This is a genomic window from Chryseobacterium sp. P1-3 (assembly GCF_000738495.1).
In the GTDB taxonomy this organism is placed as follows: Bacteria; Bacteroidota; Bacteroidia; order Flavobacteriales; family Weeksellaceae; genus Chryseobacterium; species Chryseobacterium gallinarum.
This window is the reverse complement of the sequence record NZ_JPEQ01000013.1, coordinates 57,672-113,635: the sequence shown is the minus strand read 5'-3', so window position 1 is coordinate 113,635 and position 55,964 is coordinate 57,672. Positions and strand designations below refer to the sequence as shown.

Below are 55,964 nucleotides of genomic sequence, written 5' to 3'. Positions count from 1 at the left end.
CTCCTTCTGCTCCGTCTATTGTAATAAAGTCAGGATAAAATTTTCAGAACATTCATTTGCACACAGATATCTTCAAATTCCTTAGTATCCCCGATGCAGAGTTTAAACCCAACCGGTTTACCTCCTGAAAGCTCCCTTAATTCCTGCACAAACCTCAACAATCCCGCTGCATCTGAAAAAAAGCTGTATGTGAAGGTGGCGAAATTACCGTCATTCCCGGAGTTACGTGACGAATGGCAGCAATCTCCGGCGTATTTTTCACCCCCGGAAGCACCCCTCCATGGCCAGGCTTAGCCCCCTGTGATAGTTTGATTTCAATCATTTTCACATTAGGAAGTGTAGCATATTTCGTAAACAATTCAGGATTGAATTTTCCTTCTTCGTCCCTGCATCCAAAATACCCGGTTCCGATCTGCCAGCATAAATCTCCTCCTTCCAAATGATAAGGAGAAATACCTCCTTCCCCTGTATTATGATAAAAATTACCCTTTTTAGCCCCTCGGTTTAAAGAAATCTGGGCCCTGTCACTTAATGCACCGAAACTCATTGCTGAAATATTGAACAAAGAAGCATGATAAGGCTGTGTACACTGCTCTCCTCCAACCCAGACTCTCGGAAGTTCTTCCGATGGCGATTTGGCATAAATAGAATGCTTGATCCCCTCGTATTTCCTGTGATTAACTTCCAGCTGTGTACCAAAAGCTACCGTATCACTTAAATTTTTTGCCCGTCTGTATACTGCAGAACGCTGATTTCTTGGAAATGGCTTCCCGTCTGTTTCTCTTTCGATAAAGTATTGCTGCATTTCCGGAGAAATACTTTCAAAAAAGTACCTGAAATATCCCAATACGGGAAAATTCCTTAAAATAGCATGTTTTGATTGGTATGCGTTATACACTCCCAATGCATAAATAGCGGACAACAGCGTGGGTATCCAATAATGCGCTCTGATCAGTAATGCCACTATCCATGTAGCAATTACTAATACAATTCCCCAAGATAAAAACTTATCTCTCATGAATGTAGTATTTAAAAGTTTAAAAATAAATTTAGTGGAAATTTTGCAAAGAGACTATGCTTTTGCTAAAAAAATTTTTGATAGGAAGATTGCACAGAAACTGTGCCATCTGACAGTATTTTTTCTAAATTTAGAAATTCAATCTGGTTGACGGAAGCAGGGTCAAAATCCTTCTGGACTCTCACATAATTTTCTGTGAAGCCAAACATTTTCCCGTCTTTATTTTCGTGCTCCCACAGCACAGGAAGTGTTTTCCCAAGCTGGGTCTGATAAAATGCCATTTTTTTCTTTTCGGAAAGGATTCTCAACATTTTATTACGCTTTTTTCTCTCGGCAACAGGAACTACTCCATCCATCGCTGCGGCTTCTGTATTTTCTCTTTCAGAATAGGTAAATACATGAAGATACGTTATAGGCAGTTCGTTAAGAAAATTATAGGTTTCCATAAACTTCTCTTCTGTTTCTCCCGGAAATCCGACAATAACGTCCACCCCGATAGCCGCATCAGGCATTACCTCGCGGATTTTGTTCACTCTATCACTATACAGTTTTGTCAGGTACCGGCGTTTTCATTTTTTTCAATAAATCATCACTTCCTGACTGCAACGGAATATGAAAATGCGGAACAAAGCTTCTGCTTCTGGAAACCAGTTCAATGCTTTCATCTTTCAACAGATTGGGCTCAATGGAAGAAATACGGATTCTTTCAATTCCTTCTACTTTATCGAGTTCAGAGATCAGATCCAGAAAGGTATGTTCGTGTCTTTTATTACCGAACTCCCCTTTACCATAATCACCGATATTTACTCCTGTAAGAACAATTTCTTTAATATCTCTTGCTGCAATCTCAGCAGCATTTCTCAAAACATTCTCAATGGTATCCGAACGCGATATTCCTCTTGCCAACGGGATGGTACAGTATGTACATTTATAATCACATCCGTCCTGTACCTTTAAAAAGGCTCTTGTACGGTCTCCTATCGAATAGCTTCCGATAAAGAAATCAGTTTCTTCAATTTCACATGAATGAACAATTCCTTCATTTTCTGATTTTTCCAAATCATCAAGATAACTCAGGATATTGAATTTTTCTTTGGCTCCCAATACCAGATCCACACCTTCAATCTGCGAAATTTCTTCAGGCTTCAGCTGGGCATAGCATCCAACAATAACTACCAATCCATCGGGATTGGCTTTCATTGCTCTTTTTACGTGAAGCTTACATTCACGGTCAGCATTTTCAGTTACAGAGCAGGTATTGATGACATATACATTTGCTTTTTCATCAAAACCTACCTTATCATATCCTGCATCTGTTAATTGACGGGCAATAGTAGATGTTTCCGCAAAGTTTAATTTGCAGCCAAGGGTATGATATGCGGCAGTTCTTTGAAAAGTAGACATGTGTTACTCCTGAATTTTATGGGTGCAAAGATAGTAATTTTAATAAGAATCCAAGATTGATTCAGTCTATTACTTGTATTCATCCCTTACTTCAGGGCTGTTTTGAAAACACACCGGGGAAGAATTGGTATCAGCTTCTTCTCCTGAAAACCTGTTTTTCATTCCTGCATTAAATTCCTGAGATTTATTTCTGGCAATAGAAAGTGTTTTCCAGTCTTCGTTTTTAACCATTTTAGCGATGTAAACAATCTGTCCTATATGATAAGGATAATGGGTTAATTGTCTGAAAACAGCATCGATAACAGAATGTGCTTCTCCTCTTATGTAAATCGTGGAATACAGGTTCTCATCATTTATCTGGTTTAAAGCTTCAAAAAGACACTTCCATCCTGTTTCCCAATAGCTGATCACTTCATCTTTTGTTTTAAAAGTATTCACAAACTCCTGATCCCTGTCACGCCAGTTTTTTTCACCATCTTCAGTTAGAAAATCAGTCCATCTCGAAAGCATGTTCCCAGCGATATGTTTTACAATTACGGCAATAGAATTACTCTCTTCGTTATATTGCCAGAAAACCTGTTCTTCGGAAAGCTGAGTAAAGGTTTTATCTCCGAGTGATTTATAATACTCAAATCGTTTAATAAACAGTTCTTTCATTTTTCTAATTTTGATTAGTCATGTAAAATTAGAAATAAAATTATAAGGTAGAAAATAAATATCCGGCTATAGTCCTATAGCTTTCATACGATATACACTATTGATACTCAACCACTTCAAATTAAAGCCTGTAAAATAAAACCCGGAATAAAATTTTGTTTTACTCCGGGTTAACCATTTTTGTCCTTTACCCTCAGGTTTCCGGACTAATTATTTCTTATTCTTATTCAAATACTACTACCAGACTGTTGCTGCCTGATTCATTAGTTCTTCCCAATTGATTATTAGCACCATAACCGGCCCCATAAATTTTATTTTTTCCACCGGCACTACTTGTTGTAACATACATATTATAATATCCTAAACTGATACCTGTATAAACATTGCCCACAGGAGATGTAGCCGGAGTAACTGAAGTAAGACTGGCAACAAATGCCGTACTCCCTGTACCTAGCTTACCATTGGTAGAAGAACCTGCCACATAGATTTTATTTTGATTGGTAAGCAACCCTACTCCATAGTACATAGAGATATCACTGAATCTTTCACCTGTTTGTAAAGCAGCAGTAATATTTGTAGGACCTGCATATACACCACCTCCTCCATGGTAATAAAGGTAACCGAATGCAAAATATCTTCCCTGATTCGTTATAAAACCACCTCCATCAAAGGATCCATCATCCAAAACAACTTTCACAACGCTTTCTCCGGCATTAAGGGTAAAGTTGGGATTCAGTAAGGTAGGAGTTGAAGCAACGCTTACATTCGTAGGTAATCCCAGTCTTCTTGAAGTAGTACTATTCGTTCCCCAAACGTATACATTCCCGTTACTGGTTACTGCTATTGCACCATAGTAAAATACATCCATATCTACTACTTCCTGGTTATCAAAAAAAGGAATTTTCTGGAAATTCAAAGCATCTCCTGATGTTGTTCCATTCCCCAATGTTCCATAACCGGCATATCCTGACACATAAAGTTTTTTATCAGTACCTAAGACAAGAGTATTGTAATATCCTGTTCTTACCTTTGAAGCTGAAACCCCTCCCGGCAGGGAAATTTTGCGGGGAGCATTTACTGTAGTGGTATTGCCCGTTCCATTTTTTCCGTTGTTATTATATCCCCATACCCAAAGCTCTCCATTGGCTGTTACGGCTGCTCCGTTATAATACCCCATATCTATATCTGCACTTGTGCGGTCAAAAACGGCACGCGGATAGTTATTGGTACCATTGGTAACGGTACCTATTTGGTTATTATTCTGGTATCCCATACCATAAACAACATTTCCTCTTGAGGCATCAGTATATATGGCTGCATAATAATGGCCTGCCGCTATCTTGGTTGCTCTTGCAGGAACTTTTCCGTTGTATATTATTTCCTGCTCTATGATATTAATTACAGAAGATTTGTCCAATAAGCAATCTGACCATGCCCGGTCAGCATCACTTGTTTTCAGTCTTATACAGTGCTCTTTGTTATCATACACTGCTGTGGCTTCTAAGGGGGTTGTCATGCTTCTGGCAACGGTAATCTGTGCAGAATCTACTCTCGGCAGGATCATTCCTAATGGTGAAGTTGTGTTTTGCATGTGCAAAATGCCTTCAGGAGTTAATGTATTGATACCTACCTGGCTATATGCGGTTAAGGCAAAAAGGAATGTCGAGATCAGTAAATGTAACTTTTTTCTCATAATTTTTTTTCATTTATGTTTTCAGGCAAATATAAACAATATTATTAATTGATGAGAAAATAATATAATTTATTTCAGATCATTGAGATTTCCTTACCAGAGCGATCTGGCTGAACTTGTGCTCAGCCAGATGTATCTAAAATTTAAAAAAGTTCTTCCTTTTTACCGTTTCAATTTCATTCCTGCATCACTTTGCAATGATAAAAATTAAAGTTATTCCCTGTTTTTAACCAATACCCATCCTGAATATTTAACAGGTGTACTCATTTTATCATTTTCATTCCATGTCACAGAATACCAGTAAGTACCGGTTGGGACTTTTTTTCCTGTAAGGGTACCATCCCATTTGTATCCGTTAAACCGGTCTGCCTGGTGAATTTTGTTGCCATATCTGTCAAAAATATTCAATACCAGATTCTGCTTCCCTGCCAATGCGGAATAATCAATAACATCATTGACTCCGTCGGCATTCGGGGTAATCACATTCACCAGGTTAGGAACAACAATGTTAATTTCTATGGGATTACAGTCATAAGTGTCCCTGACAAATACCTTATGATCTCCTCTTGAAAGGTTATTGAACACATTGGATTCCTGCCAGGTAATGTTATCTATAGAAAACTTATAAGGCGGATTTCCTCCTTTTACAAACACGGTAATGGTATTATTTACAATTTCAATGGCCGTAACAACCGGCTGTTGCGAAGGGTAAACTTTCACATGCTGGATAACCGTACAGTTACCTGTTGTAAGTTTTACCCAGTAAGCACCAACTCCTACATTATGAATAACCTGGGTAGTAGCTCCTGTACTCCATTCATATGTTTTGAATCCCGGACCGGCATCCAGTGATGTTTTAGCCTCTGCACAAATGGTTTTATCTTTAAGGACATCAGAATATACCGGTGGAATAACGCCTAAAGTAATTTTTGCGACAGCATAGCATCCCTGCGCATTAGAAACCCTTACATATACCACTCCGTTTGGTGCAATATAATTGATTACAGAAGTGATTTCATTGGTTTGATTGATTGCATCCGCCATCGAAGGATAATATTTTTTCCCGGCGACCGGCTGTGTTGTCACACTTGCTTCTGTAAGATTGAATACCGCAGCAGACGGATCCGTTTCCAGAGCACAGGATCTTAAAGTAGTATCATTAACAACGACTACAGGATAAAATTTCAGTGTAATCTGCGCAATAGCGGTACAGCCAAAGGTTGAAATTATTTTTACATAAACTGTTCCTTCCGCAGACACAAAGGCTGAAGGCGTTGTAATTTCATTAGTTCCCGCATTAAGATCCGCCAGGGAATTATAATATTTTTTGGTCACATTAGAAGCAGAAATGACATCGGCTGTTGTTAAATCAAACACTGCAGTACCCGCATTGTTATTATTGCACTGGATCAGGGTTGCATTTTTTGCTGTAATAGAAGCATCCCTGAACTTAAACTTCCCGATCTGTTTACATTGATTAAGCGGATTATTGGGATTGACAGGATCGGTATAGCTGATACTATAATAAAAAACGGTACTTGTATTGACGGTCATAGGGGTTGTAATAGGATTCTGTCCTGTCAAAGCCTCATTCTGACTGTGATGATAAGTCACACTAAAATGTTGATTTCCATTAAGTATTCCTGCAGTTAATGAAGAGAAATCAAATAAAATGGTACCGGAACATAATACTATTTCTTTAGGGTCAGCCGGATTTGCTGCAGGAATTCCGGGAGCTATAAATGGATGAGGTGTCAGTACCGGATCGGTGAATGGAGAAGCTAATGTGGCTGTTCCACCCCAGGTCAGAGAAAAAGGGGACATGGTACTGCTTGTTGCGCTCACCCAATTATCAATATACAGGTAATAGGTTTGTCCTGCCAAAACATCCAGATACCGGCAATATGGTGTTGCTGATCCTCCGGGAGCGCTTAGAATGGTACTTGTCATATTTAACCCTGTAATAGGACTTACCCCCACAACTGTGGCAGCATTACAGCGTATGGGTGTTCCTAAATTCCCACAGGTAACATTGGGACCATAGATGGCCCAGTCGTAATCTGCATCCGGATCATTGGGGGTTAAATCAAAGGTAAGGGTACCACTGGTAGCAATGGTTATTTTGTACCATATCGAATTATGCTCACCCAGTATCAGACAATCTCCTAAAAATTCATCTACATTTCCTATTCCTGCCGGACTGTAGGTAATACTGGAGTTTCCACAAACGGATAAGGCCGTAGAACAATCTGCCTGTGAATAAAAAGTATGCGATATGCACACAAGAAGAAACAGTAAAAATTTTCTCATAGGTATATGTTTTCATGGTTGAATGGTTTTACATCAAATAATACTCATCCATACCAAATATACCCAATATTTCAATTACAAATAAGAAAAATCAAATAATTTTAAATTAATTTAAATTAAAATAGAAAACCGTTGAATAAACAACAATATCATTTCACTTTATGCTTGTAATATTACCGCAAAGATTTTCCAGGTGAAAAATTTTATGAAAAGGGCTTTTCACTTCCTTCAAATGCTCTTTATCCTGGATAAACGTATATCTTGAAGCAATAGAATTCATATCAGAAACAATCACAAGCCAGCACTCGTCTACAGAAGTATCATAGTAAGGGAACTTTTCATTTTTTTTCTCGATAAGCTCCAGAATTTTCTCTGAGCAAAGTTCATCAAAAAGATTCATGCTGTATTCATGGGTAATAAAAACGTTTCTCCGGTGAAAGGATTTCCTTACGCTTTTCACACAGCCTACAGCTTTATTTTTTTTTATACTTTTATAGATACTGATAATATTTTCCTGTTGTACTTCCAGATTATCGAATTTTATATTAGGGTGAAATTCCAAAAAATAAACACCACGATATTTCGTAGTGTCTTCTTGTTCTAATAATATTTCTGCCTGGCGGAACATCTTATTCAAAGTACTTTCTACTTTTTTTCATTTCCAGATGATTGATCACTTCGGTCAATTCTATTCCGATTTTTTTATCATTTAATTTGGCAATAAAGTCAGGACTTTCACAAGTCAGATCTTCAAACTTTACTTCCGGGAAATGGTGCATAAAAGAATTGAGCAGCAGTATCTCAGATTTCTTTCGGTATTTTTCGCGATCATGAAGCGGAGATTCATCTATGGTACGGTGATATCTTTCTATGGGCTTTTTTTTTCAAATGCCTGTTCAGGTAATATAAACTTAGATTTTTAATTAAATCTTCATCAGAAAACGTTTTTTTTTCATGTGTGATTTTTTTATTGTTATTAAAGAACACATGCAGCCATTGGCTTTCATCATTAAAAGTTTTTGATAATCAAAAATTTACACTCTTAAAGATAAGTAAAAAAAACGATTCAATATCTATCTTTAGCATTAATTTATCAAATAATTAATGTAAAGTTTATTTTCATAATTAATACCTTTGCCACTTCTAACACAAACCCGCATTTATGGATTTCAGGAATTTTAAAATACCTTATAATATCAATCCCCAATATTCTAAAAAAACAGTTTATTTTTCAATGGAGTTTGCCCTTGAACAGGTACTGAAAATATACTCGGGCGGGCTTGGTTTTTTTGGCCGGTTCTCATATGAGAAGTGCTTATAACCTGAAACAAGATCTTATCGGAATTGGTATTTTGTGGAAGTTCGGTTATTATGACCAGGCAAGAAATCATGATCAAACCCTACAGCCGGTATGGACGAGAAAAATGTACAGCTTTCTGGAGGATACGGGAATCAAATTTCAGATCGAGATCCACAGTGCTCCGGTTTGGGTGAAGGTATGGTACCTTGATTCTGAAATCTTCAATACAGCACCAATGTTTTTCCTTTCTACAGATATTCCGGAAAATGATCATGTCTCAAAAACAATCTGTCACAAGCTGTATGACGCTAATGAATCTACAAAGCTTGCCCAGTATATCTTACTGGGAAAAGGAGGTGCCAAGTTATTGGATGAAATGAACATCGAAAGAGAGGTATACCACCTGAACGAAGCTCATGGACTTCCAGCAGCATTTTATTTATTAAAAAAAATACAACGGAAACCTGAATAAAGTAAAAGAGAAACTTGTTTTCACTACCCACACTCCTGAAGAAGCAGGAAACGAAAAACATAACCTGCAGTTATGTTATGATATGTCTTATTTTTCCGGCTATAGTAAAGAAGAGGTTAAAAGTATCGAAGGAGCCGATGACGACCGGTTTAATCATTCCTTGTGCGCTCTGAAAATGGCCAGAATAGCTAATGGTGTTTCCCAGCTGCACGGTGTTGTTTCCCGGGCTATGTGGAATAAATACCCAGGAATCTGTGAAATAAAGTCTATTACCAATGCCCAGGAATTCAAATATTGGGCAGACAAGGCTCTTTACAATGCCAAAGATGAAAATGATAAGACGGTTTTTGATTACCGGAAAAAACATTTGAAGAAAAAACTCTTCAACATCGTCGCAGACCAAACCGGAAATCTGTTCAACCCAAATGTCTTTACTATTGTCTGGGCCAGAAGATTTGCGGGCTATAAACGTGCTGATCTTCTTTTACATAATAAAGACAGGTTCCACAAACTTCTGAACAACCCTAAATACCCGGTACAAATTATCTGGGCTGGAAAGCCCTACCCTATGGATTATTCTGCTATTTCTACTTTCAATACATTGGTTGAGGAAAGTAAAAACCACAAAAACATGGCCGTACTGACAGGATATGAGCTTTCATTAAGTAAGGCATTGAAGCAGGGTTCAGACCTATGGCTTAACAATCCAAGAGTTCCACGGGAAGCATCAGGAACTTCAGGAATGACCGCTGCAATGAACGGCTCTGTCAATTTATCGACTGATGACGGATGGATTCCTGAATTTGCAAAACATGGTGAAAATTCTTTTGTGGTACCCAAGGCAGATTACCTGAACATGAGTATCTATGAACAGGACAACTACGACCTCAATAAATTATATGAAATTCTTGAAAATGAAATTCTTCCTACTTATTATGACAGGCCTGACCAGTGGAGAAAGATTCAGTACAATGCGATGAATGATGTTAAGGATCAATTCAATAGCGACAGAATGGCAGATGAATATTATAAAATACTATATAACGAGGCAAAATAAAGGAAAGCTGATTTTGCCGTTTCTTTTGCTTATCTATATTATATAATTGCCCGGAAGTTTTCCGGGCATTGCTATAAGGATTATTTACTTTTTTTCTTGGATGGCACTTTTAAGCCTTTTTCTCTTGCTTCAGAAATACCAATGGCTACAGCCTGTTTTCTGCTTGTCACTTTCTTTCCGGAAGAAGATTTCAGCTTTCCTTCCTTGAATTCGTGCATTACTTCTCCTACTTTGTCCTGAGCTTTTTCTGAATATTTAGTCTTGCTCATGATTAGATTTTTTAAGGTTTTGGCAGGGATACCCCCAGTTCATAAACTCTGGCATGTTTCAAATACTTTGAACGCTCTCTTGATGTTACCGATTGAAAATGATCATTTTTGATCACAATAATCGGGTCTTCTGCATTTTCGATTTCAAAATTGGCTAAATATCTTTCATCCGGTGGAGACTGTTGCAGTTTCGCTTTTATTTTCTGCAGCTCATCTGCATATTTCCTGAATCCTGGATCAGATGAATGGATAAATTTATACTCATCGCCTGCATACACATAGTAATGGAGTTTTTTTTCTATTAAACCGGCTTCATCCGTGATTTCGGGATTATCATTTCCATCCTTAAATCCTACTTCCACTAATATTCCGCCTTTTTTGTCGGCACATTCCTGTGCATCCATTAAAACTGGAAAAGCCTGTATAAACAATCCGGTCATTCAATACGTAGCGGTTCAGTTTCTGGTTGTATGCATTCGTTTCCATAATTATTATTGGGTTTGATTATACTTTAATGATATTCAATTTTTTTTGCCAAAAAGCTTATTCGAAAAGCTTTTTTTACACATTTTAATAAAATTATTATCTTTGAATTCCATTAAAGTTAAAAATGAAAAAAAATACTCTTAACTCTTACTATAGCTGCTGTATTCCAAAATGTATCAGCACAAGAAATCACTTTAGATAAAATATATTCAGGATACTACCGCGGAAAAGGTATTGCAGGAATTTCTTCTATGAAAAACGGTGAAAATTACCTGGTTATTGAGCCGACAGGAATTGCAAAGTATTCCTATAAAACATCTCAGAAAGAAGGAAATATTGTTGACGGAAAATTTGAGAGCTATATTTTTTCCGATGACGAATCTAAAATTCTATTGCAAATAGAAAGTCAGCCTATTTACAGACATTCTTTTCTGGGAAAATTTGAGGTCAGAGATTTAAAGTCCGGCAAAACAATCAGTTTAAATAACGGAAAAGAAGTTCAGGAGCCTACTTTTTCACCTGATGCTACAAAAGTAGCTTTCATTTCTGATAACAACCTGTTCTACCAGGACCTTACTTCAGGGAAAATCACCCAGATTACAACGGATGGTAAGAAAAACTCTATTCTGAACGGTTTGGCAGACTGGGTATATGAGGAAGAGTTCGGACATGCCAGACAATATGAATGGTCTAAAAATTCTGACGCTATCGTATTTGTAAAGTCTGACGAAAGCCAGGTTCCGGAAATTTATATTCCCATCTACGGAAAAAACCTCTACCCGGCTGAAATGCGTTACAAATATCCTAAGGCGGGAGAAAAAAATTCTATTGTTTCTGCACAGTTGTATCGTCTTGACAACGGAAAGACTATGCAGTTGAATTTAGGATCTTTTAAAAACTATTATATTCCTAATGTTTTCCAGACTGCAAAACCGGATGAAATTGTTTTAATTACTTCTGAAAGAATTCAGAATGCTTCGGACGTTTTAAAAGTAAACACCAAAACAGGAGCGGTTCAGAAATTATTTACTGAAACTGATGACAAATGGATTGATACAGACAGTCCTATTTTAGAATTCCTGGAAGATGATTCTTTCCTTTGGGGATCAGAAAGAGATGGAAACCGTCACCTGTATTGGTATGATAAAGATGGAAAGCTTAAAAAACAAGTTACTAAAGGAAACTGGGAAGTAACAGACTATTATGGATTCAATCCAAAATCAAAAGAAATTTATATTCAGACTACTGAGAAAGGCAGTATCAACAAGGTTATTTCTAAGGTAAACATTGAAAACGGAAAATCCCGGCTGATTTCTAATTCGGAAGGTAATAATTCTGCTAATTTCAGTAAAAACTACAATTATTTCATTGAAACATCTTCTACGGCTTCCAGACCTCATACTTATGTTTTAAAAGACGGAAACGGTAAAACGGTAAAAGAGCTTCAAAACAACAATGAACAATTACAGAAATTAAAAGCGGATAACTTTGTTGAAAAGGAATTCATCACTATTCCAAATGCAGTAGGCGACCAGATGAATGCCTGGATCATGAAACCTAAAAATTTTGATCCGAATAAAAAGTATCCTTTATTTATGTTCCAATATTCCGGACCGGGATCTCAACAGGTTGCCAACTCATGGGATAACGGAAATGCGATGTGGTTTAACCACCTTGTACAAAAAGGATATATCGTCGCTTGTGTAGATGGACGCGGAACCGGCTACAAAGGAGCCAAGTATAAAAAGGTAACCTATATGAACTTAGGCAAATATGAGATTGAAGACCAGATTACAGCAGCAAAATGGTTCGGAAACCAATCTTATATTGACAAAAACAGAATCGGAATGTTCGGATGGAGCTTTGGGGGCTATATGACCAGCTTAGCAATGACCAAAGGGGCTGATGTTTTCAAAATGGGAATTGCCGTAGCACCGGTAACCAACTGGAGATATTACGATTCTGTATACACGGAAAGATTTATGAGAACGCCTCAGGAAAATCCTGACGGATACGATAAAAACTCTCCTACGGAATATGCTAATTTATTGAAAGGCAAATTTCTTCTGATTCATGGAACCGCTGATGACAATGTACATTTCCAGAATTCTATGGAATTTTCTGAAGCTTTGATTCAGAACAAAAAGCAGTTTGATTTCATGGCTTATCCGGACAAAAATCATGGAATCTACGGTGGACAGACAAGACCACAACTATACCAGAAAATGACAGATTTTATCCTGAATAATTTATAACATTACAATTAAACTACCTATAAAAAGTCCCTTTCAGGCTTCCTGAAAGGGATCTTTTATAAACATTCATATCTAACTAAGGGTATTTCACCGCTTTATCCAGCTCAATAGGATTATTAAAAGATTTTAGTTTTTTTCTTTCATTGGCTTCGGCCGGCTTTAATTGCTCTTTGGATAGCACCGTTCCGTCTTCCAAAAACAGTTTCTTTCCTTCCGGTATTGTCAACACCCCGTTGAATGCATATTTAAAAGGATTGGAATAGAGATCTAGCCTTAGTCTGTTTAAATCTTTCTGCGTAACGGGTATTGCTCTGGATATAGAGGCATTTAATGAGTAACGTTTATAATCATCCGGGATCTTTTCACTTTTAATCACATTAAAATAGTAATCCTTTCTGGTATCATAGATTTCCATAATCAATCCCGGCAATCCGTTAAACTTATAAGGCCCGTAAGGCATTGGAATATCTTTAGTAAACCATGCAATCCAGTTTCGTCCTCCGAAGTGAGTAGTGGCTTTTTGAAGCCGGAAATTATTTGAGACTTTTATACTGTCTGTAATATTCCATTGTTGTTTTGCTTCTTCGGATATTTTATAAAAGTTTACATCGCCGATATATTCATAGTTTTGATAGGTATTGCTATTATTCTTTTTGATAAGAAAGGAAGTCAGCCTATTACCTTTAAACCCATGTTGTCCAGTGACAACAAACGTTGAATCACTAATATAATTCAGCCTGTTATAATAGGCTATATCCTCTTTTGTGATATCCAGATAATAATTTTCCCTGGTAATATCTTTCGAGGTTGAATCTTTCTTGTATTTCACCTCATAAATGAACCTGTTGTTCTGGGAAAAAATCATTACAGTTCCCAGTAATATAAATAATATGTTTTTCATCGTTGGTTTTTAAAAGACAATATAAACTTATTTTAACAAATCAAGTTCAATGATATTATTATCTTTTTTAACCCTCTCTTTTCTGAGGCTTTCTATCAATTTCATATGTTCCTGCCTTTTTTCTTCTGATTCATAATATACATCTCCGCTCAAAACCCTCTGTCTGAATTCCTTAGCTGGATCTTTACGATACTCTTTATAAAAACGTGACAAAATCTTTGAAAGTAAAACTTCGTATTTTCTTTTTTTCATCAATGATAACCGGAACAGATTTATCTTCTATTTTTTTCATTCCTTGAAGTTGAAAGCCGTGAGAGTTTGATAAATCCTTAATTTCGATAATTAATCCTGGTAAGCCTTTAAATTTATATGGTCCATCATTAAACGGAATCTCTTCAGTAAACCAGGCTATCCATTTTCTTCCGGCAAAATCTAATTCAGCCTTTTGACATTCATAGTTCCCAATAGTTCTTTTTTCAGGAAGAAGAACCCAATGTAACGATCTATCGTCAGAAATAATAAATTTATAGGAAGTCGAAAAATTCATCTGTTATTAAATTGGTTTTAAAATCCGGATACTTTTTTACAATAATATACCTGGTATTAATATTTTCATCTGGCATTGTCATAATCCCTTTTTTAGCATCTTCTGCCATAACCGAGTCCGAAATCATTTTTCTCTGACTAATAAAAATAGATTTATCCTTATCAATCTCTAAAACCATATTTTCATTGATAATATTATTTTTATTAAGAGTGTCAGGAATAGACATATAACTATATACAAAGCGATACTTTTGGCCGGAAACAAATGAAATAGTACAAAAAACAAAAATTAAAATATAATTACAACTATACATATATTAATTTTAGTGATAAGAGGTTGTCTCAAAAGTCAAGCAATTTGACCTTGCCATTCGGGCGAAGAAATTACTGTCATCCAACCATTTGAAGTTTGAAATGATATTTTGAGACAACCTCATTTTTTAGCAAGCTACAGGATAAGATCCGCTACTACATCTAGGTCTGGATCTTATATAGACACATTCACTACAGGCATCACTGTTATTAGAACAGCATTTATAATATCCTCCTTCACTATCATCTCCTACGAAACCGCCCTCAATAATTTTTTAACTCGTTTCTCGAAATTTTTTTTTAAATTCTTCATAATGTTTTTTTTTAAATGATTTTATGTCACTATTGACACCTTCGAAACTAGAAAACAAATGTCACATAAAAGAGAAATACATGTGTATATTTCGTGTAATTTGCTTGTACAACAATTATAAAAAATTGTATGAATGCTTTGAAAATACGCTTAGAAGGGAAATCTTATATCAGAACTGAAATTTAAATCCATTCCATTAATGTTTAGGGCTACCGCCTGTTTTATGGAATGTTTGTTTTTTGTATGCAATTTGAGCTTACCTATAAGGCTAGATCGGTGAGATCAAACTTTTTGATTACATTATCATTACAAAAGGTATAAGTTACAGGCGTGTTGTATATAAATAGTATGGTTGAATAGAAAAAACATTTTATTTCAACAAATCAATTTCAATAATATTATTGTCTTTTTTAATTCTTTCTTTTGCCAATGCTTCAACTTCTCTTACTATTTCGGCCCCTGTCCTGAAGTTTCCTGAAGTATCGGTCTGGTCAGGCAATTTTCCTTGCATATAAAGTTGTCTAATTTCTATCCCAGGATCATTTCTGTATTGTAAATAATATTTTTGAAAACTTGTTAAGTCAATTTTTTTTTCTTCCATTTCTTTATTACGGAATGGGTATATATAATCATTGCGTAAATTGGAAATCCCTACAAGTTTAAAGATATGACTGCGTGTTAAATCTTCAATTTTAACAATAAGTCCTGGGAGTCCGTGGAATTTATAGGGACCATCTTGAAGAGGAATATCCTGTGTAAACCAAGCTATCCATTTTCTTCCACCAAAACTACAACTTGCTTTTTGTATGGTGTAAGTTAAAAAAGTTTGTTTTTCTTCAAAAATATTCCATTTTATATCCCTATTGTCTTCAACTTTGATTTTACCTAGGCCGTAGTCATTAGTTTTAAAAAAAACTATTCCATTATTTTTCTCTATCGTATAAAATATATTTAAATCCATCGGAGGCATTACCATTTTCCCCACATTAGCAGGAGAAATAATGGTTGAATCTGAAATATATTTTCTTTGGCTGGTAAATCTTGAAATACCATTTGTTATATCTAAAAGCATAAGCTCTTTTACCATTTTGTCTTTAGCTGTAGAATCAGGTATAAAATCATATTGATATATAAATCTCTTATTTTGTGCAGATATTACCTGAACTAATAATATAAAAGTTAAAAAATATATTCTTCATATCATTAATAAATAAAACACAGCTGATGTAAATATCAGCTGCATTCAGTTCTCATATCTCGTTTATCCATTTATTAATACCAGCTTTGCTCCTTCTACGCAACTAACAGTTTGTCCCGGTGCAGCAGTAATTGTTTCACTACAATTACCAGGTTGATTATTCCAACAACATTTATAACGACATCCGTCATCTTTTATGAAACCTCCTTCAATAGTTTTCAAATCATTTTTCAAAAGTTTTTTTTAAATTCTTCATAATGTTTTTTTTATATCATTTGCGTCATTATTGACAACTATGAAGATATAAAATGAATATCTCCTGTAAGAGAAATACATATGAATTCTTTTTGCAATTATCTGTAAAATTTGTACAACAGATGTTATCCTTTTTAGTCTCATATAATTTTCTGTAAGATCATTTGGATAAGAAAGTGAATTTTAATCCGGATTTATATTTATTTCATTAATCATCCGGGCTTGTATTATTTATTTTATCAATTGAAATTAAAAACTTATTTTTGAGGAATTTGAAATTTGAATATATGAAGACTAAACATCCTAAAGGGCTGCCCTATCTCTTTTTTACAGAAATGTGGGAGCGTTTCGGGTACTACCTGATTCTTGGAATCTTTGTTCTGTATGTAATTGAGCCGACCGGTATGAAAGGAGGGCTTGGACTTCCGGACAAAACTGCTGATGACATTTTCGGAACTTATATTGCATTGACTTACCTTACTCCGTTTATCGGAGGTTTCCTGGCTGACAGGGTTTTAGGATATATCAAATCTATTTATCTCGGTGGCTTTCTAATGGCTGCAGGATACATTGGAATGGGAGTTTTCAAAGATTTGCCTTTATTTTATACTTCCCTGGCCCTGATCATCATCGGAAATGGTTTCTTTAAACCTACCATATCTACCCTTTTAGGAAATCTTTATTCTGAAGAACCTTATAAAGCCAATAAAGATTCGGGATACAATATTTTTTATATGGGAATCAATATCGGAGCATTCATCTGTAACATTATTGCGGCATTTATGCGTAATAAATTTGGTTGGGGGGAAGCCTTCATTACTGCCGGGGTCGGAATGCTGATTGGTATGGTTATTTTCACAATCGGTAGAAAGCACTACATCCATGCTGCACAAATGAAACCCGTACAGGAAGGTGATACGAAGCTTTCTGAAATTCTGATCAAAGTATTTGTTCCTGCCATCATCGCGGGCGCGATTGGTTGGTTTATCCCGGGCAATATCTTTGGAAGTGACAGTACGGACGCCTTTATCTTTGCCTGTGTTCCTGTTATTTACTTTTATGCTTCACTATACTTTAAAGCTAAGCCTGAGGAAAAATCATCAATCGGAGCACTGCTTTCTGTATTTTTGATCAGTATGTTTTTCTGGGCTGTTTTCAAACAAAACGGTACTGCCCTGACAAGATGGGCTAACTATTATACGGACAGAAGTGTTCCTGCTGCTCTGGAAAAACCATTGGAAGGAATTTATATGGTAGACGGTAAAAGCTTTGAAGATAAAGAAGTTCCTGTATATGATAACCAATTCAGGTCTCAAAAAGATGACAACGGAGATACTAAAAAGGAAATAGGGAAAGATGTTTATTTTAAAAATATCTCACCTGAGCAGCGTGCTGCTTTAGAGAAAAATCCTGAAAATAAAGTGTATCTGTATAATACGGAATTGTTCCAGTCTATTAATCCATTCTGGGTAATTGCTTTAACTCCTGTTATTGTAGGCTTCTGGGCATTGTTAAGAAGAAGGGGAAAAGAACCTCTGACTCCCACCAAAATCGTTTTGGGATTGTTTATTTCAGGTTTATCCTGTTTAGTGATGGTTCTAGCGGTAATCGCCGGAGATAACGGAGCAGTAAAAGTTTCTCCGTTGTGGCTGGTAGCCAGCTATGGAGTGATCACGATCGGAGAACTATGTCTTTCTCCCATGGGATTATCTTTTGTTTCAAAGCTTTCACCTGCAAGAATTACGGCATTGATGATGGGAGGATTCTTTCTGGCCAATTCTGTGGGGAATAAACTTTCAGGAATCTTGGCAAGTACATGGTATAACTATGAAAATAAAACGAATTATTTCCTTGTAAATTTCGCTTTGTTAATATTTGCTACCCTTTTAGGACTTTCCATGTTAAAAAGATTAAATAAAATCATGAAGGAAAAAGGACATTAATCCTTAATATTATAAAGAATAGCAAGCTGCGGAATAGTTCCGCAGCTTTTTTAATTTAAAAATAAAATTAAAAACTTGCCAAAAACCCAAAATAAACTATATTTGTCAGTCTTAACAAAAATTAACAATAGAAATGGATAATATTGAAGCATTGAGTCCGAAGCCGGATGAATTTGTAGAGAATAAGAATTCCAGACATCCGAAAGGGTTATGGGTTCTTTTCGGAACAGAAATGTGGGAGCGTTTCAACTTTTATGGAATGAGAGCACTTTTAACGCTCTTTATGGTAAATTCCTTATTGATAAAAGAAGCTGATGCAGCGATCATCTATGGTGGATTTCTCGCTTTATGTTATTTAACACCTCTTTTAGGAGGATTTATTGCTGATAAATATATCGGAAACAGATATGCTATTATCATTGGTGGATCATTAATGGCTATCGGTCAGTTTTTACTGTTCATCAGTGCCTCCACTTTCTCTGCGGATATTGGAAGTGCAAAACTTATCATGTGGCTGGCCCTGTTTATTATTATCTTCGGTAATGGATTCTTCAAACCGAATATTTCATCAATGGTGGGAAGTCTTTATCCTAAGCAGGAAAAATCAAAACTTGATTCTGCCTTCACCATTTTTTTATATGGGGATCAACATTGGCGCGTTCCTCGGGCAGTTTATCTGTCCGTATCTGGGAGATGTAAAAGATGCTACAACCGGGGTAAGAGACATTTTTGCCTTCAAATGGGGATTCCTTGCAGCTTCTATTGCTATGATAATCGGAACTGTAACTTTCTTTATCCTTAAAAACAAATACGTAGTAACTCCTGAAGGAAGGCCTATCGGTGGGTTACCAAAAAATAATACAACCGCAGATTTTGAAGAAGGAGAATCTCAAACAGCAAAGTTCTCAAGCCAGTTTTTAGCGATTACGGGAGTTATATTTATTGCTCTTTTCTTTGCTTTCAGATATTTGCTTGTAGGAGAATTCGGGTTCAATTCAGTGGAAATGGGACAGCTGATTAAGGGAATCATTTATCCTTTCATCTATGCGGCAGGTATCGCATTAGCCTTCCTGATCATGACTTCTGCTGAAAATAAAGTTGAAAGACAAAGGATCTGGGTAATTTATATTGTATCATTCTTTATTATTTTCTTCTGGGCAGCTTTCGAACAGGCTGGTTCTTCACTAACGTTCATTGCAGACAACCAAACAGACAGAAACATTTTAGGATGGAATATGCCTCCTTCAATGGTTCAGATCTTTAACGGAATCTTTGTAGTTATTTTAGCGGTTCCGTTCAGTTTAATCTGGGATAAATTGAGAGCAAAAGGAAAAGAGCCGGTATCTCCGTTCAAACAGGCTATGGGGCTTGCTCTGATCGCGCTTTCTTATTTTATCATTGCACACAATGTAAAAGATCTTGGCAATTCAGGATTATTGGCTATCAAATGGCTGATGTTATTATACTTTATCCAAACCTGTGGTGAGCTTTGCCTGTCTCCGATCGGTTTATCGTTAGTAGGAAAACTGGCTCCAAAAAGATTCGCTTCTTTATTATATGGCGTTTTCTTCATTTCCAATGCAGCAGGATATGCATTGGCCGGTTCATTAGGAGCCCTTATCCCTGCAACAGGGGATAAATTCAAAAAAGCCCAGGAAATCGGAGTAAACCTTCAGGATGTTCTGGACAAAAAAGTGACCCTGACAGCAGATCAGATTGTGGCATTTGAAAAAGCCCAGCTACCATTACACAATCCTACCTTTGCAGGATTTGAAATCCACAATTTATTTGAGTTTTTCATGGTATTTGTAGTACTTTGTGGTATTGCAGCTGTAATTTTAGGTCTGATTTCACCGATCTTAAAGAAAATGATGCACGGTGTAAACTAATTGTATCAACAAAATAGAATAAAACCTCTGCTAAGTCGGAGGTTTTTTTTTATTTTCGTACGATGGAAATTTCCGAAGATTCTTTATTCCAGTCCGTAAAGGAAATTATTAGGCAATCGCGCGAAAAAGTTTTTCGAATAGCGAATTCTACCTTACTGCTTACCTATTGGCAAATCGGAAAACTGATTGTGGAAGATGAACAACAAGGAAAAGAACGTGCTGAATATGGAAAATACACGTTAAAAAATCTTTCCCAAAAACTCACATTAGAATTTGGAAAGGGGTTTGATTACACCAATCTTTCCAATATGCGGAAGTTTTATATTGCTTTTCCAATTGTTGACACATTGTCTCAACAATTGAGCTGGTCTCATTACAGGCTTCTTTCAAGCCAGGATGATAAACACAAAAGAAACTATTATCTCAATGAGGCCGTACAAAACAACTGGAATGTAAGGGATTTAAAAAGACAAATCAATTCGCTCGCCTATGAAAGAGTTTTAGAACATAAAAAATCTTCAGCTGAAAATATCCAGAGCGTTCTGAAAGATCCTTATATTTTTGAATTTCTTGGTTTAAAAGCCGATGAACAATTTTCCGAAAAAGAGATTGAAACGGCAATCATAGATCACATTCAGAAATTTCTGCTGGAATTTGGGAAAGGGTTTGCATTTGTAGCAAGGCAGCAGCATATTTCCACCGATACTTCGGACTTTTATATTGATCTGGTATTTTACAATTATATCTTAAAATGCTTTGTTATCATTGATCTTAAGACAGGAGAACTTTCTCATCAGGATATTGGCCAGATCGATATGTATGTAAGAATGTATGATGATCTGAAGCGTGGTGAAGGAGATAATCCTACCATTGGAATTTTACTGTGTTCGGAAAAGGATGAAACTATTGTAAAATATTCCGTTCTGAATGATAAAAATAATTTATTTGCCAGCAAATACCTGCTGTACCTCCCAAAAGAAGAAGAACTCAAACAAATCATAGACCAGGACAGAATCCGTTTTGAACTGGATCAGGACAATAAAAACCCTTAATTAAAACTTAATCATATAGCGTTATGAGCTTAACTTTAGATGAAATACAAAATTTCAAAGGAAAATACCCCAGACAAATCTGGAGTCTGTTTTTCTCTGAAATGTGGGAACGTTTCTGTTTCTACGGAATGCGTGGAATGCTGGTTTTCTTTATGATCTCACAGCTCAATTTCCACGAAAAAGAAGCCAACCTTCAGTATGGAGCCACTCAGGCTTTTGTATATGCCTTTACCTTTATCGGAGGGCTTTTTGCCGATAAAATTTTAGGATTCAGAAAATCTCTTTTTTGGGGCGGACTTCTGATGATCGTAGGAAGTTTGATTCTGGCAACTGATCCTCATCAATTCTTCTTCTTGGGAATTGCATTTACGGTAGTGGGAACAGGTTTTTTTAAACCTAATATTTCATCAATGGTAGGTCAGCTTTATAAACCTAATGATTCAAGAGCTGATGCAGGCTTTTCATTGTTTTATGCAGGAATCAATCTTGGGGCCTTATTAGGCGGATACCTTTGTATTGCTATCGGGAAAGGAGAGTTTCTGGGTAATATTATTGCGGAAGAAATGAGGTGGCATATTGCTTTCGGACTGGCTGCCATTGTAATGGTTGTAAGTCTGATCAACTTTGTTTTTACTCAGAGAAGGCTGGGAACTATTGGTTTACAGCCCGGACATCCTTTAGCAGAAACGAAATCTGCTCCTATTCCTAAATGGAAAGAGTATGGAGTATATATTTTATCATTGGTTTTCGTTCCTATCATTATGACTATGGTTGCGAAAACAGAATATACAGATTATTTTATGTGGACAATAGGTCCTTTAACATTAATCTATTTGTTCTATGAAATGTCTAAAGTAACAGCTTCAGAACGTAAAAAACTTTGGGCAGCACTCGTTTTCATTATATTCTCAATCATTTTCTGGGGAATCTATGAACAAAGCGGCGGTTCATTAAGTATTTTTGCAGCAAAAAACCTGAATAAGGACTTATTCGGATTGGATCCTAACGGTGTCAATAATTCCGGGGGGGCGTTCTTCATTATTTTCCTTGCCCCTGTTATCGGGTTGCTTTGGATATGGCTGAACAAAAGAAAAATTGAACCCAATACCATTATTAAATTCGGATTAGGATTTATTTTCCTGGGATTAGGATATTATGTTTTATTTGCTACACGATTTTTTGCCAACCTTCAGGGAGTCACTTCACTGAATTTCTTCACACTGGCATTATTGATCATTACTCTCGGAGAACTTTGCCTCTCTCCTATCGGGCTTTCTATTATGACCAAACTTTCTACCAAAAATCTTCAGGGAATGATGATGGGAATGTGGTTTCTGGCATCAGCTTATGGACAATATGTGGCAGGGATTATCGGTGCTAGTCTTGCTACTGCCAAAGAAGGTTCCACTAACTATGATGAATTGATCACTTATACTGATGGATATAAACAATTGGGATTGTATGCGATCATTGCCGGAGTGGTATTAATTTTGATATCTCCGTACGTGAAAAAATTAATGCAAGATGTAAAATAAAAAATAAGTAATTATGCTTATTTTTACATAAATATCAAATTATGAAGAAAATTTTAAGCATATTATTGTTACTTATATTAAATTTTAATTTTGCCCAGGTAAAGTGGATGACGATTGAAGATGCTCTGAAAGCTCAAAAAGAAAATCCCAAAAAGATCCTTATTGATTTCTATGCTGACTGGTGTGGCCCATGTAAGATCATGGATAAAAAAACATATGGACACCCTGTCATTGCTCAGAATTTAAATGAAAATTATTATCCTGTAAAATTTAATGCAGAAGAAAAAAACAGCATTCAAATATTTGGAAGAACCTTTTCCAATCCTAATACAGAGCAGAAAAGGGGAAGAAATTCTTTACACGAATTTACACAATATATGAATGTAGGGGCTGTTCCAAGTACGGTATTTCTGGATGAGCATGGTGATCCCATTACTATTTTGCAGGGAGAATTATCTGCTAAAGAACTTGAGCCTTATTTGGAACTGATCTCAAAAGATTTATTTAAAAAAATCCGCAGCAGGGAACAATGGGAAGACTACCAGAAAAAATTCAAATCCAAAATCAAAGATTAGATACAAAGCTTTCAATTCTGAAAGCTTTTTTTTATTCCATTTCTGATATTTTCTGGTGTTAAAAATTTCAAATTCCAGCTATTTTACCGAAATTAGGGCTCGTTTTTCAAATGACTTTAGACACCTCTATAGAATACGTAAAAGGAATAGGTCCTGACAGAGCCAAACTTATCAAAAGTATATTGGGGCTTAGTACCGTGGAAGATCTTCTGAACTTCTACCCTATCCGCTATCTGGATAAAAGCAAGGTTTACACTGTATCCCAGCTTGAAGAAAGCAATCTGGATGTTCAGCTGAAAGGAAAAATCACTCAGGTACAGGAAATTCAAACAGGAAAAACCAAAAGGCTATCAGCCAGGTTTAATGACCATACCGGCAGTATGGACCTTGTATGGTTTCAATATTCAAAATGGCTGAAAGAGCAAATCCCAGTTAATCGTGAAGTATATATTTTTGGAAAGGTTAATGTCTTTAACCGGCAGTTTTCCATGCCCCATCCGGAAATAGAGGCTGAGGAAAGCAAAGAAAATGACACCCGTCTGAGGCCTATTTACCCTGGTTCTGAAAAGCTTTCCAAAAGGGGCTTGGGGCAGAAATTCTTCCAGAATATTTTAAGAAATGTCTGCAAAGAAATTCCCAGCCTTATTGAAGAAAATTTTCCGGAATACCTGATAAAGACCTTCAAATTCATGTCGAGGCAGCATGCTTTTCTGAATGTACATTTTCCTAAAGATATGGCACATTTCGACAAAGCAGATTATCGGCTGAAATTTGAAGAATCTTTCTTTTTCCAGTTGGGTTATGGCTTAAAAAAGCTTCATCACAAGACACAGTCTTACGGAAATCCATTCCCTGTCATAGGGGATTACTTTAATACCTTTTATGAAAACCATCTTCCTTTTGAGCTTACCAGTGCCCAGAAAAGAGTTTTAAAAGAGATTCGCCAGGATATGAAAAGGCCCATTCAAATGAACAGGCTTTTACAGGGTGATGTGGGCTCAGGAAAAACAATGGTAGCTTTGCTTACCATGCTTATTGCCATGGACAATGGATTTCAGAGTTGTATGATGGCTCCTACGGAAATTCTTGCGCAGCAGCATTACAATGGCATTAAAGAATTACTACAGGAAACCGGAATAAATGTCCGGCTTTTGACCGGCTCTACCAGGAGTTCGGAAAGAAAAATCATTCATGAAGAACTTGAAAGTGGCAGCCTTTCTATTCTTGTAGGAACTCATGCTGTTCTGGAGGACAAAGTTAAGTTCAAAAATCTTGGGCTGGCTATTATTGATGAACAGCACAGGTTTGGTGTTGCCCAGCGTGCCAAACTTTGGGCAAAAAACAAAATTCCTCCTCATATCCTGGTTATGACAGCAACGCCTATTCCAAGAACATTGGCGATGAGTTTTTATTCAGATCTTGATGTTTCGGTCATTGATGAAATGCCGGTGGGAAGAAAACCTATCATCACCGCCCACAGACGGGAAAAAGACAGGCTGTATGTTTATAATTTCTGTAAGGATGAAATCAAAAAAGGAAGACAGGTTTATTTTGTATATCCTCTTATTGAAGAATCTGAAACATTGGATTATAAAAATCTTGCAGAAGGCCTGGAACATGTCATGGATTTTTTTTCAGGTTATAATGTAACAATGCTGCATGGAAAAATGAAACCTGATGAAAAAGATGCGGCTATGGCATATTTTGCTTCAGGTAAAGCTGAAATCATGGTAGCAACTACGGTAATTGAGGTAGGAGTGAATGTTCCTAACGCTTCCGTAATGGTCATTGAAAGTGCTGAGCGGTTTGGCCTTTCCCAGCTACATCAGCTTAGGGGCCGTGTAGGAAGAGGAGCCGAACAAAGCTACTGTATCCTGATGACTTCAGATAAATTATCCAAGGAAAGCAGAACCCGTGTCAAAACCATGACAGAAACTAATGATGGATTTAAAATTTCGGAGGTGGATATGCAGCTTCGTGGGCCGGGAGATATTTTAGGTACCCAGCAAAGTGGTGTGGTAGATTTTAAGAGATTAGATCTTGTAAATGATTCGGCTATCATTAAAACTACAAAAAATACCGTTGAAAGAATTTTAGAAGCAGACCCCTTGCTGGCCAGACCGGATAATCTGATTATTAAAAATTATTACCTCAAATACTATAAGGGAAAAAACAAATGGAGTAAGATTTCATAAAAAAACCGCAGAAATATTTTCCTGCGGTCCCCTTATAAAACTGTTATTTAGAAGAAATTACTTGCGCTTGCTTTAAAAATTCATTTTAATAGTCAGGCTTAATATTTTGTGATGTGGTGTGAAAATATTTATTTACTATTTGAATATTTTAAGCCCTAACTATTAAAATAAATTATAAAAAAAACAAAATGAATTATTTTTCCAACTTGCTTATTATAAAAACTAACTGTGTTCATGTTGGAGACGAGGGAATGAAACGAATAAAAAATGTCACCAACTACGTTCAAGTTTTCATGATTGTACCGTTTTATTTAAAGATCTTCTATGCTTTCTAGTTGGAAATTAATATAATTCATTTTGTTAATAACATTGTGATTATATAATTAGTTATTGTTGAAACAATTACTTTTCATTCATCCGCATTTCTATTATATGGCAAATTTGTGTTGCAATGTTTACATTTACAAAAGTCTGAATATTAATTGATATTTTTTTTATATTATTTTAACATTTAGTTATAAAATTTTCACATTATAGTGAATATTATGCGTAAAATATTAACTTTTTAAAAAAAAATGTAATATTAAAATTTACTGTTTATCAGAGCTTTAAAATAAAATTCTCTTTATTTAAGCCCGAAGTATGATACTGCCAATTAATGGCAATAATTTCTGCCAGGATCTTTTTGAACCCTTCATAGGTATCAGGCTTCCTCATGCAAATGTTGGCTCCTTTTACAAAAATATCTTCAATTTCTGTTTCCGAAATTTGATCACCATATATAGCTGTTACCATATTGTTAAATTTCAGATCCGATTTGATTTCCTCAATGCATTCCATACTATCTTTCCCGGGAATATCATATTTGATAAATACGATCTCAGGAATGAAGGCATCCGCATTGTGCAAATACTTCATTAAATCTTTTCCGTTATTAAAGCATTGGACCTTTGTCGAAATTTTAAGCTCTTTGAATATATTCTTAAAAAAAGTTAAAGTGTTTTCATCGTCATCTGCTACTATTACGTTCAGAAACTCTTTATTCATATTATATGTTAGAATTAGTGGCCATATTCTGAGCTTTCCTTCTTTTGCCCACAATCTTTTGAAAATGGGATGGGGTAATGCCGGTTGTATTTTTAAACTGGGTACTTAAGTGGGCAACACTTGAGTAATTCAGTTTATGGGCAATTTCCGTCAGGCTTTGCTTATTTCTTATAATCAGAACCTTTGCATGTTCTATTTTTTGGAGAATAATAAAATTCTCTATGGAAGTAAAAGCAACTTCTGAAAACAGATTGGAGAGATAACCATAGCTGTGATTCAATTTTTCAGAAATATAAATAGATGCTTTTACAGGAATAATTTCATCAGAAAAAACAAGTTCTACAATGGTATCCTTTATTTTTTGTACCAAGGCGGTCTTCTGGCTTTCTATAATCTCAATGCCGTAATCTCCAAGATTTTTCTTAAAAAGATTATGTTGTTCCTGTGTGAGTGGTTCATAGAACTCAACTTCACCAAAGTTCAGCACACGATATTTCAGCCCATGCTCTTTAAGTCTTTCATCCAATATCTTCTTACAGAGGGTATTGAAATCAAATTTTACATACATTTTCATCCTAATATAAGTAAACCAATTTTTTTAGTAAATATAATGATTTATTTCAATTGAATGTGAAATAGCGTATATTTTTTTATAAAATGATAATAATACAAAAAACTCCTGCATTCAAGAATACAGGAATTTAAACACTAAGGATGAAAAAAAATATACTGATAAAAAAGCTGAAACAGCTCAAAACCAAGCATATGAATGTATTATTATAAGTGATTTGGTTCTGAAGCAAAGATGAATGAAAAAAAGAAATCACTTGTTATAGAATTACATGATAAATTTACAAAATTTAAAGTCAATTAGTTGTGAATTAGGAATTCCATCAGGTAATCATCCATTACAAAACCATTCCCGATATCAAAAACTCCTTCGTCATAAACCCTGTATCCTTGGGACTCGTAGAACTTTCTGGCGGAATTATGTTTATTCACATTTAGAATAATTCTTTTATTCCCGCTTTCGCTTACCTTCCGGTTCAAAAACAAAAGAGCCTCTTTCCCCAATCCTTTTCCTTTGCTTTCAGGAACTAAATAAATACGGTGCAGTTTGGTAGTCTTTTCTTCATAGTTATGCTGATATCCTATAAAACCCTCATAGGAATCCTTATCTTCATCCCGAATCAGATAATAATGATAATCGGGACTTCTGAGATGGGTGGTAATTTCAGTATCCGAATACATTCCGGAAAGCATATATTCCATTTGCTCTTCTGAAAGTATTTCTGCATAAGCACTTTTCCAGGATCTCCTTGCCAGATCCTGAATAAGGGGGATATCCTTTTCCGTTGCTTTAATTAATTTCATAGTTTTCTTATTATGATTAAAAAAAGTGAAAAACTTGAGTTTTCCACTTTTGGTTTATAGGTTATGATCATCAATTTTACTTAAAGTAAAAGATCTTATTCCAGATCATGATTATCCTTTAATTTTTGTCATTTCATCTTTAATCTTTGCTGAAAGTCCTTCTGAAGCAGCTACCAAAGGCAGTCTTAAATAATTTTTAATAATTCCTTTTTCAGCAAGTACTACTTTAATCCCACAAGGGTTTCCCTCAGCAAATATCAGGCGAGTGATTTCAACCAGCTTGTTGTGGATTTCATAAGCTTCTTTCACCTTACCTTCAAAAGCCAGTTGTACCATAGTAGAAAACTCTTTTGGGTATCCTTGTCCGATAACAGAAATGACTCCGTTTCCTCCAGCTAGGGTAACCGGCAGTGTATATTCATCATCTCCTGAAACAAGAGAGAAATGTTCCGGTTTCTTTCTTAAAATATCAAAGTACTGAAGGATATTAGGTGCAGCCTCTTTAATCATAAATAAATTTGGAAATTCTTTTGCAAGGCGAAGAGTTGTATCTGCTTCAACATTCTGTCCGGTTCTTGAAGGAACATTATAGATAATAATATTTTTGCCTGTGGAAGCCAGCGCCTTATAATGCTGATAAAGACCTTCCTGATTAGGTTTATTATAGTATGGAGATACAGAAAGTACGGCTTCAAACGCAGACAGATCTGCCTCTTCTATCTGTTTCTTTACTTCAAGAGTATTGTTACCGCCAATTCCTAATACTAAAGGAAGACGTTTATTATTTACCTTAATGATATGCTCAATTACCTGTTTCTTTTCCTCATCAGAAAGCGTTGCGGCTTCTGCCGTCGTTCCTAATACTACCAAATAATTGGTTCCGTTCCCGATATTATATTCAACAAGTTTGGTCAAACTGTCGAAATCAACGGATAAATCTTCATTAAAGGGCGTCACCAGGGCAACACCTACTCCTTTTAAAATGCTCATCTGTTCGAATTATTTTTTTCAAATTTAATGATTTACGCTAAGAATTTATAATAAATAATAATGTTTTATTATACATATGGTTATATTTGCATATACTAAAAGATATTATGAAAAATAAATTCTTGTTACTAGGAATTGCTCTGGCATCACTTACTGCCTGCAAAACGGCGTCTACGCTGCGTATTGCAAACGTAACGGCCCAGAAAAAACATTTCTATTAATAATGAGCTAAAGAATGATGAGGAGTTTGTAAAAATCATTGAACCATATAAGCAAAGACTGGACAGAGAAATGAATCAGAAAATTTCTCACACCAATGCAGATCTTACAAAACAGGGGGATAATAGCAATTTAGGCAATCTTTTAGCAGACTACACATGGGAAGGAGGAGATCAATGGACTAAAGCAAATCTTAAACAGAATGTAGATGCTGCCCTCATCAACATCGGAGGAATCCGTACTACAATTGGGAAGGGCGACATTATGCTGAAAAATGTATTTGAAGTCATGCCTTTCGAAAATGAACTGATCATTGTGAAAATGAAAGGAGCAGATCTGTCCGGACTTTTTTGAATACTATGCAAAAACACAGGTAAATAACCCAGTCTCTCACTTATACATTGAAACCAATAACGGGCAATTAGTTAAATCATTAATTAATGGAAAAGCAGTAGATCCGGAGAGAGACTATTATATTGCCACTTCAGACTATCTTGCGTTGGGAGGTGACAATATGAAATTTTTTGCAAAAGGAGAATCAATAGCTACAGGAGTTAAACTTAGGGATTTATATATTGAATGTTTCAAAAAGAATCCGGAAGTAATTCCTGCTACGGATATTCGTTTAAATTTTATTGGTAAGAAGTAATGGATAGAAAAAGTTTTTTAAAGGCAATAGGCGGTGGATCTTTGGCAATGGCTTTAGCTCCAGGCATGATGATGGCAGAAGAATTAAAAATTCCTGATTTAAAAACCACCCGTAAACTGACTATTCTTCATACCAATGACCAGCATAGCAGAATAGAACCTTTTGATGCAAGCTATGTAAAAAATCCTAACCAGGGAGGTTTTGCAAGAAGAGCCAGTCTGATCCAGCAAATCAGAAGCCAGGAAAGCAATGTACTGCTTCTTGATTCCGGTGATATTTTCCAGGGAACCCCATATTTTAATTTTTTTGGCGGAGAGCTTGAATTTAAGCTCATGTCTATGATGAAGTATGATGCTTCTACTATGGGAAATCATGACTTTGATAATGGCTTAGATGGCTTTCTGAAAGTTCTTCCGAACGCCAGATTCCCGTTTATCTGCTCCAACTATGATTTTAAAAATACTGTTCTGGATGGGAAGACCTCTCCGTACAAGATTTTTGATAAAAACGGAATCAAAGTAGGAATATTTGGAGTCGGAATTCAGCTGGATGGTCTTGTGGGTAAAAAACAATACGGCGAAACCGTTTATTCTAATCCGATTGATGTTGCTCAACATTATTCCAACTTCCTGAAAAATGATCAAAAATGTGACCTGGTGATATGTCTTTCCCATATTGGCTACGATTATAGGGATGAACCTGGTAAAATAAGCGACAAAATCCTGGCAGCCAGTACTGAAAATATTGATATTATCTTAGGCGGCCATACCCACACTTTCTTGCCAGAACCCCAAACATTTACCAACAGGCAGGGTAAAAAACGTCCTGGTGAACCAGGTAGGATGGGCAGGACTTCTTTTAGGAAGAATAGATTTTTATTTTGACTCCAACAAAAACATACAGCATATTTCCTGGAACAACCAGACAATAGACAGCAGCATAACAGTATAATATGAAAAAACTTTCTCTAATTTCTCTTGGTATTTTAGCATCTTTGCAGTTTACAGAAGCACAGGTCATTTCATCAAAAAAATGGGCGGATCTTTTCTCCTACAACAATGTCTTAGCAATGAAAGAAGACAATGGAAAAATAATAGCCGCCACAGAAAACGGAATATTCTATTATACGATATCAACAGGAGAAATTACAAAGTTGTCTAAAGCAAACGGGCTGCATAACATTGGGATAACAGCCTTTGATTATAATCCACAGACCCAGACAGGACTTATTGGCTATGAAAATGGTTCTATGGATGTAATCACACCCCAAGAAATAAAATATATCGTTGATATTCCTATTGCTACTGGTTATAATGGTTCCAAGAAAATCAATCACATTTCCATAACAGGAGATCAGGCTGTCATTTCTGTAGGCTATGGAGTATCCATATTTAATTTAAAGAAGAAAGAATTCGGAGATTCTTCCTTTTTCATTACCGGTGGTGTGTATGCAGCAAGCAACGAAGCCACAATATTTGGAAATAAAGTATATTCAGTAACAGATACCGGCCTGAAAAGCCATGAATTGAACACCACTTTCCCTGTATATTCCACTTGGACAACCGAAGTTCCCGGAGTATTCAAGCATATTGATTCGGAATCTGAGTTGGTATTTTCGTCTGATACAGCTGCATTTATGTACAATAATGGTACTCCGACTCCACTGCCTGTCAATTTTGGAAATATCCGTGATGTCGTAGTGACCGCTAATAATATTGTGGTAACCGACAACCGGATATACACATTTGGAAACAATGGAGTTTCATTAGGAGCAGTAAGTCTTGGTGAAGACTGTAATACAGCAATAATGACAGGCGGAAAAGTATTGGGAGGAACTATCCTTTCAGGGATAAAAGATGAAAGCAACCATACTTATAAGCCTTCGGGTCCTTATTTTAATTATGCATACAAAATCAATTTGTATGATGATAACCAAATGCTTGTATCTAGCGGGGCAAGGATTGCCAATTATAACTTTCCAATCAATAATCCCAAAAGACCAGGTTTTTATTATTTTAATGGTACAGAATGGATTTACCCCTCCTACTTCAATAATAATGCCTACCGAATAAATGTTCTGGATGCTATTAAAAATCCTCTTGATAATAATGAAGTATTCTTTTCAAATTATACCATTACTGATCAGGGAGTTTATAAAATGAAATATAATGCATCAAATAAGGATTTTGAGATGGTGAAGTATTATAATTTAGGGAGCATTCCATCTTACCGGCGTCCTGTAGGTTTTGCCACCGATCCTCAGAATAATATTTTCATCTCTTTCGGTTTTAATGACGGAAGCCCTTCAATAGGAATTTATGACAAAGCTGCAGATGATTTTATTATCAAAAAGATTGTGCTTGCCAGTGATGCCATCCAAACCACCTTCTTTTATAAGGATATGCTATGGACCCCTTTACCTAAGTCTAATAATTTCTGGGTATATGATTATAAAAATGCAACTAACCTCTCCGATGATACCGATATTCTATTAACAGAGTCGAACGGGCTTACAACGGGGACTTTATCAGTAGCTATCGACAAATCCGGGGACGCCTGGATTGGGACCTACAGCGGAATCAAAGTATTATCAAACGCAGCCACAGAAATAAAAGCTCCGGATCCTAAACTGGAGCCCATTGTTATTGAGCAAAACGGTATTGGCGAAGAACTTTTCAGGAATTCCCAGATTCTTAAAATAGAAGTGGATGAAGGAAACCATAAATGGATTTCCGTAGAAGACGGAGGCGTATATTACATGTCTCCTGATGCGCAACAAACTATAAAACACTTTACAAAGGAAAATTCACCGCTTCCTACCAATAGTGTTACCGATATCAAAATAGATAAGAAAACAGGTAAAGTATATTTCGTAACATATAGCGGAATTGTAACCTACCAGGGAGATGTTGCAGATGTTACCTCCAATTTCGGCAATGTTGTGGTTTATCCAAATCCTGTGGTATACTCCAATTTTAAAGGAAAAGTTACCATTAAAGGTCTAGCGGAAAAAACAAATATCAGGATTGTAGATGCAGCAGGAAATGTAGTTCATTCGGCAGTAGCGAGAGGAGGATATTATGAATGGGACCTTAATAATCAAAAAGGGATCAGGGTTGCCTCGGGGATTTACTTTGTTTTGATGACTAATGAAGATGGTTCTGATAAAGCGACAGCCAAAATAGGAGTAGTCAATTAATGAATTCACAAAACGGTTTTTTACTTTCGTTTATCAAATATGGGGAAAATGATGCTGTCCTGCATTGTTTTACAGAAGAGGAAGGCTTTCAGACTTACTTTCTGAAAGGGATTTATTCCAAAAAGAATAAAAAGAAAGCTTTTTTGCAGCCGTTAAACAAATTAAATTTCTTTATAAATCCGGTAAAAAGCGGGGGCATATGCTCCGTTACAAAATTTGAACTGATAAAGAACAATGATGTTTATACTGATATAAAGGCCAATACGGTTATCTTTTTCATTTCAGATTTTTTGAATCAGGTTCTTAAGTATGAAAATAAAAACCTTAGTATTTTTTTCAGTATTGAAAGGTTCATTGAAGAATTAATGGGTAAAAATTATCAGTCCCACCTACTTTTTTTACTTAGTTTATTAAAAATTCAGGGAGTGGCCCCATTAGTTGGTGAAGGGAAATTCCTAGATCCGGAAACCGGGACTTTCTCTGCAGGAATGACTCACCAGCTTTTCAACGAAGAGATTTCCTTAATTTGGAAACAAGCTCTCAGTATCGATAATATGTATACTATTAAAATACATTCTGCCGCACGAAAAGATTTCTTAGACAGCTTGTTAGTGTATTATCATTATCACATAACTGATTTTAAAGTACCGGCTTCACTTGAAGTGATCCAGCAGATTTTTGAATAGTAAGAAGGGTGATAAGCAAGAATTGGATTGTTGAATCCTTTTTTATGTTCTTATTCCTTGCTGTCCCTGCTCACATTTCCCGGCATTTCAGTTTCAGATTCTGCGATTTCCTTTTTGGAGAACCTTGGCTGTAAAATCTTTGCAATAAGCCCTGTCCATCCTGTTTGATGAGAAGCTCCTACCCCACGCCCACTATCGCCATGAAAATATTCATAAAACAGAATGTAATCCTTAAAATCAGGATCGGTCTGGAATCTATCATATTGCCCGTTCACAGGCCGTTTACCATTTTCGTCCCTTAAGAAAAATTTTTGCAAGCCTTCGGCTTAAAGAATCGGCAATTTCATCCAAATTAGAATAATTACCGCTTCCGGTAGGATATTCAACCAGAAAATCAGGACTATAATAAAAGAAAAAACGCTGAAGACTCTCGATAATTAAAAAATTAATGGGAAACCATACTGGCCCACGCCAGTTGCTATTTCCCCCGAAAAGTCCGCTGTCACTTTCGGCAGGTGTATATTTCACCGAATATTCAATATCGTTGAAGTTTAATGTATAGGGATTTTGTTCATATTCCTTAGATAATGCTCTCACTCCATATTCACTCAGGAATTCGTTGGGATTAAGCATCCGGCTTAACAATCTTTTCAGACGGTGGCCTCGAAGCAGAGATAATAAATGTTTGGAATCCTGCCCTTTAACTTCCCATCTGGAAACCAAAGCAGCCAATTCGGGTTTATTGTCCAATACCCATTTCATTCTCTTTTTAAAATTTGGCAGGTTTTCAATCATTTCATCATCAACCACCTCTACAGCAAACATAGGGATAAGCCCTACAATTGTCCTTAATTTTAAATATATATGAGTACCGTCACTGGAGGCAATAGCATCATAAAAAAAACTCATCTTCATCATCCCAAAGGCTAAAATTTTCATCCCCCATATTATCCAGTGAATTAGCAATAGACAGGAAGTGATCGAAAAACTTCATAGCCATCTCTTCATATACATTATTATACAAAGCCAGCTCCAATGCTATTCTCATCATATTCAGGGCAAACATTGCCATCCAGCTTGTTCCGTCTGATTGTTCCAGCTGTTCCCCATTGGGAAGTACAGAATTTCTATCAAAAACACCAATATTGTCGAGCCCTAGAAAACCTCCTTCAAAAATATTATTCCCGTTGACATCTTTCTTATTAACCCACCAGGTAAAATTCATCAATAATTTCTGGAAAGCACTCTCCAGAAACTCCAGATCCGGTTTCCCTTTGAGATACTCATCAATTTTAAATACCCTGAATACTGCCCAGGCATGTACGGGAGGATTGACATCACTGAAATTCCATTCATAAGCCGGAAGTTGCCCGTTGGGATGCATGTACCATTCAAACAGGAAAAGCTTCAGCTGGTGTTTGGCAAAATCAGGATCTATCAACGAAAAACTGATGGTATGAAATGCCAGATCCCATGTGGCATACCACGGATACTCCCATTTATCAGGCATCGAAATAATATGCTCATTATTAAGATGCTTCCAGTCATAATTTCTTATTTTATCACGGGTTTTTGGAGGGGGTAATTCTGCCGGATCGCCTTTTAACCATTTTTCCACATTATAATGATAAAACATTTTATTCCATAGCATTCCTGCAAATGCCTGTCTTTGTATCATCTTTTCGTCTTCGGAAATGATGTCTTTCTGAATATCAGTATAAAACTCATCTGCTTCCCGGACTCTTAATTTAAAAATTTCATCAAAGTCATGGAACGGCTCTTCCAGGTCCTTATCTGAAATCCGGAACTCAAACGTCTTTGACTCTTTAGCTTTAAAAACTTCATCTATATAAAATGATGCTTTAGTCCCGGTCATTTTCGGATTAATTGTCTGCGGATTTCCGGTCATTACAAAAACATTGATCCCGTCTTTACAATATTGAGTTCCATTCTCTGAATGATAAAGTCTTTCATTATTCGTTTCATTATCACAAAACAGAATTGGTAAAGATTCTTTTGCATATACTTTTTTGATATCAAGGGCCCGATGGTTTACATAAATATGATTATTCTTATCTCCTGACAATTGCGGTTTATAATCATCATATCCCCAATTCCAGGTATTTCTGAACCACAGGGTTGGCAATACAGTAAGGGGTGCTGCCTTTTCAGATTTATTGATAATGGTAAGTTTTACCAAAATATCATTCTGGCTTTCTTTGGCATATTCAATAAAGATATCAAAGTATTCATTGGTATCAAAAATTCCTGTGTCAATCAGCTCGTATTCAGGTTCGGTTTTATTTCTTTCTGCATTAATACTGATCAATTCTTCATAGGGAAAGGCATTTTGCGGGTACTTGTACAGCATCTTCATATAAGAATGTGTAGGAGTAGAATCCAGATAATAAAAATATTCTTTCACATCCTCGCCATGATTTCCCTGTTCATTGGTAAGACCAAAGAACCGTTCTTTTACCATGCGATCTTTTTTTATTCCAAAATCCGACGGAAAAAACCAACTGCTGAAGGTCATCACATATTCCGCAGATTCCTTCTTCGCCCCATCTGTAGGTTTTAGCCTCTGCTGTATCATGTGTTGTATAATTCCAGGCATCACCGTTTTCACTATAATCTTCACGCACCAGTCCCCATTCCCGGTTACTTACGTATGGTCCCCATTTTTTCCACGAAATATCTGAAACTCTCTTTTTTTCTGACATGATAAACTGTTTGTACAATTGTAAAATGTATTGATAATAAATGACCTCGGTAATGTCCTTCCAATGACTGACATCAGAAGCAGGCCGTTTCTACCCTCCCGTAGAAAAACTCTCAAAACGTGGTCATTCCGCCATCAACAAAGATGCTGGCTCCTGTAATATAGTCGGAAAGATCACTGGCAAGAAACGCAGCTAAATTCCCTATATCCTGCGGTTGTCCGATTCTGTTATAAGGAATAAGGGTAAGGAGCGAGCTAAGTGCTTCAGGAGTCTTCCAGGCATTCGTATTGATGGGGGTCTGGATAGCTCCGGGACAAATAGAATTAACGCGGATTTTGTCTGCTCCATACTCCTGAGCCAGGGTCTGCATCAACATTCTAATAGCTCCTTTACTTGCTGCATAATTCGCATGTCCGGCCCAGGGAATAATTTCGTGTACAGAACTGATATGGATGATTTTTCCGCAAGCAACAGAACGTGAAGGGACTATTCCCCTGCGTAAAAATTCTTTGATTGCCTCTCTTGCACAAAGAAACTGCCCTGTCAGATTAACTCCTATCACAGCATTCCACTGCTCTAAAGTCATTTCCGTAAATTTTGCATCTTTCTGGATTCCGGCATTATTAATGAGAATATCTACTGTTCCCAATTCTGCTACTACATCCTGAAACATGCGGACAACCTGATCTTCTTTAGAAACATCACATTGATAGGTAATTCCCTGCCCACCTGAGTCTGTAATTTCTTTCAAAACGGCTTTTGCTTCTTCCAGAGACCTTTCTGAAGAATGATTGACAATAACTATAGCACCTGCTGAAGCTAATGATTTTGCAATTCCTGAACCGATTCCACTGGAAGCCCCGGTTACTAAAGCAACCTGATTGTGAAGTGATATTTCCATATTTTGAATTTGATGTTACTCAAAGTTATAGAAAGAAATCAGCAGTAAAAAAAATTTAGATCTAAAATTTTTATTAAAGTTTTTTGTACATCAGATACTGAAGGCCACTTCTTCCGGCCCTGGTTTTTCCATCATAGGAATATCCTGTCCGGGTATAAAGATGATAGGCAGATTGGTTTTTCTGATTAACAGCCAGTACAATTTCATTGCAGTTTCCGAAATGTTTTCTTACAAAATCATCAACCTTCATCATAGCTTCTTTTCCGATACCCCTGCCCTGCATAGCAGGATTTACGGATAAAGACCGTATCAGGACTGCATGCTCATTGTCTGTCATATCCAATTTATCTTTTCCAAAATCAAGTACAAAAAAGCCTGCAGGATTTTCATCCTCCAATATGATGATGGGAAAGGCATCCTTCCCGTTCCGAGCCTTTATATTTTCCAACGCCTGTTCTACTGATGCTGTAAAACGCAGCTGATCTTCGTCCAGAACATAATTGATTCCGGAAAAATCACCAGGATTAAAAAATTTCAGACTTACCATAATTAATGATGATAAATGTCCTGATACATTACACCGGCACGTATTTCCACAGGAAGTTTGTTTTCCTCAGGAACAACAGGACAATTGTAGTCATAAGCATTATATGCACAATATGGCTGATAAGACTGGTTAAAATCCAGCACAATGGTATTCCCTTCCGGAATTCTCAGATCCATATACTTTCCTCCGCCATAGGTTTCTTTTTCATTGGTCGCATCACGGAACGGAAGGAAAAGATAATTTTTATATTTCTTCTGTTTGATTAGATCCAGGCTTTGATATAATGTCAGGGTATAAAGTTTACCATCCAATGTAAATGTTGCTTTACCATATTCCTGATAAGATTTTGTCTTTCCGGAAGAGGTAGGAAGATCAAAAGGTTGGGTATCTTTTGATTTGATAAATTTTGCATTTATCCTGTATTTAGGATCAAATGGAAAAAAAGGATGACCTTTAAAGTTTTTAAAGTTGTCTCCTCTTAACGGAGTCTCTTTTGGATTAAAATATTCAGCATTAAGTTCTTTCTGAAATTTCCGGACCTCTTTCTCTTCCTTTGAAAGTGCCTTTTGAGAAAAAGCCCATAGTGGAAGGAGCAAAAAGAGTATTATATATTTTTTCATAGGTTTAAAATTATGAGTAAAGCTATGAATTTCCATAACAAAAAAGTTAAAATTGTAATAAAAAATATAATCTGTTTTAAATAAATAAGAACTTGCTGATCTAGCATACTTTTTGGAAAATACAGCACATGGACAGAAAAGAATTCATCAGGACAAGCGCATTAGCTATATCAGGTTTTTATTTCCTTCATTCTGAATTATTCCGGGCTGCAGAAAGGAAAAATTTTCAGATAAAAGAGAATTTTGATGTTCCGATTGTGATTATCGGTAGCGGATATGGAGGTGCAGTATCTGCCCTGCGTCTCTGTGAAGCCGGAAAAAAAGTAATATTACTTGAAATGGGCCTGAATTGGGAAAAAGCAGGAATTCCGTTTTCAAACCTTCTGAAACCAGGGAAAAGCTCCGCCTGGCTGAAAAAGAAAAGCATTGCTCCTTTTATGAATATTTTTCCTTTAACTCCTTTCACCGGAACGCTTGACCGGCTGGATTTTGAAAACATAAATATATGGGTAGGAAGAGGAGTTGGCGGGGGCTCACTCGTTAATGGAGGAATGGCAGTAACGCCAAAAGAAAACTACTTCAAGGAAGTTTTCCCCGATCTTGATGCAGAAAAGTTCTACAATTATTATTTCCCATTAGTGCATAAGGAACTCAAAGTAAATATTATCAGTGAACAATTTCTGAAGGATTGTCCCTATTATAAATTTACAAGAGTAGGTGAAAAAGAGGCACATAAAGCAGGTTTTAAAACCATCAGGGTTCCCAATGTATATGATTTCAGGTATATGGAAAAAGAATTCCGGAATGAAGTTCCAAGATCTGCCCTTAACACAGAAGTAATCTACGGAAATAATTACGGTAAAAACAGCCTGGATAAAACCTATCTCAAAAAAGCACTTGAAACCGGCAACCTTGAAATCCTTGACCTTCATCGGGTGGATACCATCCGGATGAATACCGACAAAAGTTACACTTTACAGGTTCAGCAGACCGATACAGCAGGGGCTACCATTGCTCACAAGATATTCAACTGTAAAAAGCTTGTTCTTTCGGCCGGTACTATGGGAACTCTGCAACTTTTATTGCATTCCAATGCAATACATGATCTTCCCCTTCATAAACATATCGGAAAAAACTGGGGTAATAACGGAAACTTTATGACCGGGAGAAACTGGGTAAAACCATTATCGGGAGGAACCGGTGCCAAGCAATCTACAATCCCCGTTGGCGGCATTGATAACTGGGATGATGCTGAACATCCTTTTTTCACAGAAATTGCTCCTTTACCCATGGGAATGGATGTTGCCACGGCACTATATTTATTGATCAATAGAGTTGATAAAAAAGGTGAAGTTTACTATGACCCAACCAATCAATCCCTTAAATTGAACTGGGATAAAAGCAATACAGTAAAAATGAGAGAAAATGCCCGGTACTTTGTAAGAAAGATGAACCAGGCCAATGGTGGAACCAGGAGCCACTTTCTCTTTCACAACGGCTTCGGGCCAGATATATGCTATCATCCGCTTGGTGGCTGTGTATTAGGAGAATCTACTGATGAATATGGTAAATTAAAAGGTCACGAGAATCTGTACATCCTGGATGGATCATTAATTCCCGGAACTATTGGTGTAAATCCGTTCGTGACGATTACTGCCATTGCTGAATATTGTATAGAAAATCTGATCAGAAAAAATGAATTTTCTGTATAAAATCATGGTAAAGCCCTTACTTCAGAAAGATAATTCCTGATATCATTTTCTAATTGCTCAGGATAAACAAATCCAAGCTTTAGAGCCAGATCAGTTGCCAGATTATGAACCAGATCTGCAAAGGCGAATAAGGCGATCCAGTTCTCTTCAATATCACTTCCAGAAAAGGTAGACTCAATGTCTTTCCATATGTTTGCCGGAAGATATTTTTTAAAAAGTCTGCCATGTTTATTCGTCGTTATATTGTGCCAGCTATGAAGATTTGCAATATACCATTCTATCAAAGGAACCAGATAATCTGTTCTGAGAATATTTTCAGACATAAATTTGGCATAGAAAATATCGCCACGTTTCAGGCATTTCGCTACATAGGTAGTATCCCACCAGAAATCATTTATCAGTTGTCTGAATTTTTGTTCATCTGGCTTTTGGATCATGATAGACTGATAAGTGGGAGCTTTTATATTTTCAGTCAGGTTATCCTTATCTATCAAAACCCTATATCCAAGATCCCAATCATCAGGCAGTACCTCCAGATCAATATCTTTCAGAAAATCCGCTACCTGATACAGCTTAAAATCCACCTTGACATGGTCTTTGTATAAAACCATCTTCATGGCATGTTTTCCGTCAAAAACCGTATCATCTTCTTCAATCATAGAAATGGGTTCCCCGAAAAGATCAAGCCATGTATGATCAGCTTCATAGACACTTCTGTTCTGAAAAACAAGTTCTATATCCAGGTCACTGAAATCATCTACAGGAGCATGAGGATTCACTAATGAACTGGTAAGTAAAGCAGCCCGGATATCCGGATTATTTTCACACCATTGTATAATTTGTTGAAGCTTTTCTTCTCTTGTTATCATACCAGTGTTAATAAGATTCTGATATTTTTACACGATAAACATCAGAAGAATTTCTTTTAATGGATGCTACGAAAAAGCCCCCTTCTTCCGGAATAACTTCTTTTAAATCAAAACTCTTACAATCTTTGGGAAGTCCGGAGAATATAAGGGTAAACCAAAAATCCTTCATAAAAGGAACAGGCGTCCAATATGGGGAAATTGAAATATTTTCAGCATGAATCAATTTACTCCTGTGATCAGACTGATTATCAAAAAGATAAGTTGAATGCCAGATCCTGATGAGATTGCCTAAAAATGGAGATGCCGGGAAACAGCAATGTACAATAACCTGTTTCTCCTCTTCTGTTTTTGTCTGAAGAGACTCCAGAAGCTCTTTAGCTATCACCGGTTTTACAACTACTTCTTCCACGCTTTTCTATAGATAATAAGTGACAGGCAATGAGTAATGCTATCGTGCTTATTACTCATTGCTTATTACTGTTAGTATTCTAATTCTAATTTTTCTTTTGTATAGTCTCTCAACTCTTTGGTAAGTTTCGGATGTTCAGCTAATTTTTTACCGTAAGACGGGACCATTTCGAGAAGCTTGCTTTTCCATTCTCCATGAAGCTTTTCAGGAAAACATTTCTCAATAACGTTCAGCATCGCATGTACTGCCGTTGAAGCTCCCGGCGAAGCCCCCAATAGTGACGCTATTGTTCCTTTCTGGTTAACAACCACTTCCGTTCCGAATTCCAGCTTACCTCCTTCTTTCTCATCTTTTTTGATGATCTGTACTCTTTGTCCGGCTACCTTCAATTCCCAATCTTCTTCCTTCGCATCTTTGATGAACTCTCTCAGGTGTTGTATCCTTTGAGATTTGGTCATCGCTACCTGCTGGATAAGATATTTTGTTAATGGAATATTATGCCACCATGCTCCAAACAGGGATCTTAAGTTTTTGGTATTCACACTTTCCGGCAGGTCAAGGTAGCTTCCTTCTTTCAGGAATTTTGTTGAAAAACCTGCAAAAGGACCGAAAAGAAGAGCCTTTTTACCATCGATAATCCTAAGGTCAAGGTGTGGAACAGACATAGGAGGAGCATCTACTGTAGCCTGCGTATAAACTTTAGCCTGGTGTTTTTCCACCAATTCCTGGTTGTGGGTTACCAGCCATTGTCCTGAAACCGGGAAACCACCATATCCTTCACTTTCCTTAATATCTGAACTATCCAGTAACGGGAGTGCATATCCTCCAGCTCCGATAAAGACAAAGTCTGCAACGACTTCCTGTTTATGGTTATGGATTCTGTCTTTTACTTTCATCTCCCATTTTCCGTCTTCTCTCGGATCGATGTCTTTCACTTCGTGGTATAAAAATACTTCTACATTGGAATCTTCCAGCAAGTGTCTCCCCATTTTCCTGGTCAATGTCCCGAAATTAACATCGGTTCCCATATCCATTTTGGTGGCAGCCATTACCTCAGATTTATTTCTTTTGCTCATTACCAGAGGAATCCATTCTCTCAGTTTCTCATGATCTGTGGAAAATTCCATTCCTTCAAAAAGAACGGATTTACTCATTTTATCATAACGTTTTTTTAAGGTATTCTGCGTCTTTTTCACCAAATACAAGGCTCATGTGCGGGCAAGAATTGATAAAATCTTTGGGTTCCTGAATATATCCTTTAGTCAGCAAATAAGCCCAGAATTGTTTTGAAATTTCAAATTGTTCTGCAATGCTTTCCGCTTTTGTAATATCTATTGTTCCGTCAGGTTTTTCGGGAGTATAATTAAGCTCACAAAAAGCGGAATGTCCTGTTCCTGCATTATTCCAGGCGGCTGTACTTTCTTTGGCAAATCTTCCAAGTCTTTCAAAGATAGCAATTTCAAGGTTCGGATCAAATTCATGAAGCAGAGTCGCTAATGTGGCGCTCATGATTCCGCCTCCTATCAGTACAACGTCATATTTAGGTTTTGGAGTTCTGCTTGTAAGCGATTGTGACATAATTGTAAATTTTAGTTCAAATTTCGGGAAAAGTTTTAAAAAGAAAAACCTGTTTCAAGATTTTAACACGTTATTTTTTGAGAGAAAAGCACTTCTTGATTATACAACAGAAAGTCATGGAAAGTATCAATAAAACATCATTGAAATGATTAATGACCATTCCTATGGATTTAAACTTTTATCTTTATTTTGACCGTTATAATTCACTGGCAGGAAAATAATTTCCCATAAAATTTTATGTTCATTTAAGTTCGCGATTTAAAATACTTTAGCCATAATGATTTTCATTAAATATTTAATCACTCATTTTTGATAAATATTATCAATTAAGTTTAAAAAAATCACAATGAATTGATAAATCATTAATACTATAGACAAAAATCTAGATTAAAATCATAAAATAATCATTTTTTATACGTACCTTTCAATTGATTTATTACCATATTCCTGTGTAATTAAATTAAAATTATTTCGTAAACATACTAAAGATGAAAATTGTTAACTTTCTAAGTACACTTTTCGCGACAGTGGCTTTGGCCCAAAGCGGAAATGTAGGGATCAACACGTCCACCCCGGATCCGAGTGCTATTCTGCACATCGAAAATTTCAATGGAATACCAGCTACCGCCACAGCTACCATATCAGGAGGTGCCGTAACCGGTATTACCATCAGCAATGGAGGTAGCGGATATACTTCTGCCCCTACTGTTAATTTTTATGGTGGAGGCTCCATTATAAACGGAGGCTCTAAAGCCCGCGCAACAGCCACTATTTCCAATGGGAGCGTAACAGGAATTACCATTAACAACGGAGGAAGTGGCTATACTACTGCCCCCACAGTTACCTTGGCAGGAGGGAATAAGGGTCTTTTATTCCCTAATCTGAATATTGCCAGCCTGAACAGTACAACTTCACCGGTAGCTTCACCGGCCAACGGACTTATTGCCTTCAATGGAGGAGCCAACAGCAATAATAAAGCACTGCATGTGTTCAACAGTACAACGAATCAATGGCAAAGTACTATTGACGCGGAAAATACACCTAAAGTAGCTTATCTCGATTTCACAGGGAATTTATCAGCACTGGATAACGCGGTAGCAGGAGCCAGGGCTTTATTAGTGGTAAACCCTCCCGCAATCTCCGGCGTATCCAATATTAATGGTTTTAAGGTAGTACAAAATACTTCTTCGGGAGGATATTCCCTGGTTCTTCCCCAAGGAAATTATCTGGTAGAAGTTAATCTTAATCTCAATTCTCCTCAGGAAAATCCCGCAGGTCAAGGGGGAACGGCTCCTCTTTCGGGAAGCAGTTATTATCTGATGGGGTATTTTATTGATTTTACCAACGATACCTATAATAATTCTACCAATACGTTTACCGCAGGATCCAATACCCGGAAAGAAGTGCCTATCGTATCTAAGATCAATACCAATCACCTGGCTACCTGGTCTTATTATTACAGTGTACCTTCCAATGCCAATGGCAATATTATCGGAGGACTTAGATTATACTTAGGCAGAATGCAGAACAGTACATTTTACGATCTTGTTAACGTTATTCCTACCGGATCTTATATAAAAATATCCCAACTTTAAGAAACATTCAAAATGAAAAAAAGTTATATCCTGCTACTATTCACTATAGTACAGACCTTATGCGCACAAGTTGCAATCGGGAAAACTACAGTTAACAGTTCTGCTGTTCTGGATGTATCCCAGTCTACCAATAAAGGAATTCTTCTTCCAAGGGTGGATATTGTAGATATATTAAGCAATACATCACCTGTCAATAACCCTGCTGAAGGACTTGTAGTGTACAATAAAGGAAATTCCATCAGCCCGGGGCTATATCTATGGAAGAATAACAGATGGACTCAGCTTGCAGATACTTATAACCTTGTAAGTTACATGATTCTTCAGCGGACATCTGATTACACGATCCTGGGAAATTTCGCTAACGGGACTTTCAAGAACTTTACAGATGCGGCATTTACTGTAGTTTCCAATGATATCGGAGCCTCTTATAATGCAGCTTCCGGAGTAATTACACTTCCCGGAAACAGTGGTTATCTCGTTAACCTATGCCTGAATATAAGAACAGCCCTGGAAAGCACTACAGCAGGCATCGGAGGGACTCCTGTTCACCTGCACCAGTATATGGTAAAGCTGGTAGATCCTGTCACCGGAACTCAGTACGGTAAAACGATCAGCATTAATGCACAATCTATAGCCAGTAATAAAACGCATACCCTCAATCTTAGCTTTTCTTTTGTGGCAACTTCAGCAACTCCTATAACTTTAGTTCCAGCGATCGCCCATGATGCGGGAGGAACTTATCAGTCCGGTTCCGGAGGAACTACCCCTAATAACGGTGAAATCATTATCACCAATGCAAAAGTTGATATCCAAAGATCAGCCCTTAACCAATAATCTGTTTACAATGAAAACCTATATTTATATTGTTTGTCTGTTAACCGCACTCTTGAGTTCTTCTTTAAACGCTCAGGTAGGCATCAATACAAGCACCCCTAATCCAAGTAGTGTTCTTGACATTAACTCTTCCAACAAAGGAGTTCTTTTTCCGCAGTATGATCTCACAGTACTCAACAGCACCTCAACACCGGTAGCCAATCCAACAGACGGCCTTATGATTTATAATAAAGGCGGAGCGTCTACTTTCCCAAAGGGATACTATGTATGGATCAGAAATCAGTGGCAACGAGCCATTCTTTCAGGATCAGAGCCACAGACCATGTCCCTGATCATCAACCCTGGAGTTCTTATTCCTACCGGAAGTACCAATAATACATTAACCAACTTCACCGTAGCGGCTAACAAAATAACTGGCGCATCTCTGGGAACAGATGCTTCTACGATAACCTTACCGGCAGGCACTTATATCATCCGGTATTCTGTAGATTCAAGTAATGCCAATAACAATAACGGAACGGCCAATACTCAATATTTGTCCCAAAATTTTACGTGCACAAGATCCTACCTGATTAATGCAGCCACCAGTGCTACTATTACGGAAACTAACAGAATATGCCAGCTATCGAGCTCTTTTACTTTTTTTCAGGGGAGTTATTTTTTAACACTTACAGCCCCTACTACCCTCCGGCAAAAGTTTGAATTTGATACCGGAAACGGATTTACAGCCAGCAACCTTAATGTAAGATCTTCATTTACTCTGGTCATCACAAAAATGAGCTTATAGTGGAAATAAGAAAGGCTGATCATAACAGATCAGCCTTTGTTTTAATTCAATTTTGCCGTCAGCTTTTTAAATTGCTTCTCTGCATTTTTACCTTCATACAGGATGGCATATACGGTATCAATAATCGGTAGTTTAAGATTTTTCTGCTTTGCCGTTTTATAGATGGAATCTGCAGCATAATATCCTTCTGCCACCATATTCATCGACTGGATTGCAGATTTCACGGTATATCCTTTTCCGATCAGGTTCCCCAGATTTCTGTTTCTTGAGAAAAGGGAATACGCAGTTACCAGAAGATCTCCCAGGTAAGCACTTTCATTCACATCCCTGGGTGCTTCATAAATGGCTTCGAGGAAAATTTCCATTTCACGGATTGCATTGGAAACAAATACGGCTGTAAAGTTGTCACCATATCCCAGTCCGCTTGCTATTCCGGCACCGATCGCGAAAATATTTTTAAGAATGGCACTGTATTCATTTCCTAAGATATCCTTACTCGTTTGTACCTTGATAAAATCTGAACTGAAAATTCTTTCCAGTTTTTCAGCAGTTGCTTCTTCTGCGGCTGCAATAGTAAGGTATGAAAGTCTTTCCATCGCCACTTCTTCAGCATGACAAGGCCCTGCAATGACGGCCTGGTTTCTGAAGCCAATTTTAAATTCATCTCGTAAATAGTGCGCCACTACATCATTCACTTTAGGAATAATCCCTTTGATTGCTGAAACAAATATCTTCTCTGAATAATCACAAGTCATTTTATCCAGGGTATCGGAAAGATAAATAGATGGAGTCGCCAAAACAATGACATCACAGGCCGAGACCAGTTCGTTAATATCCGTTGTCAGTTTTAAACTTTTAAGATTAAAATGGGCTGCCGTAAGATAGGTCGGATTATGTCCGCGAAGCTCAATAGCTCCTTTTACAAATTCACTTCTTACACACCAGTGTACCACTTTACAGTTTTCAACAAGCATTTTAACGATAGCAGTTGCAAAGCTTCCACTTCCTACCACCCCTACAGAAACATCGCTTTTATTCTTTTTTGGATTTGAAGATTCTGAAATAATTTTCTTTTTAGCCATAATTCGAATGTGAACTGCAAATATATTAAAACATAGATTTAACAGGGCCCCCGGAAGCATGATAAAAGCCATTTTCTGAAAAAATTAACACTTCCACACAATTAAACATTTAATTAAACGTTAAATACAGAAAAAACTGAATTTTAATTAAAGATAAGTCTTAAAAATTATTTTTAATTAAATTTGCAATCCAAAACCGTTTTAAACATACTAAGAGAGGAAATATGAAAAAATTTCTAAACAGTAAAAAGAACGTAAACATTCTCCTTGGAGGACTTTTACTAGTAGTTTTTGCTCAGGGTGTCTTTATTGCCAAGTTATTTTCTGAAAGGGATGACAAAACATATGAAGTAAACCTTGTAAAAATAAACACTGAAAAAGACAGTGTTGATTATTTAAAAATGAAAACTGATCTTAAAATTGGTAGATCAGACTGTAGGCCAGCTGAATTCTTTCCTTAAGTCCAAGGATATTACCAATGAAAAACTGATGATGCTGAACCAGGATAGTATTTCAAATTCTATTTATCTTTCCAAACAAGCCAACCGGTACAGCCAATACCTGATGGATCTGCAGCAAAAACTGATGCAGGTTCCTTTGGGAATGCCTACTGATGGTTATATTTCTTCCAATTTCGGAGTGAGAAAAAACCCTATACCATTTAAAACCGTTTATGCTTCGGTAAAAACACATGCGGCAACAGAAACCAGATCTATCCCTGCAGCGGCTCCAAAACCGGAAGTAAAAGCTGAACCCGTTGAAAAAATCGTAGAGCTTACTGACAGTTACGGGAATAAAAGGGAAGTAAAAGTAATGGTAACTCCCAAAGCGGCTCCTTCTGCACCTGAACCAGCTGTGGCAACAAAATCTGTAGCCGGCAATACAGTTTCTAAAAATATTCCTGTTGAAAGAAACAATCCTCCTGCAGAAGCTGATCAGATGCAGTTTCATAAAGGACTGGATATCGCAGTTGCTTACGGCTCGGATGTGAGGCTGCCGCCGCCGGAACGGTAATTTTTTCCGGCCAAAAAGGAGGATACGGAAATTGTGTTATCGTTTCCCACGGAAATGGATTAGCGACTCTTTATGGGCATTTATCACAGCTTGTTTCTAAGGTAAATGATAAAGTAAAAGTGGGCCAGGTTATTGCTAAATCAGGAAATTCCGGCCGTTCTACCGGACCTCATCTCCATTATGAAGTACACAAAAACAATACTCCGGTAAATCCGAAACTGTTTATGAATCTATAAAAAAAAGCTGCCTCACAATGAGGTGGCTTTTTTTAAACTCCAGAGATGAGTACACAGATTTGAACGAAACTCTGTTGATATTTATTGCACTTTCCTGTGATAAAAAACATACATAAATGATCTCGCAGATTCAGCAAATTACACAGATTTCACAAAAATTGCACGATCTTTGAAACTGCGGGGGGTTATTTCAGCATAAAATTTTTAAATCCTTTTCATATGACTTCAATAAGCTAAGTTAAATCAGATTGCCGCCATGGACTTAAAGAATATAAACTAAAAAAAACGACTGCTTTGACAGTCGTTTTTTTATTATATCCAGATAAGAATCTGCATAACTGATGATATCGGCACAATCTCTTACTGCATAATCTTAAGAGTTCCTTTCAGATGAGTAAACCTCCCATCTTTTCCTGCAATATTTGTATACAAAATATGCTTATTATAATCCTGTACATGGGTAACATTGAATCCTGATTCAGGCTCGTGCCAGTACACCATAAAAACATTTTTTGCCACTTCTACTGCCGTATACTCTACTGTTTCAGTACTTCCTTTTGAATTTCCCGAAAGCCCCCGGAAAGTCATTGTTTTATTATCTTTAAAATCAAGAAGAAACTTTACCGTTCCAAAATCCACTTCTACTTTTCGTCCGATGGCAGGATATGGTGATTTCAGATCCCAATCCATTTCACCGTGAAAAACTTTCACTCCCATTTCCAGCTCGTTTTTTCCTGGCAGGTCTGGATATTTTTTTACCATAAAATCTACCGCTGCAGGAGTCGTTTGATTTTCTGTAACTGCTTTTTTATAGTTTTCAAGATAATTCTTCACAAAATCGAGGGACCGGGGAGACAGGGACAGTTTGGCAAAATGAGAAGGGACAACCTGTTCAGGATTTAGTGCCTTCATAGCATCAATTTGCCCGATCCATTGTTCAATTGCCTTCACGTTCTGAGTATCGGCCATCCACAGGTGGGAGTCTACTGAAACCGAGATACCACCTGCAACTGTTTTCAAAGAAGGAATCCAGAGAAAGCTGTGTGCCGGATCTTCCGGATTTTGTTTGATTTCGATGGTATTTCCTTCCAGTTCAGGAATAGAGGTAACCGCTTCCGGAATGATAATCTCTGAAGGTGCATCGGCTTTCAACTGTGGTTTCCATACAGCCATCTTTTCGTCTTTTGAAGCTGATATAAGGTAAGCGGTTTGTGCTGTAGAAATGATTTTTACATCCGGAAAGGCTTTTCTGATCACATCCAGCCCGAAATAAAAATCAGGATCACTATGTGAAATAAAAATAGTTTTCAGGTTTTTCCCTGTTGCTTTTATTTCTTTGACCAGTTGTTCTGCATATTGTTTCTGAAACTGGGCATCAATAAGAAGGGCATCTTTTTCTCCATAGATAATGGTGGAAGTTATAGGAAAAATGGCCTTGGGGCCAGGGTTATACACTTTTATTTTCAGATTTCCTGCCCAAACAATGTTTATAACCCCTAACAGGACAGCCAATGATAATAATTTCTTTTTTAACATTTTTGTGGTTTTAATTAATATGCTGCTGTAAAACGTTCGCGGATATGGTTATTTTGTTCCAGTTCATCTACCAAAACCACAGCTACATCTTCTACTGAGAGGCGGCTTCTTCCGTTTTCATCAAATACCGGAGTTTCCAATGATGTCCTGTATTTTCCTGTCCGTGTTCCTACATTGGCCTGATTCATTTCTACTGCAGGGCTAAAAAAATGTCCAGTCCAGCGTATTGTTTTCTTTAATTTTATTCAGGTAATCTCTTGCTGCCGTTGCTCCCGGTTTGTAAGCATCCGGAAAATCAGGTGTATCTACAATCTGTACATTATCCGGTGTATAAAGGCTTCCTGCCCCACCCACTACAATCAGTCTCTTCACCCCAGATTGCTCTACGGCTTTTTCAATATTCTCAGATCCGTTTAAGAAATCATGGTAAAGATTAGGATTTGTCCAGCCTGCATTAAAAGCACTGATAACCGCATCATTTCCTTTCAATGCTTCAGCTAATTCATTGACATTGTTTACATCAATGCTTTTTGCCGTTACATTTTCCTGTGTTTTTACCTTCGAAGCATCTCTTACTAAAGCTTCAACAGCATAACCCCTGTCTACAAGTTCTTTTACTATTTGTGTTCCTACAAATCCTGTTGCACCGATTACTGCTACTTTTTTCATATTGTTTTATTTTAAAATTAAATTGTAATAATTTTTATTACATTTATGGTTAAAAAATTTTACCCGAACTGATCTGCGAATTCCTGTAATGATTTATTTCCTAAAAAATTGACTACCAGCTGATCTGTTTCTTCAAATAATGTATTTAAATGGGCATTGATTTCTTTTCCAACACTACAAGCCGGGTTCGGGTTTTGGTTTTTCTTTCCTAAGACCTCCGTGTTTTTTACGGCTTTGTAAATCTCAGAAATACTGATCAAATCTGCAGACCTGGCCAGTTGACTTCCTCCTTCTTTACCTTGCCTGCTGATAATAAGGCCTGCTTCTCTCAATACGCTGATTTCCTTCCGGACAATTACCGGGTTTACATTAATACTGCCTGCAATCCAATCAGAAGTTAACCACTCCTGAGGACTTTTCGCCAATAATGTCATGATATGTACTGCCGTAGCAAATCTTGTATTGTTCATTATAATTATAGAGCAAAGGTACACATTTTTTTTAATTGTAACAAATTTTATTACAATTATTTTTTTTAAAGAATCAATTTATCCAAATCAAGCAGCAGATAATTGATGTTCTGATTAATGGTTCTTGTTGCAGACTGCATCTGATTAAGCATGGCAGCGCGGTTGTGAAGATCATCAGCCCTGTAATACCCTCCGTCACTGAAAATGACAGATTGATCTGCAGCCTCTTTATTATCATCAAACTGATAATGAAGCCACCTCATTTTCATATTCCCGATAATGGAACGTTCTTCCCTGTTGGAAAATTTTTTCTCTGTATACATATACCAGATGAAGGGTGGAAAATTAGGAGATTCCAGTTTTTCTTTCCAGATATCCCGAAGCAGGTTTCGCTGATGAATAAACTCTACTTTTTTTCCTTTTGGATTAAGGGTTGCCAATCCAAATCCTGCTCCCAATATCCCTCCACCAATATCAATGGCATTACTCCAGCCTTCATCATGCACAATTCCGCCTGCTATGGAAGCAGCAGCACCGGCAACGATAGAATATAAAATCAGTTTGTTGTTTCTGGATGAATTGAGGTTATCCACATAATTTCCGATCTGGGCAACTCTTTCTCCTTCACAGTCAAATTCTGCTGCCACAGCATCCAGTTCGGTGAGTGCAATGGTAATTTTACTATTTATCTTGGTTTTCAGTTGTAATACTTTCACCTGTGAAGCCAGAGATGAATCTTTTTTTAAGTTCGATAATCTGATGAACTTCATCCAGATTATCCAATGCATTTAAAATTAAAATACTTTGATCGGAAAACATTCCTTTCAGCTCTTTATTGGCTTCTAAAATAGAGTCTGAGTTGTAAGATGGTATTCTGTTGCTGTAATTGTATTTAAACGGAGCCTTACAATAGCTGTCTTTCAGGGTAAGTATATTCTGCTGAATAAGCTGATTCTTCTTGGAAACGCAAGAAGTCAGCAAACCGAAAACAATAAGAAAATAAAAAAAGTTTTTTTCATTCAGTCGTTTTTTTGTGCAGGTGATTAATTGCATCCGGCTGTCATTCCTTCCGTTTACAATTTATCAATACGAATATAAAACAAATAAAAAAATTTACCTGAAATCAGATAAATTTTTAAGTTATTTTTAAGTTTGGTTTATTTTATATCCAGCAATTCCACTTCAAAAACAAGAGTACTGTTGGGTCCTATTTCTTTACTGATCTGCTGGTCCCCGTAAGCCAGATGTGGAGGGATAATCAATCTCCATTTACTTCCTACCGGCATTAGCTGAAGTGCTTCTGTCCAACCAGCAATCACCCTGTTCAAAGGAAAAGATGCCGGGGTTCCCCTTTTTACAGAGCTATCAAAAACCTTTCCTGCAATGGTAGTCCCGTGATAATGGCATTTTACAGTAGACTTAGGTCCGGGTTTTGCCCCGTCTCCTTCGGTAATGATTTCGTATTGCAAACCACTTGGCAATTGAACAACACTTTCTCTTTTACCATACTCTTCCATATATTCTTTACCTTCTTTCAGGTTTTTTTCTGCCAGTTCTTTTTTACGTTTAAATAACATATCTGCTACTCCCATATTGTAATTTTTTGACAAAGATACTGCTTTTTGGATTCAGGTTGAGAGTAAGGTTGAAACGGGATAAAAATTAGGAATAATTGTGGTTAACGAAAAAATATTAATAATCAATAAATTACGCAAAAACCATATACTATCAAGTGTTTTCTCCTTTTTTAATTTTTATTTTCATCAAAATTCAAATAATTGTAATACTGTGTTAACACAAATCCCACAACTTGGCGTTATAATTGGATTTAAAAACTAATGCCAAATCCATTACAATATAATAAGAGGTTTGATGAGCTGAATGAAGAGGAGAAAAAACTTCTGGACATCAATAAGAAAACAATAGCGGATTTTGTTGAACAATCCTCTTCCATCAGTGACGTCAATTATGCTACCAGAAATGCCCATGCTAAAACTTATGCGGTAGCAAAGGGAACATTTTGCATTCAACCTGATATTCCGGAATTCCTGAAACCTTTTTTAGATAAAGAAAAATTTGATCTGACCATACGGTTTTCCAATGCCCAGCTTACAATTCAAAATTCGAAAAAAGACATACCTGCTTATGGATTTGCTGTACAGATCAGGGATGAAAATGGTGGTTTACTGGCCAATTATCCTTTAGTGAATTTCCCTTTATTCCCTGTTAATTCGGTTTCTACTTTTCTGAAACTCTTTACTGCTGTCAATAAGTTTTATATTAAAAAAATGGAGTAATCTGTTTACGCTGTTTGTTCAGGCAACTAAAATGATTCCGTCTTTACTGACAGGTGATATGATCCGTAACGTCATAAAACTAATAGGAAAAAGAAATGATTTTATCCTTTCGTTTGATTATTATTCCATAGGTGCTTACCGCTTAGGAGACCATATTATTAAGATAAAATTACACCCTAAGTCTGTAGACAGACATACCGGGATAAAGGAAAATGTCAAAGATTCATTAACGCATTATCTGCAAGCCCATGATTTCACAGCAGATGTAATGATACAAATCTGCTATAATCTGAAGGATCAGCCTATCAATAAACTGAATGTAGAATGGAAAAACTCTCCTTTCATTACCATTGGTGAGGTCAGAATACATAAAGGTTCACTTTTGGATTCCCGCAGCTGTACAAATGAATTGCTTTCGTTTAACCCGTTTGAAAGTAAGATTTTTTTTCAGCCTGTAGGAAAAATACAAAAACTACGTGAAGAGGCGTATAGGGTATCGGTGCAGACGAGGAGAAAAATCAATAAGCTATTGCATGGGAAAGGCGGCTAAATGAATAAGAAAACTGCTGTAGTAACAGTTTTTATTATCTGAATTTCCGGTCTTCTTCTTTTATCGGCAGATCATTGATGCTTGCATATCTTTTGGCCATTAACCCGTTTTCATCGAATTCCCAGTTTTCATTTCCGTAAGCTCTGAACCAGTTTCCTTCTTTCGTCTGGTATTCATACTCAAAACGGACAGCGATACGGTTATCTGTGTGTGCCCAATATTCTTTTTTAAGTTTGTAATTGAGTTCTTTCTGCCATTTTTCCTTTAAAAATGCTACAATCTCGACTCTTCCATTTACAAATATATCTCTGTTTCTCCATTCACTATCGATGGTATATGCTTTGGAAACCTTTTCAGGATCCTGGCTGTTCCAGGCATCTTCTGCCATTTGAATTTTTTTCTTTCGCCGTTTCAAGAGTGAAAGGCGGAAGCGGATGCTTTTGTTCCATAATTTATTGTATTAAATGAGTGGCTATATTTTTTGATCTTTCAATCAGTTCATTTGACTTAAAAAGCTGGCTTTCAATTATACTGCTTTCAAAGAGCAAATAAATATGATCTGATAGAGCCTGATCTTTCAACAGGCTTGAAAAATAGTTTCTTAGATCTGCTTTATGGGTCTGGATGATTTTCAGTATTTTGGTATTATCCATCGGGATTTCCGATAGAATGTTCAGAAAACTGCATCCCCTGAAGTGCTCCTTTCCGTTCATGTATATCAGAAAATCAAAAGCCTTGATGATCTTGGATTTTAGGTCTTTTTCTTCTGCCAAAAAGATATTGAGTTCGCTGAACCAATATTCGTGTCTCACCTTCAGAAACTCCACACAAAGGTCTTCCTTTGATTTAAAATACTGGTAAAAACTTGCCCTCGCAACTCCGGCTTCTGAAATAATCTGGTTGATTCCCGTAGAATTATAACCTTGTCTGGCAAATAATCCAAAGGTAGTTTCTACAATTCTTTCTCTTGGAGATTTCATACTGCTTTTTTATGTAAACAAATATATGAAAAAAAATAATATACAGACTGATCTGTCTATTTTAATTTAAAGCAGAAATATTTAGATCTCAAAGGTATCCTCAATAATGTAAAAAGCCTCATGAACGTATTCCTGAGGCTCTTATATCTTACATTAAAGGTGATTATTTTTCTTCCAGTTCTTTTTTCTTCTCTTTATCAGGGAAGATAACGGACAGAAGAACAGAGATTACCAATACTCCCCCTACGATTCCCAATGAAATCGGTGATGGGATATGAATCCATGGAGCGATTAACATTTTTACCCCAATAAATGAAAGGATGATAGCTAATCCATACGGTAGTTTGCTGAACATATAAATAAAGTTCGCCAACAGGAAATACAATGATCTAAGCCCTAAAATGGCAAAAATATTGGATGTATAAAGGATAAACGGATCATTTGAGATGGCAAAGATCGCAGGAATGGAATCTACAGCAAAAAGGACATCCGTAAATTCTATAACCCCTACCACTACTAAAAGCGGAGTAGCCATTTTGATTCCGTTCTGAACGGTGAAGAATTTATCTCCATCATAGTTATCAGAAACTTTCCAGAAGCTCTTAATCAATTTTGCTCCGGCCGTATTGCTGTAATCCTCATCATCGCCGTCATCACCATCTCCCCAGGATTTAATTCCCGCATATACAAGGAATAGCCCAAACAGGGTCATTACCACATTGATCTTTACTGCAGTACCGAAGATATTCATTTCAG

44 protein-coding genes and 11 pseudogenes (1 of these 55 only partly in view) are annotated in these 55,964 nt (G+C 36.7%); 21 read left to right on the top strand and 34 right to left on the bottom strand.

The window, feature by feature from the left end; translation table 11 throughout:
• The 6 genes and pseudogenes from HX13_RS17430 to HX13_RS24725 form a co-directional block, all read right to left on the bottom strand.
• Positions 1-1,018 (bottom strand): annotated as a pseudogene (locus HX13_RS17430) (glutamate synthase-related protein); the annotation flags it as partial.
• 65 nt (positions 1,019-1,083) lie between these two features.
• A pseudogene (gene mtaB, locus HX13_RS17425) lies at positions 1,084-2,422 on the bottom strand (tRNA (N(6)-L-threonylcarbamoyladenosine(37)-C(2))-methylthiotransferase MtaB).
• Between the two features lie 69 nt (positions 2,423-2,491).
• The gene (locus HX13_RS17420) at positions 2,492-3,079 is read right to left on the bottom strand and encodes a DUF1572 domain-containing protein (protein ID WP_050022129.1); all 588 of its coding nucleotides are present in this window, start codon (positions 3,077-3,079) and stop codon (positions 2,492-2,494) included.
• 223 nt (positions 3,080-3,302) lie between these two features.
• Entirely contained in the window at positions 3,303-4,772 is a 1,470-nt protein-coding gene (locus HX13_RS17415; RefSeq protein WP_050022128.1) for a hypothetical protein, read from the bottom strand.
• Between the two features lie 213 nt (positions 4,773-4,985).
• Positions 4,986-7,082: a T9SS type B sorting domain-containing protein gene (locus HX13_RS17410; protein WP_050022127.1), complete on the bottom strand. Its 2,097-nt coding sequence runs from the start codon at positions 7,080-7,082 to the stop codon at positions 4,986-4,988.
• A 154-nt stretch (positions 7,083-7,236) separates the two neighbouring features.
• Entirely contained in the window at positions 7,237-7,719 is a 483-nt protein-coding gene (locus HX13_RS24725; RefSeq protein WP_238555460.1) for a hypothetical protein, read from the bottom strand.
• Between the two features lie 667 nt (positions 7,720-8,386).
• Here HX13_RS24725 and HX13_RS24720 point away from each other — a divergent pair.
• Positions 8,387-8,854, top strand: a complete 468-nt coding sequence (locus HX13_RS24720; protein ID WP_238555459.1) for a hypothetical protein — start codon at positions 8,387-8,389, stop codon at positions 8,852-8,854.
• 82 nt (positions 8,855-8,936) lie between these two features.
• The gene (gene glgP, locus HX13_RS24715) at positions 8,937-9,911 is read left to right on the top strand and encodes an alpha-glucan family phosphorylase (RefSeq protein WP_238555458.1); all 975 of its coding nucleotides are present in this window, start codon (positions 8,937-8,939) and stop codon (positions 9,909-9,911) included.
• An 80-nt stretch (positions 9,912-9,991) separates the two neighbouring features.
• Here glgP and HX13_RS17395 read toward each other — a convergent pair whose 3' ends face one another.
• Positions 9,992-10,180 (bottom strand): DUF6496 domain-containing protein, encoded by a 189-nt coding sequence (locus tag HX13_RS17395; protein WP_050022126.1) that lies wholly within the window; start codon positions 10,178-10,180, stop codon positions 9,992-9,994.
• A gap of 11 nt (positions 10,181-10,191) precedes the next feature.
• Positions 10,192-10,620 (bottom strand): hypothetical protein, encoded by a 429-nt coding sequence (locus HX13_RS17390; protein WP_238555457.1) that lies wholly within the window; start codon positions 10,618-10,620, stop codon positions 10,192-10,194.
• Between the two features lie 297 nt (positions 10,621-10,917).
• On the opposite strand from HX13_RS17390, the gene HX13_RS17385 reads away from it, so the two are divergent.
• On the top strand, positions 10,918-12,921 hold the full coding sequence (locus HX13_RS17385) for a S9 family peptidase (protein WP_238555456.1): 2,004 nt from the start codon (positions 10,918-10,920) through the stop codon (positions 12,919-12,921).
• Positions 12,922-12,997: 76 nt separating this feature from the next.
• On the opposite strand, the gene HX13_RS17380 is transcribed toward HX13_RS17385, so the two are convergent.
• The 5 genes from HX13_RS17380 to HX13_RS17360 all read right to left on the bottom strand — a co-directional run bounded on the left by HX13_RS17380 (position 12,998) and on the right by HX13_RS17360 (position 16,185).
• Positions 12,998-13,822, bottom strand: coding sequence for a GLPGLI family protein (locus HX13_RS17380; RefSeq protein ID WP_050022124.1), 825 nt, complete (start codon positions 13,820-13,822; stop codon positions 12,998-13,000).
• A 27-nt stretch (positions 13,823-13,849) separates the two neighbouring features.
• Positions 13,850-13,975, bottom strand: a complete 126-nt coding sequence (locus HX13_RS25695) for a hypothetical protein (RefSeq protein ID WP_262483566.1) — start codon at positions 13,973-13,975, stop codon at positions 13,850-13,852.
• Between the two features lie 43 nt (positions 13,976-14,018).
• Positions 14,019-14,369 carry a GLPGLI family protein gene (locus HX13_RS17370; RefSeq protein WP_050022122.1) on the bottom strand — a complete coding sequence of 117 codons (351 nt, stop codon included), beginning with the start codon at positions 14,367-14,369 and terminating at the stop codon, positions 14,019-14,021.
• Entirely contained in the window at positions 14,347-14,595 is a 249-nt protein-coding gene (locus HX13_RS17365; RefSeq protein WP_050022121.1) for a hypothetical protein, read from the bottom strand. Before HX13_RS17365 ends, HX13_RS17370 begins: the two co-directional genes overlap by 23 nt.
• A 768-nt stretch (positions 14,596-15,363) precedes the next feature.
• The gene (locus HX13_RS17360; RefSeq protein WP_128572478.1) at positions 15,364-16,185 is read right to left on the bottom strand and encodes a GLPGLI family protein; all 822 of its coding nucleotides are present in this window, start codon (positions 16,183-16,185) and stop codon (positions 15,364-15,366) included.
• A 548-nt stretch (positions 16,186-16,733) separates the two neighbouring features.
• Here HX13_RS17360 and HX13_RS17355 point away from each other — a divergent pair.
• From HX13_RS17355 to recG, 6 genes and pseudogenes are all read left to right on the top strand, one after another.
• Positions 16,734-18,389, top strand: coding sequence for a peptide MFS transporter (locus tag HX13_RS17355; protein ID WP_050022119.1), 1,656 nt, complete (start codon positions 16,734-16,736; stop codon positions 18,387-18,389).
• A 133-nt stretch (positions 18,390-18,522) separates the two neighbouring features.
• Positions 18,523-20,278 (top strand): annotated as a pseudogene (locus HX13_RS17350) (peptide MFS transporter).
• Between the two features lie 62 nt (positions 20,279-20,340).
• Positions 20,341-21,330 (top strand): YhcG family protein, encoded by a 990-nt coding sequence (locus HX13_RS17345; RefSeq protein WP_050022118.1) that lies wholly within the window; start codon positions 20,341-20,343, stop codon positions 21,328-21,330.
• Between the two features lie 23 nt (positions 21,331-21,353).
• Positions 21,354-22,865, top strand: coding sequence for a peptide MFS transporter (locus HX13_RS17340; RefSeq protein WP_050022117.1), 1,512 nt, complete (start codon positions 21,354-21,356; stop codon positions 22,863-22,865).
• Between the two features lie 41 nt (positions 22,866-22,906).
• A complete protein-coding gene (locus tag HX13_RS17335) occupies positions 22,907-23,440 on the top strand; it encodes a thioredoxin family protein (RefSeq protein WP_050022116.1) in 534 nt (177 codons plus the stop codon).
• 110 nt (positions 23,441-23,550) lie between these two features.
• Positions 23,551-25,635 carry an ATP-dependent DNA helicase RecG gene (gene recG / locus HX13_RS17330; protein ID WP_050022115.1) on the top strand — a complete coding sequence of 695 codons (2,085 nt, stop codon included), beginning with the start codon at positions 23,551-23,553 and terminating at the stop codon, positions 25,633-25,635.
• A gap of 600 nt (positions 25,636-26,235) precedes the next feature.
• Here the strand turns inward: recG and HX13_RS17325 are convergent.
• The 4 genes from HX13_RS17325 to dapA form a co-directional block, all read right to left on the bottom strand.
• Positions 26,236-26,682 carry a response regulator gene (locus tag HX13_RS17325; protein WP_050022114.1) on the bottom strand — a complete coding sequence of 149 codons (447 nt, stop codon included), beginning with the start codon at positions 26,680-26,682 and terminating at the stop codon, positions 26,236-26,238.
• 1 nt (position 26,683) lies between these two features.
• Positions 26,684-27,256 carry a helix-turn-helix domain-containing protein gene (locus HX13_RS17320; protein ID WP_050022113.1) on the bottom strand — a complete coding sequence of 191 codons (573 nt, stop codon included), beginning with the start codon at positions 27,254-27,256 and terminating at the stop codon, positions 26,684-26,686.
• A gap of 296 nt (positions 27,257-27,552) precedes the next feature.
• A complete protein-coding gene (locus HX13_RS17315; protein ID WP_050022112.1) occupies positions 27,553-28,056 on the bottom strand; it encodes a GNAT family N-acetyltransferase in 504 nt (167 codons plus the stop codon).
• A gap of 111 nt (positions 28,057-28,167) precedes the next feature.
• Complete coding sequence (dapA, locus tag HX13_RS17310; RefSeq protein WP_050022111.1) at positions 28,168-29,046, bottom strand: 4-hydroxy-tetrahydrodipicolinate synthase; 879 nt, start codon at positions 29,044-29,046, stop codon at positions 28,168-28,170.
• 107 nt (positions 29,047-29,153) lie between these two features.
• Here dapA and HX13_RS26470 point away from each other — a divergent pair.
• The 4 genes and pseudogenes from HX13_RS26470 (at position 29,154) to recO (ending at position 33,799) form a co-directional block, all read left to right on the top strand.
• A pseudogene (locus HX13_RS26470) lies at positions 29,154-29,914 on the top strand (5'-nucleotidase C-terminal domain-containing protein).
• Positions 29,914-30,865, top strand: a pseudogene (locus HX13_RS17300) (bifunctional metallophosphatase/5'-nucleotidase). The pseudogenes HX13_RS26470 and HX13_RS17300 overlap by 1 nt, the downstream one beginning before the upstream one ends.
• A gap of 1 nt (position 30,866) precedes the next feature.
• Positions 30,867-33,113: a T9SS type A sorting domain-containing protein gene (locus HX13_RS17295; protein WP_174441956.1), complete on the top strand. Its 2,247-nt coding sequence runs from the start codon at positions 30,867-30,869 to the stop codon at positions 33,111-33,113.
• Positions 33,113-33,799, top strand: a complete 687-nt coding sequence (gene recO, locus HX13_RS17290; RefSeq protein ID WP_050022110.1) for a DNA repair protein RecO — start codon at positions 33,113-33,115, stop codon at positions 33,797-33,799. Before HX13_RS17295 ends, recO begins: the two co-directional genes overlap by 1 nt.
• Before the next feature lie 50 nt (positions 33,800-33,849).
• Here recO and HX13_RS17285 read toward each other — a convergent pair.
• From HX13_RS17285 to HX13_RS17270, 4 genes and pseudogenes are all read right to left on the bottom strand, one after another.
• Positions 33,850-36,522, bottom strand: a pseudogene (locus HX13_RS17285) (MGH1-like glycoside hydrolase domain-containing protein).
• Between the two features lie 112 nt (positions 36,523-36,634).
• Positions 36,635-37,423, bottom strand: coding sequence for a glucose 1-dehydrogenase (locus tag HX13_RS17280; RefSeq protein ID WP_128572477.1), 789 nt, complete (start codon positions 37,421-37,423; stop codon positions 36,635-36,637).
• A gap of 73 nt (positions 37,424-37,496) precedes the next feature.
• Complete coding sequence (locus HX13_RS17275; RefSeq protein WP_050022109.1) at positions 37,497-37,970, bottom strand: GNAT family N-acetyltransferase; 474 nt, start codon at positions 37,968-37,970, stop codon at positions 37,497-37,499.
• A 2-nt stretch (positions 37,971-37,972) separates the two neighbouring features.
• Positions 37,973-38,590: a DUF1684 domain-containing protein gene (locus tag HX13_RS17270; protein ID WP_050022132.1), complete on the bottom strand. Its 618-nt coding sequence runs from the start codon at positions 38,588-38,590 to the stop codon at positions 37,973-37,975.
• A gap of 128 nt (positions 38,591-38,718) precedes the next feature.
• Between HX13_RS17270 and HX13_RS17265 the strand changes: the two genes are divergently transcribed.
• On the top strand, positions 38,719-40,302 hold the full coding sequence (locus HX13_RS17265) for a GMC family oxidoreductase N-terminal domain-containing protein (RefSeq protein WP_050022108.1): 1,584 nt from the start codon (positions 38,719-38,721) through the stop codon (positions 40,300-40,302).
• A 2-nt stretch (positions 40,303-40,304) separates the two neighbouring features.
• Here the strand turns inward: HX13_RS17265 and HX13_RS17260 are convergent, their stop codons facing one another.
• From HX13_RS17260 to mqo, 3 genes and pseudogenes are all read right to left on the bottom strand, one after another.
• Positions 40,305-41,171 (bottom strand): AadS family aminoglycoside 6-adenylyltransferase, encoded by an 867-nt coding sequence (locus tag HX13_RS17260; RefSeq protein WP_050022107.1) that lies wholly within the window; start codon positions 41,169-41,171, stop codon positions 40,305-40,307.
• A 7-nt stretch (positions 41,172-41,178) separates the two neighbouring features.
• Positions 41,179-41,580 (bottom strand): hypothetical protein, encoded by a 402-nt coding sequence (locus HX13_RS17255; RefSeq protein WP_050022106.1) that lies wholly within the window; start codon positions 41,578-41,580, stop codon positions 41,179-41,181.
• 71 nt (positions 41,581-41,651) lie between these two features.
• Positions 41,652-43,158 (bottom strand): annotated as a pseudogene (gene mqo, locus HX13_RS17250) (malate dehydrogenase (quinone)).
• Positions 43,159-43,646: 488 nt separating this feature from the next.
• Here mqo and HX13_RS17245 point away from each other — a divergent pair.
• From HX13_RS17245 to HX13_RS17235, 3 genes are read left to right on the top strand one after another with little or no spacing between them, the layout of a single operon-like run.
• The gene (locus HX13_RS17245) at positions 43,647-44,753 is read left to right on the top strand and encodes a hypothetical protein (protein WP_128572476.1); all 1,107 of its coding nucleotides are present in this window, start codon (positions 43,647-43,649) and stop codon (positions 44,751-44,753) included.
• A gap of 12 nt (positions 44,754-44,765) precedes the next feature.
• Positions 44,766-45,587: a hypothetical protein gene (locus HX13_RS17240; RefSeq protein WP_050022104.1), complete on the top strand. Its 822-nt coding sequence runs from the start codon at positions 44,766-44,768 to the stop codon at positions 45,585-45,587.
• 10 nt (positions 45,588-45,597) lie between these two features.
• The gene (locus tag HX13_RS17235; RefSeq protein WP_050022103.1) at positions 45,598-46,374 is read left to right on the top strand and encodes a hypothetical protein; all 777 of its coding nucleotides are present in this window, start codon (positions 45,598-45,600) and stop codon (positions 46,372-46,374) included.
• A gap of 41 nt (positions 46,375-46,415) precedes the next feature.
• Here the strand turns inward: HX13_RS17235 and HX13_RS17230 are convergent, their stop codons facing one another.
• Positions 46,416-47,456, bottom strand: coding sequence for an NAD(P)H-dependent glycerol-3-phosphate dehydrogenase (locus tag HX13_RS17230; RefSeq protein WP_050022102.1), 1,041 nt, complete (start codon positions 47,454-47,456; stop codon positions 46,416-46,418).
• 224 nt (positions 47,457-47,680) lie between these two features.
• On the opposite strand from HX13_RS17230, the gene HX13_RS26465 reads away from it, so the two are divergent.
• Both HX13_RS26465 and HX13_RS17225 read left to right on the top strand, forming a co-directional pair.
• A complete protein-coding gene (locus HX13_RS26465; protein ID WP_410493156.1) occupies positions 47,681-47,917 on the top strand; it encodes a hypothetical protein in 237 nt (78 codons plus the stop codon).
• Positions 47,901-48,706: pseudogene (locus tag HX13_RS17225) on the top strand (M23 family metallopeptidase). Before HX13_RS26465 ends, HX13_RS17225 begins: the two are co-directional and overlap by 17 nt.
• 360 nt (positions 48,707-49,066) lie before the next feature.
• Here the strand turns inward: HX13_RS17225 and HX13_RS17220 are convergent.
• From HX13_RS17220 to HX13_RS17200, 6 genes and pseudogenes are all read right to left on the bottom strand, one after another.
• Complete coding sequence (locus HX13_RS17220; protein ID WP_050022101.1) at positions 49,067-50,242, bottom strand: MBL fold metallo-hydrolase; 1,176 nt, start codon at positions 50,240-50,242, stop codon at positions 49,067-49,069.
• A 14-nt stretch (positions 50,243-50,256) separates the two neighbouring features.
• Positions 50,257-50,911, bottom strand: a pseudogene (locus HX13_RS17215) (NAD(P)-dependent oxidoreductase).
• 59 nt (positions 50,912-50,970) lie between these two features.
• Complete coding sequence (locus HX13_RS17210) at positions 50,971-51,381, bottom strand: Rrf2 family transcriptional regulator (protein ID WP_050022100.1); 411 nt, start codon at positions 51,379-51,381, stop codon at positions 50,971-50,973.
• A gap of 65 nt (positions 51,382-51,446) precedes the next feature.
• Positions 51,447-52,097, bottom strand: a complete 651-nt coding sequence (locus tag HX13_RS17205) for a hypothetical protein (RefSeq protein ID WP_238555454.1) — start codon at positions 52,095-52,097, stop codon at positions 51,447-51,449.
• Complete coding sequence (locus HX13_RS24705) at positions 52,063-52,434, bottom strand: hypothetical protein (RefSeq protein WP_238555453.1); 372 nt, start codon at positions 52,432-52,434, stop codon at positions 52,063-52,065. Before HX13_RS24705 ends, HX13_RS17205 begins: the two co-directional genes overlap by 35 nt.
• A 104-nt stretch (positions 52,435-52,538) precedes the next feature.
• Positions 52,539-52,991, bottom strand: coding sequence for an FKBP-type peptidyl-prolyl cis-trans isomerase (locus HX13_RS17200; RefSeq protein ID WP_228377599.1), 453 nt, complete (start codon positions 52,989-52,991; stop codon positions 52,539-52,541).
• 228 nt (positions 52,992-53,219) lie between these two features.
• On the opposite strand from HX13_RS17200, the gene HX13_RS24700 reads away from it, so the two are divergent.
• Together HX13_RS24700 and HX13_RS24695 are read left to right on the top strand one after the other, a co-directional pair.
• Positions 53,220-53,678, top strand: a complete 459-nt coding sequence (locus HX13_RS24700; RefSeq protein ID WP_050022098.1) for a hypothetical protein — start codon at positions 53,220-53,222, stop codon at positions 53,676-53,678.
• A gap of 31 nt (positions 53,679-53,709) precedes the next feature.
• A complete protein-coding gene (locus HX13_RS24695) occupies positions 53,710-54,228 on the top strand; it encodes a hypothetical protein (protein WP_050022097.1) in 519 nt (172 codons plus the stop codon).
• Between the two features lie 34 nt (positions 54,229-54,262).
• On the opposite strand, the pseudogene HX13_RS17185 reads toward HX13_RS24695, so the two are convergent.
• The 3 genes and pseudogenes from HX13_RS17185 to HX13_RS17175 form a co-directional block, all read right to left on the bottom strand.
• Positions 54,263-54,677 (bottom strand): annotated as a pseudogene (locus HX13_RS17185) (DUF1348 family protein).
• A 3-nt stretch (positions 54,678-54,680) separates the two neighbouring features.
• A complete protein-coding gene (locus HX13_RS17180) occupies positions 54,681-55,208 on the bottom strand; it encodes a TetR/AcrR family transcriptional regulator (RefSeq protein WP_050022096.1) in 528 nt (175 codons plus the stop codon).
• A 163-nt stretch (positions 55,209-55,371) separates the two neighbouring features.
• A pseudogene (locus HX13_RS17175) lies at positions 55,372-55,964 on the bottom strand (TerC/Alx family metal homeostasis membrane protein); it runs 377 nt beyond the window's last position.

Excerpts from the sequence above, each read along its gene's own strand:
- HX13_RS17420 (WP_050022129.1), bottom strand. The coding sequence starts at position 3,079 with ATGAAAGAACTGTTTATTAAACGATTTGAGTATTATAAATCACTCGGA.
- HX13_RS17415 (WP_050022128.1), bottom strand. The coding sequence starts at position 4,772 with ATGAGAAAAAAGTTACATTTACTGATCTCGACATTCCTTTTTGCCTTA.
- HX13_RS17410 (WP_050022127.1), bottom strand. The coding sequence starts at position 7,082 with ATGAGAAAATTTTTACTGTTTCTTCTTGTGTGCATATCGCATACTTTT.
- HX13_RS24720 (WP_238555459.1), top strand. The coding sequence starts at position 8,387 with ATGAGAAGTGCTTATAACCTGAAACAAGATCTTATCGGAATTGGTATT.
- glgP (WP_238555458.1), top strand. The coding sequence starts at position 8,937 with ATGTCTTATTTTTCCGGCTATAGTAAAGAAGAGGTTAAAAGTATCGAA.
- HX13_RS17395 (WP_050022126.1), bottom strand. The coding sequence starts at position 10,180 with ATGAGCAAGACTAAATATTCAGAAAAAGCTCAGGACAAAGTAGGAGAA.
- HX13_RS17390 (WP_238555457.1), bottom strand. The coding sequence starts at position 10,620 with ATGACCGGATTGTTTATACAGGCTTTTCCAGTTTTAATGGATGCACAG.
- HX13_RS17385 (WP_238555456.1), top strand. The coding sequence starts at position 10,918 with ATGAAAAACGGTGAAAATTACCTGGTTATTGAGCCGACAGGAATTGCA.
- HX13_RS17380 (WP_050022124.1), bottom strand. The coding sequence starts at position 13,822 with ATGAAAAACATATTATTTATATTACTGGGAACTGTAATGATTTTTTCC.
- HX13_RS17370 (WP_050022122.1), bottom strand. The coding sequence starts at position 14,369 with ATGAATTTTTCGACTTCCTATAAATTTATTATTTCTGACGATAGATCG.
- HX13_RS17365 (WP_050022121.1), bottom strand. The coding sequence starts at position 14,595 with ATGTCTATTCCTGACACTCTTAATAAAAATAATATTATCAATGAAAAT.
- HX13_RS17355 (WP_050022119.1), top strand. The coding sequence starts at position 16,734 with ATGAAGACTAAACATCCTAAAGGGCTGCCCTATCTCTTTTTTACAGAA.
- HX13_RS17345 (WP_050022118.1), top strand. The coding sequence starts at position 20,341 with ATGGAAATTTCCGAAGATTCTTTATTCCAGTCCGTAAAGGAAATTATT.
- HX13_RS17340 (WP_050022117.1), top strand. The coding sequence starts at position 21,354 with ATGAGCTTAACTTTAGATGAAATACAAAATTTCAAAGGAAAATACCCC.
- HX13_RS17335 (WP_050022116.1), top strand. The coding sequence starts at position 22,907 with ATGAAGAAAATTTTAAGCATATTATTGTTACTTATATTAAATTTTAAT.
- recG (WP_050022115.1), top strand. The coding sequence starts at position 23,551 with ATGACTTTAGACACCTCTATAGAATACGTAAAAGGAATAGGTCCTGAC.
- HX13_RS17325 (WP_050022114.1), bottom strand. The coding sequence starts at position 26,682 with ATGAATAAAGAGTTTCTGAACGTAATAGTAGCAGATGACGATGAAAAC.
- HX13_RS17320 (WP_050022113.1), bottom strand. The coding sequence starts at position 27,256 with ATGAAAATGTATGTAAAATTTGATTTCAATACCCTCTGTAAGAAGATA.
- HX13_RS17315 (WP_050022112.1), bottom strand. The coding sequence starts at position 28,056 with ATGAAATTAATTAAAGCAACGGAAAAGGATATCCCCCTTATTCAGGAT.
- dapA (WP_050022111.1), bottom strand. The coding sequence starts at position 29,046 with ATGAGCATTTTAAAAGGAGTAGGTGTTGCCCTGGTGACGCCCTTTAAT.
- HX13_RS17295 (WP_174441956.1), top strand. The coding sequence starts at position 30,867 with ATGAAAAAACTTTCTCTAATTTCTCTTGGTATTTTAGCATCTTTGCAG.
- recO (WP_050022110.1), top strand. The coding sequence starts at position 33,113 with ATGAATTCACAAAACGGTTTTTTACTTTCGTTTATCAAATATGGGGAA.
- HX13_RS17280 (WP_128572477.1), bottom strand. The coding sequence starts at position 37,423 with ATGGAAATATCACTTCACAATCAGGTTGCTTTAGTAACCGGGGCTTCC.
- HX13_RS17275 (WP_050022109.1), bottom strand. The coding sequence starts at position 37,970 with ATGGTAAGTCTGAAATTTTTTAATCCTGGTGATTTTTCCGGAATCAAT.
- HX13_RS17270 (WP_050022132.1), bottom strand. The coding sequence starts at position 38,590 with ATGAAAAAATATATAATACTCTTTTTGCTCCTTCCACTATGGGCTTTT.
- HX13_RS17265 (WP_050022108.1), top strand. The coding sequence starts at position 38,719 with ATGGACAGAAAAGAATTCATCAGGACAAGCGCATTAGCTATATCAGGT.
- HX13_RS17260 (WP_050022107.1), bottom strand. The coding sequence starts at position 41,171 with ATGATAACAAGAGAAGAAAAGCTTCAACAAATTATACAATGGTGTGAA.
- HX13_RS17245 (WP_128572476.1), top strand. The coding sequence starts at position 43,647 with ATGAAAATTGTTAACTTTCTAAGTACACTTTTCGCGACAGTGGCTTTG.
- HX13_RS17240 (WP_050022104.1), top strand. The coding sequence starts at position 44,766 with ATGAAAAAAAGTTATATCCTGCTACTATTCACTATAGTACAGACCTTA.
- HX13_RS17235 (WP_050022103.1), top strand. The coding sequence starts at position 45,598 with ATGAAAACCTATATTTATATTGTTTGTCTGTTAACCGCACTCTTGAGT.
- HX13_RS17230 (WP_050022102.1), bottom strand. The coding sequence starts at position 47,456 with ATGGCTAAAAAGAAAATTATTTCAGAATCTTCAAATCCAAAAAAGAAT.
- HX13_RS26465 (WP_410493156.1), top strand. The coding sequence starts at position 47,681 with ATGAAAAAATTTCTAAACAGTAAAAAGAACGTAAACATTCTCCTTGGA.
- HX13_RS17220 (WP_050022101.1), bottom strand. The coding sequence starts at position 50,242 with ATGTTAAAAAAGAAATTATTATCATTGGCTGTCCTGTTAGGGGTTATA.
- HX13_RS17210 (WP_050022100.1), bottom strand. The coding sequence starts at position 51,381 with ATGAACAATACAAGATTTGCTACGGCAGTACATATCATGACATTATTG.
- HX13_RS24705 (WP_238555453.1), bottom strand. The coding sequence starts at position 52,434 with ATGCAATTAATCACCTGCACAAAAAAACGACTGAATGAAAAAAACTTT.
- HX13_RS24700 (WP_050022098.1), top strand. The coding sequence starts at position 53,220 with ATGCCAAATCCATTACAATATAATAAGAGGTTTGATGAGCTGAATGAA.
- HX13_RS24695 (WP_050022097.1), top strand. The coding sequence starts at position 53,710 with ATGATTCCGTCTTTACTGACAGGTGATATGATCCGTAACGTCATAAAA.
- HX13_RS17180 (WP_050022096.1), bottom strand. The coding sequence starts at position 55,208 with ATGAAATCTCCAAGAGAAAGAATTGTAGAAACTACCTTTGGATTATTT.